General features: G+C 60.6%; 45 protein-coding genes. 26 read left to right on the top strand and 19 right to left on the bottom strand.

Features of this window, described 5'->3' with window-relative positions:
• Positions 1 to 248 precede the first annotated feature (248 nt).
• Entirely contained in the window at positions 249 to 1,157 is a 909-nt protein-coding gene (locus HU806_RS24630; protein WP_186615339.1) for a LysR family transcriptional regulator, read from the bottom strand.
• 105 nt (positions 1,158 to 1,262) lie between these two features.
• On the opposite strand from HU806_RS24630, the gene HU806_RS24625 reads away from it, so the two are divergent.
• The gene (locus HU806_RS24625) at positions 1,263 to 1,862 is read left to right on the top strand and encodes a short chain dehydrogenase (protein ID WP_186615338.1); all 600 of its coding nucleotides are present in this window, start codon (positions 1,263 to 1,265) and stop codon (positions 1,860 to 1,862) included.
• A gap of 32 nt (positions 1,863 to 1,894) precedes the next feature.
• Here the strand turns inward: HU806_RS24625 and HU806_RS24620 are convergent, their stop codons facing one another.
• Positions 1,895 to 2,260: a hypothetical protein gene (locus HU806_RS24620; protein WP_189672572.1), complete on the bottom strand. Its 366-nt coding sequence runs from the start codon at positions 2,258 to 2,260 to the stop codon at positions 1,895 to 1,897.
• Positions 2,261 to 2,439: 179 nt separating this feature from the next.
• Here HU806_RS24620 and HU806_RS24615 point away from each other — a divergent pair, with 179 nt between their 5' ends.
• Positions 2,440 to 3,114, top strand: a complete 675-nt coding sequence (locus tag HU806_RS24615; protein WP_186615343.1) for a COG3650 family protein — start codon at positions 2,440 to 2,442, stop codon at positions 3,112 to 3,114.
• Positions 3,115 to 3,187: 73 nt separating this feature from the next.
• Complete coding sequence (locus HU806_RS24610) at positions 3,188 to 4,801, top strand: NAD(P)/FAD-dependent oxidoreductase (protein ID WP_186615336.1); 1,614 nt, start codon at positions 3,188 to 3,190, stop codon at positions 4,799 to 4,801.
• Between the two features lie 58 nt (positions 4,802 to 4,859).
• Here the strand turns inward: HU806_RS24610 and HU806_RS24605 are convergent, their stop codons facing one another.
• Complete coding sequence (locus tag HU806_RS24605) at positions 4,860 to 5,954, bottom strand: PLP-dependent cysteine synthase family protein (protein WP_186615334.1); 1,095 nt, start codon at positions 5,952 to 5,954, stop codon at positions 4,860 to 4,862.
• A gap of 268 nt (positions 5,955 to 6,222) precedes the next feature.
• On the opposite strand from HU806_RS24605, the gene nhaA reads away from it, so the two are divergent.
• Positions 6,223 to 7,410: a Na+/H+ antiporter NhaA gene (gene nhaA, locus HU806_RS24600; protein ID WP_186615332.1), complete on the top strand. Its 1,188-nt coding sequence runs from the start codon at positions 6,223 to 6,225 to the stop codon at positions 7,408 to 7,410.
• A gap of 229 nt (positions 7,411 to 7,639) precedes the next feature.
• Here nhaA and HU806_RS24595 read toward each other — a convergent pair whose 3' ends face one another.
• Positions 7,640 to 8,104: an outer membrane lipoprotein gene (locus HU806_RS24595; protein ID WP_186615330.1), complete on the bottom strand. Its 465-nt coding sequence runs from the start codon at positions 8,102 to 8,104 to the stop codon at positions 7,640 to 7,642.
• A 170-nt stretch (positions 8,105 to 8,274) separates the two neighbouring features.
• On the opposite strand from HU806_RS24595, the gene HU806_RS24590 reads away from it, so the two are divergent.
• Positions 8,275 to 8,559, top strand: coding sequence for a hypothetical protein (locus HU806_RS24590; protein WP_186615328.1), 285 nt, complete (start codon positions 8,275 to 8,277; stop codon positions 8,557 to 8,559).
• Here the strand turns inward: HU806_RS24590 and pdxH are convergent.
• The 4 genes from pdxH to dinG all read right to left on the bottom strand — a co-directional run bounded on the left by pdxH (position 8,507) and on the right by dinG (position 13,810).
• Positions 8,507 to 9,154 carry a pyridoxamine 5'-phosphate oxidase gene (gene pdxH / locus HU806_RS24585; RefSeq protein WP_186615326.1) on the bottom strand — a complete coding sequence of 216 codons (648 nt, stop codon included), beginning with the start codon at positions 9,152 to 9,154 and terminating at the stop codon, positions 8,507 to 8,509. The genes HU806_RS24590 and pdxH overlap by 53 nt on opposite strands.
• Positions 9,155 to 9,178: 24 nt before the next feature.
• Complete coding sequence (locus HU806_RS24580) at positions 9,179 to 10,306, bottom strand: OmpA family protein (protein WP_186615324.1); 1,128 nt, start codon at positions 10,304 to 10,306, stop codon at positions 9,179 to 9,181.
• 118 nt (positions 10,307 to 10,424) lie between these two features.
• The gene (locus HU806_RS24575; RefSeq protein WP_186615322.1) at positions 10,425 to 11,570 is read right to left on the bottom strand and encodes a serine hydrolase; all 1,146 of its coding nucleotides are present in this window, start codon (positions 11,568 to 11,570) and stop codon (positions 10,425 to 10,427) included.
• Positions 11,571 to 11,665: 95 nt separating this feature from the next.
• Positions 11,666 to 13,810: an ATP-dependent DNA helicase DinG gene (dinG, locus tag HU806_RS24570; protein WP_186615320.1), complete on the bottom strand. Its 2,145-nt coding sequence runs from the start codon at positions 13,808 to 13,810 to the stop codon at positions 11,666 to 11,668.
• A 99-nt stretch (positions 13,811 to 13,909) separates the two neighbouring features.
• Here dinG and HU806_RS24565 point away from each other — a divergent pair, with 99 nt between their 5' ends.
• Positions 13,910 to 14,374, top strand: coding sequence for a CopD family protein (locus tag HU806_RS24565; RefSeq protein ID WP_186615319.1), 465 nt, complete (start codon positions 13,910 to 13,912; stop codon positions 14,372 to 14,374).
• 54 nt (positions 14,375 to 14,428) lie between these two features.
• Here HU806_RS24565 and HU806_RS24560 read toward each other — a convergent pair whose 3' ends face one another.
• The 4 genes from HU806_RS24560 to HU806_RS24545 all read right to left on the bottom strand — a co-directional run bounded on the left by HU806_RS24560 (position 14,429) and on the right by HU806_RS24545 (position 17,109).
• A complete protein-coding gene (locus HU806_RS24560) occupies positions 14,429 to 15,187 on the bottom strand; it encodes a collagen-like protein (protein WP_186615317.1) in 759 nt (252 codons plus the stop codon).
• A complete protein-coding gene (locus HU806_RS24555) occupies positions 15,180 to 15,452 on the bottom strand; it encodes a DUF1145 domain-containing protein (RefSeq protein ID WP_186615315.1) in 273 nt (90 codons plus the stop codon). The genes HU806_RS24560 and HU806_RS24555 overlap by 8 nt, the downstream gene beginning before the upstream one ends.
• A gap of 145 nt (positions 15,453 to 15,597) precedes the next feature.
• Positions 15,598 to 16,323 (bottom strand): PA1041 family peptidoglycan-binding anchor lipoprotein, encoded by a 726-nt coding sequence (locus HU806_RS24550; protein WP_186615313.1) that lies wholly within the window; start codon positions 16,321 to 16,323, stop codon positions 15,598 to 15,600.
• 90 nt (positions 16,324 to 16,413) lie between these two features.
• Positions 16,414 to 17,109, bottom strand: a complete 696-nt coding sequence (locus HU806_RS24545) for a PA1041 family peptidoglycan-binding anchor lipoprotein (RefSeq protein ID WP_186615311.1) — start codon at positions 17,107 to 17,109, stop codon at positions 16,414 to 16,416.
• Positions 17,110 to 17,299: 190 nt separating this feature from the next.
• Between HU806_RS24545 and HU806_RS24540 the strand changes: the two genes are divergently transcribed.
• The 4 genes from HU806_RS24540 to HU806_RS24525 all read left to right on the top strand — a co-directional run bounded on the left by HU806_RS24540 (position 17,300) and on the right by HU806_RS24525 (position 19,051).
• Positions 17,300 to 17,797, top strand: coding sequence for a DUF6231 family protein (locus HU806_RS24540; RefSeq protein WP_186615310.1), 498 nt, complete (start codon positions 17,300 to 17,302; stop codon positions 17,795 to 17,797).
• A 14-nt stretch (positions 17,798 to 17,811) separates the two neighbouring features.
• Positions 17,812 to 18,288, top strand: coding sequence for a YchJ family protein (locus HU806_RS24535; protein WP_186615308.1), 477 nt, complete (start codon positions 17,812 to 17,814; stop codon positions 18,286 to 18,288).
• A 68-nt stretch (positions 18,289 to 18,356) separates the two neighbouring features.
• Positions 18,357 to 18,842 (top strand): LEA/WHy family protein, encoded by a 486-nt coding sequence (locus tag HU806_RS24530; RefSeq protein ID WP_186615306.1) that lies wholly within the window; start codon positions 18,357 to 18,359, stop codon positions 18,840 to 18,842.
• A gap of 5 nt (positions 18,843 to 18,847) precedes the next feature.
• Positions 18,848 to 19,051 carry an SEC-C metal-binding domain-containing protein gene (locus HU806_RS24525; protein ID WP_186615305.1) on the top strand — a complete coding sequence of 68 codons (204 nt, stop codon included), beginning with the start codon at positions 18,848 to 18,850 and terminating at the stop codon, positions 19,049 to 19,051.
• Between the two features lie 86 nt (positions 19,052 to 19,137).
• Here the strand turns inward: HU806_RS24525 and HU806_RS24520 are convergent, their stop codons facing one another.
• On the bottom strand, positions 19,138 to 19,695 hold the full coding sequence (locus HU806_RS24520) for a cysteine hydrolase family protein (protein WP_186615341.1): 558 nt from the start codon (positions 19,693 to 19,695) through the stop codon (positions 19,138 to 19,140).
• A 204-nt stretch (positions 19,696 to 19,899) separates the two neighbouring features.
• Between HU806_RS24520 and HU806_RS24515 the strand changes: the two genes are divergently transcribed.
• The 9 genes from HU806_RS24515 (at position 19,900) to HU806_RS24475 (ending at position 31,374) form a co-directional block, all read left to right on the top strand.
• Positions 19,900 to 22,350: a penicillin acylase family protein gene (locus tag HU806_RS24515; RefSeq protein ID WP_186615303.1), complete on the top strand. Its 2,451-nt coding sequence runs from the start codon at positions 19,900 to 19,902 to the stop codon at positions 22,348 to 22,350.
• A gap of 250 nt (positions 22,351 to 22,600) precedes the next feature.
• Positions 22,601 to 23,632, top strand: a complete 1,032-nt coding sequence (locus tag HU806_RS24510; protein ID WP_186615301.1) for a ligase-associated DNA damage response exonuclease — start codon at positions 22,601 to 22,603, stop codon at positions 23,630 to 23,632.
• The gene (locus HU806_RS24505) at positions 23,629 to 25,317 is read left to right on the top strand and encodes an ATP-dependent DNA ligase (protein ID WP_186615299.1); all 1,689 of its coding nucleotides are present in this window, start codon (positions 23,629 to 23,631) and stop codon (positions 25,315 to 25,317) included. Before HU806_RS24510 ends, HU806_RS24505 begins: the two co-directional genes overlap by 4 nt.
• Positions 25,318 to 25,768: 451 nt before the next feature.
• On the top strand, positions 25,769 to 26,926 hold the full coding sequence (locus HU806_RS24500; protein ID WP_186615297.1) for an acyltransferase family protein: 1,158 nt from the start codon (positions 25,769 to 25,771) through the stop codon (positions 26,924 to 26,926).
• A 248-nt stretch (positions 26,927 to 27,174) separates the two neighbouring features.
• Positions 27,175 to 27,957, top strand: coding sequence for a transporter substrate-binding domain-containing protein (locus HU806_RS24495; protein ID WP_186615295.1), 783 nt, complete (start codon positions 27,175 to 27,177; stop codon positions 27,955 to 27,957).
• Between the two features lie 57 nt (positions 27,958 to 28,014).
• Complete coding sequence (locus tag HU806_RS24490) at positions 28,015 to 28,743, top strand: ABC transporter permease (protein ID WP_186615293.1); 729 nt, start codon at positions 28,015 to 28,017, stop codon at positions 28,741 to 28,743.
• Positions 28,740 to 29,450 (top strand): ABC transporter permease, encoded by a 711-nt coding sequence (locus tag HU806_RS24485; RefSeq protein WP_186615291.1) that lies wholly within the window; start codon positions 28,740 to 28,742, stop codon positions 29,448 to 29,450. Before HU806_RS24490 ends, HU806_RS24485 begins: the two co-directional genes overlap by 4 nt.
• 28 nt (positions 29,451 to 29,478) lie before the next feature.
• Positions 29,479 to 30,597, top strand: a complete 1,119-nt coding sequence (locus tag HU806_RS24480) for a succinylglutamate desuccinylase/aspartoacylase family protein (protein WP_186615289.1) — start codon at positions 29,479 to 29,481, stop codon at positions 30,595 to 30,597.
• A gap of 12 nt (positions 30,598 to 30,609) precedes the next feature.
• On the top strand, positions 30,610 to 31,374 hold the full coding sequence (locus tag HU806_RS24475) for an ABC transporter ATP-binding protein (protein ID WP_186615287.1): 765 nt from the start codon (positions 30,610 to 30,612) through the stop codon (positions 31,372 to 31,374).
• Between the two features lie 70 nt (positions 31,375 to 31,444).
• On the opposite strand, the gene HU806_RS24470 is transcribed toward HU806_RS24475, so the two are convergent.
• The gene (locus HU806_RS24470) at positions 31,445 to 31,816 is read right to left on the bottom strand and encodes a hypothetical protein (protein WP_186615285.1); all 372 of its coding nucleotides are present in this window, start codon (positions 31,814 to 31,816) and stop codon (positions 31,445 to 31,447) included.
• A 332-nt stretch (positions 31,817 to 32,148) separates the two neighbouring features.
• On the opposite strand from HU806_RS24470, the gene HU806_RS24465 reads away from it, so the two are divergent.
• Both HU806_RS24465 and pdeM read left to right on the top strand, forming a co-directional pair.
• Positions 32,149 to 34,635, top strand: a complete 2,487-nt coding sequence (locus tag HU806_RS24465) for a ligase-associated DNA damage response DEXH box helicase (protein WP_186615283.1) — start codon at positions 32,149 to 32,151, stop codon at positions 34,633 to 34,635.
• Complete coding sequence (gene pdeM / locus HU806_RS24460) at positions 34,635 to 35,291, top strand: ligase-associated DNA damage response endonuclease PdeM (RefSeq protein ID WP_186615281.1); 657 nt, start codon at positions 34,635 to 34,637, stop codon at positions 35,289 to 35,291. Before HU806_RS24465 ends, pdeM begins: the two co-directional genes overlap by 1 nt.
• 37 nt (positions 35,292 to 35,328) lie before the next feature.
• On the opposite strand, the gene HU806_RS24455 is transcribed toward pdeM, so the two are convergent.
• Both HU806_RS24455 and dcd read right to left on the bottom strand, forming a co-directional pair.
• A complete protein-coding gene (locus HU806_RS24455; RefSeq protein WP_186615279.1) occupies positions 35,329 to 35,535 on the bottom strand; it encodes a hypothetical protein in 207 nt (68 codons plus the stop codon).
• 102 nt (positions 35,536 to 35,637) lie between these two features.
• Positions 35,638 to 36,204, bottom strand: a complete 567-nt coding sequence (gene dcd, locus HU806_RS24450) for a dCTP deaminase (protein WP_186615277.1) — start codon at positions 36,202 to 36,204, stop codon at positions 35,638 to 35,640.
• Positions 36,205 to 36,555: 351 nt separating this feature from the next.
• Here dcd and HU806_RS24445 point away from each other — a divergent pair, with 351 nt between their 5' ends.
• A complete protein-coding gene (locus HU806_RS24445) occupies positions 36,556 to 36,765 on the top strand; it encodes a cold-shock protein (RefSeq protein ID WP_002554837.1) in 210 nt (69 codons plus the stop codon).
• Between the two features lie 123 nt (positions 36,766 to 36,888).
• Here HU806_RS24445 and HU806_RS24440 read toward each other — a convergent pair whose 3' ends face one another.
• Positions 36,889 to 37,896 carry a DUF481 domain-containing protein gene (locus HU806_RS24440; protein WP_186615275.1) on the bottom strand — a complete coding sequence of 336 codons (1,008 nt, stop codon included), beginning with the start codon at positions 37,894 to 37,896 and terminating at the stop codon, positions 36,889 to 36,891.
• A 156-nt stretch (positions 37,897 to 38,052) separates the two neighbouring features.
• On the opposite strand from HU806_RS24440, the gene HU806_RS24435 reads away from it, so the two are divergent.
• The 4 genes from HU806_RS24435 to HU806_RS24420 all read left to right on the top strand — a co-directional run bounded on the left by HU806_RS24435 (position 38,053) and on the right by HU806_RS24420 (position 42,826).
• Positions 38,053 to 38,406: an MGMT family protein gene (locus tag HU806_RS24435; RefSeq protein WP_186615273.1), complete on the top strand. Its 354-nt coding sequence runs from the start codon at positions 38,053 to 38,055 to the stop codon at positions 38,404 to 38,406.
• A gap of 44 nt (positions 38,407 to 38,450) precedes the next feature.
• Complete coding sequence (locus tag HU806_RS24430; RefSeq protein WP_186615271.1) at positions 38,451 to 40,010, top strand: AmpG family muropeptide MFS transporter; 1,560 nt, start codon at positions 38,451 to 38,453, stop codon at positions 40,008 to 40,010.
• Between the two features lie 129 nt (positions 40,011 to 40,139).
• The gene (locus tag HU806_RS24425; protein ID WP_186615269.1) at positions 40,140 to 41,855 is read left to right on the top strand and encodes a proline--tRNA ligase; all 1,716 of its coding nucleotides are present in this window, start codon (positions 40,140 to 40,142) and stop codon (positions 41,853 to 41,855) included.
• Between the two features lie 17 nt (positions 41,856 to 41,872).
• A complete protein-coding gene (locus HU806_RS24420) occupies positions 41,873 to 42,826 on the top strand; it encodes a YceB family lipoprotein (RefSeq protein WP_186615267.1) in 954 nt (317 codons plus the stop codon).
• Positions 42,827 to 43,022: 196 nt separating this feature from the next.
• Here the strand turns inward: HU806_RS24420 and dinB are convergent, their stop codons facing one another.
• On the bottom strand, positions 43,023 to 44,084 hold the full coding sequence (gene dinB / locus HU806_RS24415) for a DNA polymerase IV (RefSeq protein WP_186615265.1): 1,062 nt from the start codon (positions 44,082 to 44,084) through the stop codon (positions 43,023 to 43,025).
• 121 nt (positions 44,085 to 44,205) lie between these two features.
• Positions 44,206 to 44,437: hypothetical protein (locus HU806_RS26585; RefSeq protein ID WP_238350235.1), on the bottom strand; the 232-nt coding region annotated here is incomplete at its 5' end.

Genomic DNA, 44,437 nt, shown 5'->3' with positions numbered 1-44,437 from the left:
CCTTTATTTTTTACATTCCAGAAAAGCAAATGCCCCGACAAGTCGGGGCATTTGCTTTACGCCGCCGCAAACTGCGTTTTCACACAGTCTGTTCTGGCCGTTTTTTTTGCTCGGATGTTGGACGTAGATCCCTGTGGCGAGGGAGCTTGTTCCCGCTGGGCCGGTCCGACGCTTCGGGCGTAGCGGCCCTGAGATTTTGCGGTCGCTGCGCAACCGAGCGGGAGCAAGCTCCCTCGCCACAGGACCGACTACAACCGATCCAACGCCTCTCCGCTTTTCTTGAACCACTCAATCAAATAATCAGCCAGCACCTGGGTACGCTTGGGCAATCCGCCCTGATACGGATGCACCAGGTACATCGGCATGCGGCGGGTCTGAAAATCGCGCAGCAACCAGCGCAGGCGCCCATCGGCCAGTTCCACGTTGAGCAAATACGACGGCAATCGCGCGATTCCTGCCCCGGCCAGGGCGGCTTTTTTCAACAGGCTGTAATGGTTGCTGGCAAACGGCCCGGACACTCGCACCCGCAGCAGTTCGTGCTGCTGGTGATACAGCCATTCCTCTCGGCCGCTGTAATGGCTGTTGAGCAGACACTTATGCTCGGCCAAGGCCTGGGGCGCGCCGGGCTCGCCGTAACGCTCCAGGTAGGCCGGGCTGGCACAGGTCATTTCATGCCACGCCAACAGCGGACGGGCCACCAACCGCTCATCGATAGAGGCATCCGAGCGAATCGCCAGGTCGAAGCCATCGCGAGACAAATCACGATAGCCGTTGTAGAGCTCCAACTCGATCTGCACGTCGGGGTACGCATGGGCAAACTCCGTCAGCAGACCTTCAAAGAAGGTTTCTCCCAGCGAGACCGGAACCGTCATACGCACCGGCCCGGAGATTTCGCCTTTCAAGCGGGCCAATGCCTGACGCGCCCTTTCCACTTGGACCAGCAATGCCTGGGCCTGGGGCAGCAGCGCCGCCCCCGCCGCCGTGAGGCTCAAGCGACGGGTCGTGCGCTGGAGCAAGAGCACCGAGAACCGTTCCTCCAAAAGGCTGATGCGCTTGGACAATTGGCCTTTGCTGCACCCCAACTGCTGCGCCGCCAAGGTAAAACTCCCGGCCTCGACGAGTACGGCAAATGCCGCAAGATCGTCTATCTCGCTCATTGGATTGTTTCCAATTGAAAACCAAAGGTTTCCTATTAGCACGCTTATCTACGAGAAAATCCATCCTAGACTGCAACCTCGTTCAACCCATTGAGGAAACAGCCCATGAAAATCCTGTTGATCGGCGCCAGCGGCACCATCGGTTCAGCCATCGATAACGAACTGTCGCCCCGCCACGAAATCGTTCGGATCGGCCGCCACAGCGGTGACTTGCAGGTGGATATCAGCGACAGCGCCTCGATTCGCGCCCTGTTTGCTAAGACCGGGCGTTTCGATGCGCTGGTTTGCGCAGCGGGCAACGTCACCTTCGCGCCCTTGGGCGACATGACCGAAGATAGCTTCGCCCTCGGTTTGAAGGACAAGCTGATGGGCCAGGTGAATCTTTTGCTGATCGGCCGCGAATTCGCTAACGACGGAGCCTCCTTCACCTTCACCACCGGCGTGCTCAGCCACGATCCGATCAAGAGCGGTGCTTCAGCGGCCCTGGTCAACGGCGCCCTGGACAGTTTTGTGCGCGCCGCGGCAATCGAGTTGCCACGGGGCATGCGGGTCAACTCGGTAAGCCCGAACGTACTGCTGGAAGCCATGGACAAATACGCACCTTATTTCCGCGGCTTCAAACCCGTTCCCGCAGTGGATGTGGCATTGGCCTACGCCAAGAGCGTCGAAGGCCTGCAAACCGGCCAGACGTTTCACGTGGGCTGACGAACGCATACTCGGAGGCGTCCTGGATTCAATCAGGGCGCCGAAGGTTCCAACAACATGGGTATCAACGAAGGGGCCACCTCACGCGACACGGCTATCTGCATACCAAGAACATCCATCACTCCTTGTACTGTTGTCGTGCTCACCAGCACCCCATTGATAAACAATCGCAAGGGTTGATGCATCGCTTGGCGAGTCACCCTTGCCATGCGTTGCTGCGCCTCCGGGCTAAGCGTGACCTCAAGCATTACGGCGTTTGGATTAGGGTCGTCCGCTTGCTTGAGCCTTAGATTCATTGCCGTAAAGTCCGTAGCGGACGAAAAACTGATATCTGCCGCCAGGCACTGTAAAGCCGCCGTCATGCCCAATGCTACGAACCACATCTGTTTTGCTTTCATTATGAAACCCACCCGCAAGCTGAAATGGCGCGAGATTAAAGGCAACTCCTCAATGCCTTGGCATCTGAAATAACACGGAATGTTGCTGAAACCACGGGATCAGTCTGTAAGTTCACTCCATGGGTTGTGATGAAACAATAGTCTGAGTAACGTGGCGGCACTTGTCTGGAGACCCAATGATGCGTGCCGCTCGTTCCCTGTTGTGTATTGCCCTGTTCCCACTCTTCGCCGGTTGCCAATTGCTCGATGCTCCGCGCCAAAGCGCGTCCCACGCAGGCCAGATGCGTATGCAGGGCGAGCTGACGGCGACCGACGGCAAACTGGTGTTCCAGCCGTGCCAGGAGCAGCGCCGATACATCGTCAACGACACCGGCGGCACCAGCGTCCTGCAACAAGCCGCCACCCTGGCGGATGATAGCGGCAAGCTATTTGCCGATGTGCGCGGTCGCATCGTTTCCAGCGCGGCGGCCGGTACCGACAGCCAGTTGGACGTCGAGCAGCTTTATCGCCTGGAACCTTCGGGGAACACTTGCGCCGATGCGGATTTCAAGCGTCTGACCTTGCGTGCCGCAGGGCACGGCCCCGAATGGGCGCTCAAGGCCAGCGGCAAGGGCCTGGTGCTGGATCGCGAAGGCCGGCCACCATTGGCGGTGCCTTATGTCGAGGAGCGACTGGGCGACGGCCGCTTCAACCTTGGCACCGAAGCCAACGGCCAGAAAGTCGAGCTCTGGGTCACACCTGCGCGTTGTGTCGACAGCGTCAGCGGCAGTGTGCAACACATGAGCGCCGAGTTGCGGGTCAACGGCCAGGTCCAACGCGGCTGCGCCTACTTCGGTGGCGCACGCGACGACTGATTCAGCGCTTTTGGCTTATAATCGCCGGTTCACGCCCTGGTGCAGTTGTGCATCCCGCGAACCGGACCCCGTCATGTTACGAATCACCGAACTCAAGCTGCCGATCGACCATCCAGAAGAAGACCTGCGCCCTGCCATCGTGCAACGCCTGGGCATCGCCAGCGATGACCTGCTCGACTTCACGTTGTTCAAGCGCAGCTACGACGCACGCAAGAAATCCTCTGAGCTGTGCTTCATCTACACCATCGACCTGGCGGTGCGCGATGAAGCCAGCCTGCTGCGCAAGTTCGCCGATGACCGAAACGTCAACGAAGCGCCGGATGTCAGTTACAAAGTCGTCGGCAAGGCACCAAACGACCTGAGCGAACGACCGATCGTGGTCGGCTTCGGGCCGTGCGGGATCTTCGCCGCCCTGTTGCTGGCACAGATGGGCTTCAAGCCGATCATCCTCGAGCGTGGCCCGCAAGTGCGCCAGCGCACCAAGGACACCTGGGGCCTGTGGCGCAAAAGCGTGCTCAACCCCGAATCCAACGTGCAATTTGGCGAAGGCGGCGCGGGGACCTTCTCCGACGGCAAGCTCTACAGCCAGATCAAGGACCCGAAATTCCTTGGGCGCAAGGTCCTGCACGAATTCGTCAAGGCCGGGGCGCCGGAAGAAATCCTCTACGTCAGCAAGCCGCACATCGGTACGTTCCGCCTGACCGGCGTGGTGGAAAACATGCGCGAGCAGATTCGCTCCCTGGGCGGCGAAGTGCGCTTCGGCCAGCGGGTCACCGACGTGCTGATCGAGGACGGTCAACTGATTGGTGTCGAGCTGGCCAGTGGTGAGCAGATCCATTCGAAACACGTGATCCTCGCCCTGGGTCACAGCGCCCGGGACACGTTCCGCATGCTCCACAGCCGTGGCGTATATATGGAAGCCAAGCCGTTCTCGGTGGGTTTTCGTATCGAACATCCGCAATCGCTGATCGACAGCGCGCGCCTGGGCAAGTATGCCGGGCACCCGAAACTCGGCGCCGCCGACTACAAACTGGTGCACCACGCCAAGAACGGTCGCTCGGTGTACAGCTTCTGCATGTGTCCAGGTGGCACCGTGGTGGCGGCGACTTCCGAGCCGAACCGCGTCGTGACCAACGGCATGAGCCAATACTCGCGCAACGAACGCAACGCCAACTCCGGCATCGTCGTCGGCATCACCCCGGAAGTGGATTATCCCGGCGGTCCGCTGGCGGGCATCGAGTTGCAGGAACGCCTGGAATCCCATGCCTTCGTGCTCGGCGGCAGCAACTACGAAGCCCCCGCGCAACTGGTGGGTGACTTCATCGCTGGCAAGCCGTCCACCGCACTGGGCAGCGTCGAACCCTCCTACAAGCCGGGGGTATCCCTGGGTGACCTGGCTTTGGCCCTGCCGGACTTCGCCATCGAAGCCATCCGCGAAGCCCTGCCGGCATTCGAAAAACAAATCCGCGGTTATTCGTTGCACGACGCCGTGCTCACCGGCATCGAGACTCGCACCTCGTCGCCGTTGCGCATCACCCGCGACGAAACGCTGCAGAGCCTGAACGTCAAGGGTCTGTTCCCGGCAGGCGAAGGCGCAGGTTATGCGGGCGGGATCCTGTCGGCGGGGGTGGACGGTATCCGGATTGCCGAAGCAGTGGCGCGGGACGTACTTGGCCTGAAGGCCTGACCATGTTTGCCGGGGGGCGAGCTTGCTCGCTCCACCGGGAACTCGTCTTATCGAAGATTCAGATATCAGCTCGCAACACACTCTCCGGCAACGCCTCTCCCCGCTCCGCACATGCCGCCACGGCATCGATCAATCCAGCCAATTCATACCCCTGAGCCTCGAGCCAGGCCGGGTCGTAATACGTCGTGGCATAGCGCTCGCCGCCATCACACAAAATCGCCACGATCGACCCCGATTCGCCGGCGTCCGCCATTCGCTTCGCAGCAATCAACGCACCGATCAGGTTGGTGCCGCTGGATCCTCCGACCCGTCGTCCCAACCGCTGGGCCAGGTAATGCATGGCCGCGAGGGACAAGGCGTCCGGCACCTTGACCATCGCATCGATGACCTTGGGCAGGAACGACGCCTCGACCCGTGGCCGGCCGATGCCTTCGATCCGCGAACCGCAATCCAGGCGCAGGTCGGCATCGCCGCTGCGGTAGTAGTCGAAGAATACCGAACGCTCGGCGTCGGCACACAGCACACGGGTACAGTGCTGGCGATAACGGACATAACGCCCGAGGGTCGCCGTTGTACCGCCCGTGCCAGGGCTGGAAACCAGCCAGGCAGGCTCCGGATACCGCTCGAAGCGCATCTGCTGGAAGATCGACTCGGCGATATTGTTGTTGGCGCGCCAGTCCGTGGCGCGCTCGGCGTAGGTGAACTGGTCGATGAAATGTCCGTCATGCTCGCGAGCCAGGCGCTCGGATTCGGCGTAGATCTGCGTAGGATCGTCCACCAGATGGCTCTTGCCACCGTAGAAGGCGATCTGTGCGATTTTTTCCCTAGAGGTAGTCGCCGGCATCACCGCAATGAACGGCAGGCCCAGCAAGCGGGCAAAGTAAGCCTCCGAAATCGCCGTCGAGCCGCTGGAGGCCTCGATCACCGGCGCGCCCGGCTTGAGCCAGCCGTTGCACAACGCGTAGAGAAACAGCGAACGGGCCAGCCGATGCTTGAGGCTGCCGGTGGGGTGGCTGGATTCGTCCTTGAAATACAACTCGATGCCCGGCAGTCCCGGCAGTGGCAGTGGAATCAAATGCGTGTCGGCACTGCGCTGGAAATCCGCCTCGATGATGCGGATGGCTTCGCGCGCCCATTGGCGAGGGTCATTCATATTGTGTTCTCACTGGATCGGTTCGACGCGAGCGAACCTGACGGCCCCGCTTACTCGGCGTGGTTTCGGAAATACGTGACGCAAGCTTAGGAAAAAACCGACATCCCGCACAGGTACAGCTAAGGTCCAATATGCGGCATAACTGCCCGACAGCCTGGCGAGAGCTTGTAACGACATATAACAAAAAAGAATATAACTTTTGTTTTAACAACTAACGGTACGGGTTAGGGTGTGCCATCTTTTTTGATTCAAATAATGGAGAGCTACCTTGCCTATCCGTAGCGCTTTGACCCGTTTTCTTCAGTTGGAAGCCGCCGGCGGCTTGCTTTTGATCGCCGCTGCCGCACTAGCCCTGATACTGAATAACTCGCCACTGTCGTGGCTCTATACAAATTTCCTGGACACGCCCGTGGTGGCTCAGGTCGGGGCGCTGAAGATTGCGAAACCGGCGCTGCTGTGGATCAACGACGGCCTGATGGCGTTGTTCTTCTTGCTCATCGGCCTCGAGGTCAAACGTGAGGTACTGGACGGGCAATTGTCGAAGCCTTCACAAATTGTCTTGCCGGGCGCGGCAGCTATTGGCGGCATGCTGATACCGGCTTTGATGTATTGGTTTCTCAACCGTGACAATCCGGCTGCCCTCGCGGGCTGGGCGATTCCGACCGCCACCGACATCGCCTTCGCCCTCGGCGTGCTGGCCTTGCTCGGCAAGCGGGTGCCGGTGTCGCTCAAGCTGTTCCTGATGACCCTGGCGATCATCGACGACCTGGGCGCCATCGTCATCATCGCTATTTTCTACTCTGGTGACCTGTCGACCTTGTCACTGGGACTGGCCGCCGCCTGCATTGCCGGGCTGGTGGCAATGAACCGGATGGGCGTCGTCAAGCTCGGGCCCTATATGGTGGTCGGGCTGATTCTATGGATCTGTGTGCTCAAAAGCGGTGTCCACGCCACATTGGCCGGCGTGACCTTGGCGTTCTGCATTCCACTGCGCACCAGGAACGCCGAAACGTCACCCCTGCTGACGCTGGAACACGCGCTGCATCCCTGGGTGGCCTACGGTATCTTGCCGCTGTTTGCGTTTGCCAACGCCGGCTTGTCCCTGAGCGGCGTCACGGTCGAGAGTTTCACCCATCACGTCCCGATGGGCATCGCGGTCGGGCTGTTGCTGGGCAAGGCTGTCGGCGTGTTCGGCCTGACGTGGCTAGCGGTGAAAATCGGCATTGCCAGCCTGCCCGCCGGGGCCAATTGGGGTCAGATTCTGGGCGTGGCGATCCTTTGTGGCATTGGTTTCACCATGAGCCTGTTCGTCGGCTCCCTGGCATTCGTGCCGGGTGCGAGTGAGTATGCGGGGATGGATCGAATGGGGATTCTGACTGGATCGATCCTGGCGGCGGTGATTGGTTATGGGGTGACGGCGATGGCCAGTCGGAGGGCTGTTTTGCGGCCTTCTTGATGGTGTGTCTATCTGTTGCTGCGGTAACGGCCGCTTTGTTTCGGGTGGTTGGTGTGTATATATCCGTTGCTGCGGTAATGGCCACTTAGGGTTTCGCCCTGACGGCGAGTCACTTTTGCGCTGTTCAAAAGTGACCCGATGTAAGAGCGGAACCATAAGTGGCCATTACCAAAGAAACGGATATGCCCACCGCTCGAAGGACAGATACAGCCCCACGAATCAAAATTGCTTAGTGCGAAACGCGACTCGTGCCACCGACAGTGGAAATCCGAACCCGCTCACCCACACGGAACACTTCGTTCTCCTGAACCTGCTGCACATAGGCACGCATGCTGCCGTCATCTTCCCGAACAGTAATCTCAACACCCTGGGTCCGGGTCAGGCCTTCCTCAGTAGCAGAACCGAGCAAGCCGCCAGCCACGGCGCCGATCACAGCGGCAACGATGCTGCCACGGCCACCGCCGATGGCGCTGCCACCCACACCACCCACCACCGCACCGGCCGCACCGCCGATCGGGGTCTTGGTGCCTTCGATCTTGACCGGACGCAGGGATTCGATAGTACCCATGCGAATCGTCTGGACGCGACGCGCTTCGTCACGGGAATAGGAGTCACCGGTCAGGCTCGACTGACAGCCAGTGAGCAACATCGCCATCGTGGAAAAGGAAGCAACCAGCAAAACAGACTTACGCATAGCATCAACTCCGAAAGACAGGGATCCATTAAACTCCCCGGCTTGACGCCTGTCACGGCCTCGCCAGGGAAAAATTGTTTTCATTCAGGTGGGATACAGGCGCACCGGAAAAAATTCACCACAAAGTAGCGCTCATTTCAAAAGTCCGCGTCACCGACCCAGGGATTTTCATGGATTATTTCATCATAGTCGCTACCACCGTGGCGGGCCTGTACTTCCATTGGTGGCTGTACGTACGCATCAAACGCTGGATGGACCGCGACCTGGCGTTGTCATTGGCGGGACAGGATCAGCAGAAGAAAGCTCACATGCTGCAACAACTGGCCCGTGCCCGCGAACAAGGCATCAAGCGCCGGGACCTGCCGCAATGGCTTCAAGCCGCCGCGGCAGCTTATCCCGAAGTCAAGGCGCCAAACGCTCGCGAACCCAATCCCCGCCCTGCAGATGATAGTTGAGGCGATCATGAAGACGGCTCGGCCGTCCCTGCCAGAATTCGATGCGCTCAGGCAACAGGCGATAACCGCCCCAATGCTCGGGACAATGCGGTTGGCTGTCGCTGAAACGCTGTTCGGTGGCTTTCAGCAGCTCTTCCAGCTCTGCGCGTCCGGCGATCACCCGGCTCTGGGGTGAGGCCCAGGCACCGAGACGGCTGCCCAGCGGACGCACCTGATAATAGGCGTCCGACTCCTGCGCCGTGACCTTCAGGACTTTGCCCTCGATACGCACCTGGCGCTCCAGGGTTGGCCAGAAAAAAGTCATGGCCGCGTAAGGATTCGCCGCCAAGTGCTGGCCCTTCGCGCTGTCGTAGTTGGTGAAGAAGGTGAACCCCTGGGCATCCAGTCCCTTGAGGAGCAGGATCCGGCAGTGCGGCCGACCGTCCGCATCCACCGTCGCCAAGGTCATGGCGTTGGCCTCCACCGGAGCCTGTTCGGTTTTCACCGCGTCGGCGAACCACTGGTGGAACAGCGCGAACGGCTCGGCCGGAGCTTGTGCCTCGCTCAGGCCATCGCGGGTGTAGTCACGGCGCATATCAGCCAGCGTTTGGGTCATGGCGCGCTCCTTGTGATCAGCCAATCACTGTTTTTTTGACGTATCGGCGGCAGCGACTTTTTTCCCATCGGCAGCGGCCTTGGCCGGTTCCGGTTTCTTCGCTGGCGTGGTTTTCTTGGCCGGGGTCTTCTTCGCTGGGGCCTTGGCGGGGGCTTTTTTGGCCGCCGCTTTCTTGGCTGCCGGGGCTGCGGTTTTTTTCGTCGCGGGGGCCACGGTTGGCGCCGCAGGTTTCACGTCCTGGGCTGCCACCAGCGTCACTGGTGCAGGGGCCGGCATGTTGTATTTGCTCAACAGCGCAACCATCGTGTTTGCCGGCGTGACCAGCAACTCCACACGACGGTTCAAGGCACGGCCTTCAATGCTGTCATTGGCCGCACGTGGAGCCACCGAGCCCATGCCGCGAAGCATCAGGCGATCACGCTGCAAGCCACTGAGCCGGAAGATCGCCGCCACGGATTGCGCTCGCTCCTGGCTGAGCTTCTGATTGGCCGGTGCCGCGCCCGACGTATCGGCATGGCCGAGGATCAGCACGGCAGTTTTCGGATCGGCTTCTAGAATCTTGGCGACGCGGGTGAACGGGCCGAGTGTCACCGGCAGCAGCATGGCCGGACGGTCCGGGTTGAACGAGCCGTCAACGGGCGCGGTGACGACCAGCACGTTATCGCGGCGCTCCAGCTCAAGCTTGCTGTCCTTGATGGCGGTACGCAGCTTCGGCTCATAGTCGTCGAGCCAGGCTTGGGTGACTTTCGGGTCGGGCATCGGCACCGCCTTGGCGGTCTCCTGGTCCTTGCCGCCGAATGGCCACCACCATTTGCCGTTACTTTCGGCTTCGGCCTTGGCAACGGTCGCCGGCGCCTTGGCTTCGGGTTTGGCTTCAGGCTTCACCGGATCTTTTTGGGCGACGTTATCAGCGGCGTCGTCGGAGGAGAATGGCCACCACCAGTGCGTGCCACCGCCACTTTCGGCCTTGGCTTGGGGTGCTGCGGCGGCTGGCTTCAAGGGTGCCGCTGGAGTCGGTTCTTTAGTTGCAACCTTGTCGGAGGAACCGAACGGCCACCAACCGCTGCCGCCCTCGGCATCATTTTGTGGGTTTTGTGCGCAACCGGTGATAGCGAGGCACAGCGCCAGAGCGAGGGTTTTATTCGATGACATTGGATATCCACAATATGATCAAGATGAAAAAACAAAGGCCATGTTCCGGCCGCATAAACAGACGCTTTGAAACTGAAAAGGACACGAGGTTCCTGTCCCCACTACTTGCAAGGGCGCTTTATAGACAAGTGGCAAGCACCCTCGCAAGCTTCTGCGCACGCGGGTCCATCAAGACGTAGGGTCCGAGCGTGTTGGTCACGAAACCGAATGCAACGTCATGCTCCGGGTCGGCGAAACCGATGGAGCCGCCCGCACCGGGATGACCAAAGGCGCGCGGCCCCAGGCCGTAAGTCGCGTTAGGCACATCCGGTTGATCGAGCATGCACCCCAGGCCAAAACGGGTCTGGGTCAGCAGCGTCTTGTCTTCGCCGAAGCTGTGCTGGCGCGTCAGCTCGTCGAGCATCTCACATTCGAGCAGGCTGCCGTCGAGCAGGCCGGCGTAGAACCCGGCGAGGCTGCGCGCGTTGCCGTGACCGTTGGCGGCCGGCTGCTGCATGCGTCGCCATTCGGGTTTGTTGGTGCTGGTCATGATCGACGGCGGATTGGTGAACGCCCGAGTGCTCATGGCCGTCGATTCGCGCATCGTCACCTGCAACAGGCGCTGGGCCGCGGCATCGCCGACATTGCCTTTGCCGCGGGCGATATGCGCCACGCGATAAAATTCGTCGTCGGCCAAGCCGACATGGAAATCCAGGCCCAGCGGTTTTGCGACCCGGGCGACGATGGACTCACCCGGACCGCGGCCGTCGGCCCTTCGCAGCAATTCGCCGACCAACCAGCCGTAGGTGATCGCGGCATAACCGTGCCCCTCGCCGGGCGTCCACCAAGGCGCTTCAGCCGCCAAGGCGTCGACCATGGCTTGCCAGTCGTAAAGTGCTTCAGGAGCCATCAACTCCCTGAGCGCCGGTAACCCGGCCTGATGGCAGAGCAACTGGCGCAGGGTGATGGATTCCTTGCCGGCGGCAGCAAATTCAGGCCAATAGCGAGCGATCGGAGCGTCCAGCTGCAGCTTGCCTTCCGCCACCAGTTGCAGGGCCGTTACGGCCGCGAAGGTCTTGGTGCAGGAAAACAGGTTGGCGATGGTGTCGCTATGCCAGGCTTCACTGCCATCTTTATCAGCCGTGCCTGCCCAGATATCGATGACGGTGTGGCCGCCCACTTGAATGCACAACGCCGCGCCGCGCTCCCGGGCATCGTCGAACAGCGCCGCGAACGCTTCACGCACCGCCTCGAACTGAAGCTCGTAATGACCTTGAATTTGCACTCGCAACTCCCTTGAAACAAACACTTTTTTCAGCTGGCTGGCATTGTTTCAGCCATTGAGGATTTTGGGAACCGCCGTGAGACGGTTGGTTGTTGCTAGGAAATCTCCCGCCGAAACGGCGGCAGCGCATTGAGGATGGCTTTACCGTAGCGCTGGGTCACCAATCTGCGGTCGAGCAGCGTGATGGTGCCGCGGTCTTCCTCGGTACGCAGCAAGCGGCCGCAGGCCTGGACCAGTTTCAGCGACGCGTCCGGCACGGAAATCTCCATGAACGGATTGCCGCCCCGGGCTTCGATCCATTCGGCCAGTGCCGCTTCCACCGGATCGTCCGGGACCGAGAACGGGATCTTGGCGATCACTACGTGCTCGCAGTAGGCACCCGGCAAGTCGACGCCTTCGGCAAAACTGGCCAGGCCGAACAGCACGCTGGAGTCCCCGCCATCGACCCGCGCCTTGTGCTTGTTCAAGGTTTCCTGCTTCGAAAGGTTACCCTGGATGAACACTTGCTTGCGCCAGTCACGATCAAGCCCATCGAACACGTCCTGCATCTGCTTACGCGACGAAAACAGTACCAGCGTACCTCTCGACCCCTCCACCAGCTCCGGCAGGTCGCGAATGATCGCGGCGGTGTGGGCAGGAGCGTCCCGTGGGTCGGCCTTGAGGTCCGGCACTCGCAGCACGCCAGCATCGGCATGGTGGAAGGGGCTCGGGACCACGGCGGTCACGGCTTTTTTCGGCAGGCCGGCGCGCATGCGGAAACGGTCGAACGTGCCTAGGGCGGTGAGCGTGGCGGAGGTCACCAGCGCGCCATAGGCAACATTCCACAGGTTGCGTCGCAGCATGTCCGCCGCCAGGATCGGACTGGCATTGACCTCGATGTCGAACAGCGAACCGCTTTCGGCCAGGGTCAGCCACCGGGCCATCGGCGGGTTGTCTTCCGGGTCTTCGACGGTAAATGCCGTCCACAGCTCCCAGTTGCCCTGCGAGCGAGACAGCAGGCTGCCGAACAATGGGTACCATTCCTCGGCCTGGTTGCTGGCAATGCCGATATTGACCTCGCCATCCATGCCTTCCTTGAGCAGGTCGGTCAGACGCGTGAACAGGTCGGTCAAGCGCGAGAAACCTTTCTTGAGCTCGATGCCCATTTCACGCATGTGCTCGGGAATGACCCCGCCGACAAAACGATGACGCGGTCGCTCGCGCCCTTCGACGTCTTCGCCGGGCTTGAAGTCGGCCACCTGCTCGCATGCGGTGAACATGAACTGCTGGTTCGTCTTGATCTCGCGCGCAAGCTCGGGCACCTGCTCGATGAACTTGCCCAGGTCACCCGGCAGCGGATGCTGGGCCAACAGTTTCGTGAGGTTCTTGGCGGTGGTTTCCAGCCAGTCGGCGGTGGAGCGTAGCCGAGTGTAATGGGCGAAATGGCCGATGGCCTTGTCCGGCAGGTGATGGCCTTCGTCGAATACATAGATCGTGTCGCGCGGGTCTGGCAGCACCGCGCCACCGCCCAGGGCCAGGTCGGCCAGGACCATGTCGTGGTTGGTGACGATGACGTCGACCTTGCCCATGCCTTCACGGGCCTTGTAGAAGGCGCACTGGCCGAAGTTCGGGCAATGACGGTTGGTGCACTGGCTGTGATCGGTGGTCAGGCGAGACCAATCGGCGTCTTCCAGGGCGGTGGACCAGCTGTCACGGTCGCCGTCCCACTTATTGCCGGCCAGTTTCTCGATCATGCTGGTGAACAGCTTCTGGCTGGCTTCATCCACCTCGATCTTGAAACCTTCCTCTTCGAACAACTGCGCCGTGGCGGTCTGCGCGTGGCCTTCCTGGAGCAGCATGTCGAGCTTGGACAGGCACATGTAGCGCCCCCGGCCCTTGGCCAGGGCGAACGTGAAGTTCAACCCGCTGTTGCGCATCAGGTCGGGCAGGTCCTTGTAGACGATCTGCTCTTGCAGGGCGACGGTGGCGGTGGCGATCACCAGGCGCTTGCCGGCAGCCTTGGCAGTGGGAATCGCCGCCAGGCTATAAGCCACGGTCTTGCCGGTACCGGTGCCGGCTTCCACCGCCACGACAGCAGGCTCGCCACTGCGCCGGCCTTCGTCGTCGGTGTCGATGTCACCCAGGACTTTTGCCACTTCGGCAATCATCAGGCGCTGGCCATATCGCGGCTTGAGGCTCTTGGCTTCGAGAAAACGCGAGTAGGCGCCCTGGATCGTGGTTTTGAGTTCGGTGCTGATCATGAATGGTCGGGCGCAAAAAACGCTGGATAAATTTTCAGTGGTTCGGATCGGCGGCTATCATACCCCGCTAATCAATCCTGCGCAGAACGGAGTGACCCAATGACACCCTTTGCCCTCGTCTACACCCTGCATTTACTGGCCGCCCTGGTCTGGGTCGGCGGTATGTTTTTCGCCTGGATGATCCTTCGTCCCGCCGCAAGGACGGCCCTTGAAGGCCCTGCACGGCTGACGTTGTGGGTTGAAGTGTTTCAGCGTTTTTTTGTCTGGGTCTGGGTTGCCGTGGCGATTCTGCCGATCAGTGGCGTCGGCCTGATCCATCTACGCTTCGCCGGCTTCGAAACCGCGCCGCGTTATGTGCAGGTAATGATGGGGCTGTACGTGGTGATGACGGCGCTGTTCATCCGCATCCAGGCCTTGCAGCTGCCGTCGTTGCGTAGCGCGGTAGCGGCGCAGGATTGGCCGACGGGCGCGGCGGTGCTGGGCAAGATCCGTCGATTGGTGGGCATCAACCTGTTGATCGGGCTGCTGGTGGTGGCGATTGGCGCGGCAAGACCGATGTTCTGAAAGAGCGGCATCGATCAAGTGGGAGCGCCTGCGCTCCCACCCGTCCGACGCTCCTCAGAACCGCTGCACCGTCACCGCCCCTGGCGCGCCGGCTGGCCCCGGCTGGCCGTCGGTGCCGGGGCGACCACTCTTGCCGCCGTCGGCGGTATAGACCAGGCACCCCTTGGCCTTGCCGCCTGCGCCGGGCTTGCCACCCGCCCCAGGTGCGCCACCGGCGCCGCCATCCACCGCGACCTTGATGCGTTCGTCGGGGTATTCACGGGGTAGTTCCAGGCGCACCAGCGCACCGGCCGCACCGGCCTGGCCATCGCCGCCATTGCTGCCGTCGGCGCCGCGACCGGCCGAACCCCAGGTGCAACCCGGCGCCTGCCCGTTGGCACCGTCGAGCCCCACGTAACCGGGCGCACCGGTTCCGCCACGGGCGTCCACCGACAGCAGCGGAGCGTTCAACGCATTGAAGCGCACGTTGAGATTGCGCCCCGGTCGGGCCGCCTTCGTATAAGTCCCCGGCGCGCCGCGCGCAGTGATCTGGCTGCCTTCGGCCATTTCAGCCTGGGTGACTTTCATCTCCAGCGCCTGTTGCGCTGGCACGATTGCGATCCGCGCTTCGCGCCCCAAGTGCAACTGACCGATGGACAGTTCGGTAACGTTGGACGGCACCAGCAGCGTGCCGTAATCGGCAACGTCCAAGCGTTCCAGGGTCAGCGCGCTGGTCGTATTGGGCAGACGCATCAGCGAATGACTTTCGACCTGGACCACTTGAGCACACGCCCATGGGCACACAAATGCTGCGAGCAGACACAATTTACGCATGGGAAGCCTCTGGTGCCGTCGGAAGGGTTTGCACGTGAAAGATGCCGAACAGCAGCACTCGGAGGCGGTCACGGCCAGGCGCGGGACGCCCGCGAAACTGCGCCCTGAACAGCAAGAGTTCGAGCAAATGGACCGCCAGCAACAGCGCCCCGGCGAAATTGACCAACAGATGCAGCGGATGGACGAACGGCATCAACAGATTGACCAGCACCACCAGCCAGAACAGCAGGGTCAGCAAGCGCCCCAGCCCCCAAAACACCTTCATACGCCCCCCGTTCGGAAATTATTCTTTGCACGCACAGTAACGGCATGCGCGCTGGATAAGCCAGAGGGCCCGGCAAATTTAATCTGATCCGAGCCCGGGGCCAGCGGTTCGCCTTGCGACGACCCGACAAGCCCTGGCCCGCGGCTCAACGTTGGATATGCAACTCGACTCGACGGTTCTGCGCGCGCCCCTCATCGGTCTCGTTGTCGGCCACCGGCTCGCTTTCGCCCTTGCCTTCGCTGGTGAGTTTGTCCGGCGCCAGTCCCTGGGTCAGCAAGTACTCCACGACGCTGCCGGCCCGGCGCTCGGACAACCCCTCGTTATAGGTATCGGTGCCGACGCTGTCGGTGTGGCCCACCACACGAATGCTGGCGACGTTGGCATGGCTCAACTTCGCCACCAGCCCATCGAGTTGGCCTCGTGCCGCGGCGGTGAGATCGGATTGATCAAAATCGAACAACACCTTGCCGGCGTCATTAAGGGTGATGACTTCGCTGGTCGGCGTCTCGGGTTCGTCTTGCGGAACGCTGGCGGGGTGTTGCGGCAGCGGGCAGCCGTGGTGTTCGACTGGGGTATCGGCGGGCGTATCGGGACAACGGTCGCGACGATCGAACACCCCGTCGTCGTCTTCGTCACCATCCTGGGCGTAGCAGATCAAGCCGCCACCGAGCAGGCCCAAAGCGGCTCCTCCGGCGGCCCAGCCGCTGCTTTCGATGGCACCCAGCCCACCGCCGACGAGTCCGCCGAGAAGGCTGCAGATTGGCCAGGTACGTTGATTGAGTGGTGCGCTGCCGTCGCTGTGGGTGGCGCAGCCGGACAACAGGCTGCTCGCCAGCAGCACCGGTAAGGCGACTTTGATTAGAACGTTCATGGTGAAAGCTCCTGTGTCACCGGCCCATACCGGTCACACAGGAGTAAAGACCTCCATCCGCGACTGTACAAGCCGCGGACGACAAGGGTTTCAGCGATTTATCTTGATTTCGGTGCGACGGTTCATTGCGCGACCATCGGCCGTTTTGTTATCGGCCACCGGTTGGCTTTCCCCTGCGCCGGATACCGTGACGAAACTGGCGCGAGGTACGCCGCTTTCGACCAGGTATTGCACGACCGAATTGGCCCGTTTTTCCGACAGTTTCTGATTGTAGGCATCACTGCCGACGCTGTCGGTATGGCCCGTCACGCGCAGCTGCGCGGTGGAGGTTTCCTGTTTGAGGCGGGTTGCGATGGTGCTCAACACTTCTTTGTCTGTCGGCGTCAAAGTGGCTTTGTTGAACTCGAAGTGCACATCGCGCACGACGATAGTTTCTTCCGTCACCACGACCGGTTCCTCGACCATGGGGGCCGGAGCGGGCGGTGGGCAGCCGTCGGCATCGACCTGCACACCTTTCGGTGTGCCCGGGCACTTGTCGCGGCTGTCCGGCACACCATCACCGTCCTCGTCACCGTCGCCATGAGCCCAGCACCAGCCCGCCGCCACGGTACCGGCCACCAACGCACCCGGGCCGATCCACGAGCTGCTTTCAATGGCGCCCAATCCCGCGCCGACGGCACCACCAGCGGCCGCACAGATCGGCCAGTCGGTTTTCTGCAAACCTGCGCAACCAGTCAACACACTGGTTAGCAGAACCAGGGGTAACGCTGTCCGAACTATGCTCATCGTTTTCTCCTTGAAGGATCGGCTTCGAGCCGATTCATGGGAGTAAAGACCCGACTTCGAATCTGCGCCAGCCCGAGCAATCGCGGGTTTTCGCCTCGTTTTTACGCACGTTCTGCACATTCGGGGACAAACCGCTCTAGGCCAGTGTCTCCACGCACGCTATCGTGGCGGTTCTGACTGAGGAACTTCGATGACCGTTGCCATTTCTCCGCGTACGCCCCAGCAAGCCCTGGCCGCCGTACTCGACCGTTACGCCCCGCAAAGGCTCTTGCTGATCGGCGCCAGCAGTTTTCCTGCGCTCGAGGCGTTCCAGCAAGCGCACCCCGATACCGAGGTCGTCCACGCCGGTCCCGGCGTGCTGCCAGCTGATGTGGCGGCGCGACGTTTTGACCTGGCCCTGGCGCTCGATTGCCTGGAGCATTTGCCCAAGCGCGACGGTCTGAACCTGTTGGGCGGCATTCGCAATCTCAACGCCAGCCGGATCGCCGTGCTGGCGGATCTCGACGCCTGTGGATGGCAAGAGACGGACTTTTTCTCGCTGGCGCTGCAGGCCAGCGAGCGATTCCAGCGCGAAGACCAGGTGCTGACCCTGTTTACCTACGATCTGCTTGAATACAAACAAGTCCCCGACTGGCTCAACTCACGTTTCTGGGCCAACCCGGAAAACTTTGGAAAATATTGGTGGTAGCGGTGAACACTCCCATGCACACACCCATTTGCCCCTGCGGCAGCGGCAATCCGTTGGACGCCTGCTGCGGCCATTATCACGACGGCCACCCGGCGCCCTGCGCCGAAGCCTTGATGCGCTCGCGCTATAGCGCCTACGTGTTGGGCCTGGTGGATTATCTGGTCAGCACCACCCTGCCCGCCCAGCAGGACGGTGTTGACCGTCATTCCATCGCCGAATGGAGCGCCGGCAGCACCTGGCTGGGGCTCGACGTCGAAAGCAGCGAAGTATTCGGCGGCCAGCCGGAACACGCGTTCGTCACATTCACGGCGCGCTGGCACGACGGCCAAGGCGAACACAGCCACCGGGAACGTTCTTCGTTCGTGCAGAACGGCGGTCGCTGGTATTTCATCGACCCTACCGTGCCGGTCAAGACCGGCCGCAACGACAGTTGCCCGTGTGGCAGCGGACATAAATTCAAAAAGTGCTGCGCCGCTTACTTCACTCGTTAGTTTCGGAAGCGTCCGACGCTCGCCCGCCGGTCAGAAGACTAGACTGGGCATAAACCAGAGGCACGGACATGACACAGCCATCACAGTTTTTACGCATCACTTGCCTGCTGCTGTTCATCGGGCTTGGCGGTTGCGCGTCCTGGGGAGGTGACGAAACGCCCGAGCCGCAGGTGCACCTGGTCAAGGTCGAGGTGGTGCGGGCCCGGTTGCTGGAGCAGAAGTTCATGTTGCACTTTCGGGTCGACAATCCCGGCGAGGGTGATCTCACCGTACGCGGCCTGACCTACAGGATCCACTTGGGCGACCTGCTGCTGACCGAAGGCGAGCATGAACACTGGTTCACCGTCCGTCCCCGACACAGCGCTTACTTCAAGGTGCCGATCCGCACCAACCTGTGGCCGCAGGTCCGGGAAGTGGTGAAGATGCTCGAGAAACCCCGGCAGCAGATCCCCTATCGTCTGGAAGGTGAGCTGGAAACCGGTTTATTCATCGCTGACTACGTGCACCTGGAACGCAATGGCGTGATAATCGCCGCCGATTTTATTGCGGAGTAACCCCGATGACCCAACAACCCCATGTCCATGGCCCTGATTGCGACCACGATCATGACCATCATCACGATCACGATCACGGCCATGTGCACGGCCCGAATTGCGGCCACGCCCATCAGGAACCCGTGCGCAATGCCCTGAAAGACGTCGGTCGCAACGACCCTTGCCCTTGCGGCAACGGCAAGAAATTCAAGAAGTGCCACGGGGCTTGATGGCCCTGGCGATAAGCTTTTTCGTCGGCTAGACGTCATTGCGAGCTTGCTCGCGATGACGCCACCGCAGCCGACCTCCATTTTTATCAGCCCGCCTGAAGAATCCGTTTCACACTCATCACCGTCGCGTACTCCCCGTGCAGATTCCCCAGGGACATGGCGTGCACCTCGGCCGCCGAACGGGCATTGCCGAAGTAATCGGCCTTGTCGAAGGTGTAACAGGCGTCCTCGGCGACCCAGGTGTCGAACCCCAAGTTGCCCGCCGTGCGAGCAGTGGACTCCACTGAATTGTTCGTGGCTACGCCGACAATCACCAACTGTCCGATCCCGGCGCTGCGCAGTTGCTCCTCCAGGTTCGTGCCGCAAAACGCATCCGGCACCTGCTTTTGCACCAGCCCTTCACCGGCCAGCGGCTCGAAACGCTCTTGGACTTCCACGCCCGACTGTCCGGGCCAGAAGACTGACTCGGGAGAGCGGGACAGGTGGTGGACGTGGATGACCGGCCGCGCCGAATCCCGCCAGTGGACAAGCAACTCCAGCATGCGCAGCTCCGCCTCGGGGTTGTTGCGAGGGCCAAGCCTGGGATGCAGGATGCCTTTTTGTTGATCGATCAGGATCAGTGCTGCGTTTTCCAGTAGCTCCATGCCGGTCTTCCCAAGATCACTCATTGATTTTCCATACTTGAGCATCACCTTTTCCTACAAGCAAGTCCTTGCCCAGTGTTCCCCTGGATCCGGGATCTCATCGTCAAATCGACAAATAACCCTAGCCCCCGCTTGCGCGCCCTTCTCCTGCTCACTAACGTAGCGCCTTTATTGGTGCTACCCCCCTCCCGCAGGAGCTTTGCCATGGCCTCGCCAGCCTCTATTTCATTCTTTCCCAAGCTCGGCGTCGCCGCAGCAGTGGCCAGCGTGCTCGGTTTGAGCGGTTGCCAGGCCTGGAATACCCAGGACACGGTCCCGCCCGCCACCGGTGTACAACCGCTCAAGGGGCTGGCGCAGAATGTCTCGGTCCGGCGCAACGCCATGGGCATGCCACTGATTGAAAGCAACAGCTTTCATGACGCCCTGTTTGCCCTCGGCTATGTCCATGCCAGCGACCGAATCACGCAAATGACCACCCTGCGCCTGCTTGCCCAGGGCCGATTGGCGGAGATGTCCGGCGCCGAGCGGCTGGATGTCGACCGCTATATGCGCGCGGTGAACCTGAAGAAAAGCGCCGATGAGCTGTACAAGGCTTCTTCGCCACGCCTCAAGCGCTTCTTCGAAGTGTATGCACGCGGCGTCAACGCCTACCTGTTCCGCTATCGCGACAAACTGCCGTCGGACCTCGCCGCCACCGGCTACAAACCCGAATATTGGAAACCGGAAGACTCGGCACTGCTGTTCTGCCTGTTGAGTTTCAGCCAGTCGGCCAACCTGCCGGAAGAGGTCGCGGCGTTGGTGCTTGCCCAGACCGTTAGCAACGACAAATTGGCTTGGCTGAGCCCGTCCTATCCGGATGAGCCACTGCCCTTGGCGGAGGCCGAAAAGCTTCAGGGCGTGCGGCTCAATGGCCAGGTTCCCGGCCTGAATGAAGTCAGCAAGGCGGGCGCTCAACTGGCCGACCTTAACCCGCTGGGCGCAGCCTCTTCGAACAACTTGGCCATCGCCCCGCAGCGCAGCCGCAACGGCAAGAGCCTGCTGGCAAGCGACAGCCAGGGGCCGCTGGGCGTGCCGTCGCTCTGGAGCCCGGTGCAGATTCGCGCGCCCAAATACCAGGCCGCCGGGCTGTCCGTGGCAGGCGTCCCGATGGTCCTGGCGGGCTTCAACGGTAACGTGGCCTGGAGCATGACCAGCGTGCTGGGCGACAACCAGGATTTGTTCCTGGAAAAGATCCGACGCCAGGGCAATGGGCTCTCCTACGAGATCAATGGCAAATGGCAGCCAGTGACCGTGCGCAACGAAACCTACTTCATCAAGGGTCAACGGCCGATTCGCGAAGCCGTGTACGAAACCCGCCACGGTCCATTGCTCAACAGCGCCCAAGGCTTGGCCATGGCTAATGGTTTCGGCTTGGCCTTGCAACTGCCGAGCCTCACTGATGACAAGACCCTGGACGCGTTCTTCGATCTGTCACGCGCCCAGAGTGTCGAGAAGGCATCCGATGCCAGCCGGGAAATCCGCGCCATGGCGGTGAACATGGTGTTTGCCGATGCGCGCAATATCGGCTGGCAAGTCACTGGCCGCTATCCGAACCGCCGTGAAGGCGAAGGCCTGCTGCCATCGCCAGGCTGGGAAGGTCGCTACGATTGGGATGGTTACGCCGATCCGATGCTGCATCCCTACGACCAGGACCCGACCCAGGGCTGGCTCGGCACCACCAACCAGCGTGTCATCCCCCATGGCTACGGCATGCAGCTGTCCAATTCCTGGGCGGCGCCGGAGCGTGGCGAGCGCATGGCCGAGCTGGCCGGCGCGGGCAAGCACGACGCCCGCAGCCTGAGCGCCATGCAATACGACCAGACCACGACGTTCGCGGCCAAGCTCAAGAAAGTCTTCGAAGCCCCAGGCATGGCCCAGCCGCTCAAGCAAGCGATCGAGGCCCTGCCGGTGGCGGACCGGGCCAAGGCTCGTGAGGCTTATACCCGCTTGATGGCCTTCGACGGCCGGCTCAGTCCGGTCTCTAACGACGCAGCGATCTATGAGTTGTTCCTGCAAGAAAGCATGAAGCAGATTTTCCTCGACGAATTGGGCCCGGAAGGCAGCCCGGCCTGGAAAGCGCTGGTCGCCAATGGTCAGTTGTCCTACTCGGCCCAAGCCGATCATTTGCTGAGTCGCGAGGACAGCCCGTTCTGGGACGACGCGCGCACGCCGCAGAAGGAAGACAAGGCCGTCATCCTGGCCCGCAGCCTGGCAGCGGCCATCAGCGCCGGCGAGAGCCAGTTGGGCGGCGACCGCGCCACCTGGCAATGGGGCAGACTGCATCGCCATGAGTGGAAGAACGGCAGTGGCCAAGTCGTACGCGGCCCGCTGGCAGCCGGCGGCGATGCCACCACGCTCAATACCGCCGCGTTCGCCTGGGGCCAGGACTTCAATACGACCCTGGCGCCAGCCACGCGTTTTATCGTTGACTTCAGCCAGCCCGAACCGTTGACGATCCAGAGCGCTGCCGGCCAGTCGGGCAACCCGGCCAGCCCGAATTATCTGAACGGCATCGATCCATGGATCAAAGGTCAATATCAAAGCCTGCCATTGCAACCGCAGAACTTCGACCGGGCGTACGGCAAGACCCGGTTGACGTTGGTGCCGGGCAAATAGGTCGACGCCGTCTCTGTGGCGAGGGAGCTTGCTCCCGCTCGACTGCGCAGCAGTCGTAGAAAAACGGGGCCGCTGCGCACTGGAGCGCCAGCCCGGCCCAGCGGGAGCAAGCTCCCTCGCCACGGAGTCCATGCACACCATGAGCAAGCATCCGCTCAACAGGTCCTGGATCAGTCCCATCCCCAAACCCGATCGAACTTCTCCCGCGCCTCCCGTCTCTACCTGACAAGCCCATCGCCCCGGTAAACGCATGGATCTTGTCATTGCCCGCCCCGAAGGCCTGTATTGCCCGCCGGGGGATTTCTACATCGACCCCTGGCGCCCGGTGGAGCGTTCGGTTATCACCCACGCCCACGGCGACCATGCCCGTGGCGGCAACCAGCATTACCTGGCAGCGGCCCCCGGCGAAGGCATCCTGCGTTCGCGACTGGGCCAGGACATCAACCTGCAAACCCTGCCCTACGACGAACGCCTGCAGCATCATGGCGTCACCCTGAGTTTTCATCCCGCCGGCCATGTACTGGGTTCAGCCCAGGTCCGACTGGAATACCAAGGCGAGGTATGGGTGGCGTCCGGCGACTACAAAGTCGAGCCCGACGGCACTTGCGCGCCATTCGAGCCGGTGAAATGTCACACGTTCATCACCGAATCCACCTTCGGCCTGCCGATCTATCGCTGGCAGCCCCTGGCGCAAATCTTCGACGAAATCAACCAATGGTGGCGCGGAAATATTGCCGCAGGCCGGGCCAGCGTGCTGTTCTGCTATTCCTTCGGCAAGGCGCAGCGAATTCTCCATGGCATCGACGCAAGCCTGGGACCGATCCTCGCCCACGGGGCGGTGGAACCGCTGAACCGGGTCTATCGCGAGGCCGGTGTGCACTTGCCGCCGACGATTTACGCGGGGGATGTGAAGAAGAACGATCCGATCATGGGCCAGGCACTGATCATCGCCCCGCCGTCCACCAGCGGCAGCACTTGGGTACGGCGTTTCGGCGATTACAGCGACGCCTTCGCCAGCGGCTGGATGCGCTTGCGCGGCACTCGTCGGCGACGTGGCGTAGACCGGGGCTTCGTGCTCTCCGACCACGCCGACTGGCCTGGCCTGCTCTGGGCCATCGAACAGACCGGCGCCGAACGGGTCATGGTCACCCACGGATCGGTCAGCGTGCTGGTGCGCCATCTGCGCGAACAAGGCCTCGATGCCCAGGGCTTTACCACCGAATACGGCGACGACGAAGAAGACAGCGTCTCGGCGGTCGACGGTGGCGAGGAGGCCTCATGAAAGCCTTCGCCGAACTGTACGCCGAGCTGGATGCCACCACCTCCAGCAATGCCAAGCTTGCCGCCATGCAGGATTACTTCAGCAAGGCGCCGCCCGAGGACGCCGCTTGGGCCGTGTACTTCCTCTCCGGTGGCCGGCCACGGCAGTTGGTGCCGGTAAAAATCCTCAGGGAACTGGCGGTCCAGGTGTCCGGATTATCACTGTGGCTGTTCGAGGAAAGTTACCAGGCCGTAGGCGACCTGGCCGAAACCATCTCGCTGGTATTACCCGAATCGCCTCATAGCTCCGACGAAGGCCTGGCGCCCTGGATCGAGCAGAAGTTGCTGCCGTTGCGCGGCGAACCGCCCGAGGTCCTGGCCGAACGGCTACCAGCGCTGTGGGCACAGCTCGACCGGCCGAGCCTGATGCTCTGCGTCAAGCTCATCACCGGCAGTTTCCGCGTCGGTGTCTCCAAGCTGCTAGTGACTCGGGCGCTGGCCACCATGGCTGGGTTGGACAGCAAACGGGTGGCCCAACGGTTGGTGGGCTATACCGACCTGTCCCACCGCCCCACGGCGGCCAGTTACCTCAAGCTGATCGCTGGCGAGTCCGACGATGAACATGCCCAGCGCGGCGGGCAGCCTTATCCGTTCTTCCTGGCCCACGCCTTGTCGCAACCGGTGGAACAATTCGACGCCCTGCTGGGGCCGGCCAGCGACTGGCAAGTGGAATGGAAATGGGACGGGATCCGTGCCCAGGTGATCAAGCGCGACGGCCATTTGTGGGTCTGGTCCCGAGGAGAAGACTTGGTCACTGAGCGATTCCCCGAATTGCATTCACTGGCGCAAGCGTTGCCCGACGGGACGGTGATCGACGGCGAAATCGTGGTCTGGAAAGCGCCGCAGGCGGTCACCGAAGACGCCTTTGATCCGGATGCCCCGCTGCAACCGGCAGTGCAACCCTTTGCCCTGCTGCAACAACGCATCGGTCGCAAGACGCTGAGCAAAAAAGTGCTGGAGGATGCTCCCGTGGTGGTGATGGCCTATGACCTGCTGGAATGGCAAGGCGAAGACTGGCGCAGCCGCCCCCAGGCCGAGCGACGCCAGCAACTGGAGTCGCTGGTCGCCCGCTGCCACAGCCCGGTGCTGCTGCCGTCGCCCATTGTGACGGGCAAGGATTGGCTCGACCTCGCCCGCCAGCGCGAGGCATCCCGCAGCCTCGGCGTCGAAGGCATGATGCTCAAGGCTCGCAACGCGCTGTATGGCGTCGGCCGGACCAAGGACATGGGCGTATGGTGGAAGTGGAAGATCGACCCGTTCAGTGTCGACGCGGTGCTGATTTACGCCCAGCGCGGCCATGGCCGACGCGCCAGCCTGTATAGCGACTACACGTTCGCCGTCTGGGACAACCCGCCCGGCAGCCGCGAGCGCACCTTGGTTCCGTTTGCCAAAGCCTACTCGGGGCTGACCGATGCAGAGATGCGCCAGGTCGACAGCATCGTGCGCAAGACCACCGTGGAAAAATTCGGACCGGTGAGCAGCGTGACGCCGACCTTGGTGTTCGAGCTGGGCTTCGAAGGCATCGCCTTGTCCAAGCGCCACAAGAGCGGGATCGCGGTACGTTTCCCGCGGATGCTGCGCTGGCGCAAGGATAAAACCGTTGAAGAAGCGGACACGCTGGCGACGCTTCAGAATCTGTTGAAGTAAGCTCAGGGTGCATGTTTCAGTGTCTTTGGCCATTGATCTAGTGCCCTGCATCACTGGCTCTACCCAATAGACGCTATGTAACGCATATAATAAAAACACTGCGAGCCGACGATCAACCGTTTCTATTTCATGCGACGTTGAAAAAACTATCGACACCCCACCTACCGACGGTATTTCTGACGCCGTAATTACGGCGTTAGAATATATCCCAAGCATTGCAAAACCGACTTGCTCTTTCAAAGAGCAATGCTAATGTGACATTAGATTAGCCTCGCTGTTCTATATTTCCTTCGTCCAGAAAACCCCCAGTCTTTGCGCAACAGTGCAGGACGACGAATTACTCGGGGAACGGGACGGCATCGTCACCCAGGCAAGACCAAGCTGGGCCATGCCTTCCAGCGACAGGATGATCGGAATGAATTCCGGCTCATGCCATTCAGAGGAACCCGAAATGATTGCGCAGAAGCGGTTTCAATCCTTGGATAGTTTCAGGGGGCTAATGGCCATATCGGTGATGCTCTATCACGTGCGCATCAGTGGCAGTTTTACCGAATGGTTGTTATTTCGCCACGCCGAAATATTTGTCTCGTTCTTTTTCGTATTGAGTGGCTTTGTATTGACCCATGCTTATGGCCGCCCCGCACATTTTAACTTTCGAAAGTTCTTCATCACACGAACCTTCCGCTTGCTACCTCTGCACCTCTTCATGCTGGGCGTTTTTATAGCCCTGGAGTGTGGGAGATATATAGCATCCGAAAAAGGCATGAACTTCAATAACGTGCCTTTTACAGAAAAGTTTGCCCCGTCTGAAATTCTGCCCAATGCCTTGTTGTTGCAATCGTGGACGTATTTAACCAACCCCCTGTCGTTCAACTATCCATCTTGGAGCATCAGTATCGAGTATTACACCTACATGATCTTCGCCCTGATACTGAGCATCGCATTCGGAGCCAGGACGTGGGTATGGGGAGCCGTGGTATTGGTGGCACTAGCGCAGATGTACATGGGCAATGCCTTCTTCACCATCGAATCGTTACGGGGCCTGGCTTATTTTTTCACGGGCTGCCTGGCTTATGCCGTGTACCGGAGAATCCCCCAACCCAGTCAGGCCCGGACTGGAATGCTGACAACATTGGAAGTGACAGCAGTGGCAGCGGCGCTGGCCTTCGTGGTCAACGATTTTGAAGCCAAGCAGTTGCTGGCCAGCCTGTTGTTCGGTGTCATCGTTGTGATATTTGCCTTTGACGGCGGTGCGGTATCGCGATTGTTGGCGGGACGTGGCTTCGGTTTTCTCGGCAAATTGTCCTATTCCATCTACCTGACCCACGCGGCGGTTCTCTTCTGCGTAGTGTCGGCGTTCATGGTGACGAAGAAAGTCTCCGGCGTTGACATCGCCCCGGTGATAGACGGAACTCGTTACCTGGACCTCGGCAGCGTGACGCTCAATAACCTTGTCGCTTTGCTGGTGGTGGGATCGGTGGTCGTGGTGTCCATGTTCACCTACCGATATGTCGAGATGACCGGGCAATCTTTCGGTCGAGCGCTCAGCAACAAAACCGCCCTCAGCCCTCTATCAAGTCCCGATGCCAACCTGAAAAAAGCGCCATGACGACAACGCCAGGCGCCCACTCGCTACAATAACGCGAGAAATGGGCGTCGCTCCATCCTGGTGCATATTTTGGTGTACGCTCCTCCCCGCGCACCATCGCGTTCCGTCCACCGCCACCGGTGCTTTTAAAACACTTGTTCGGCACTATGGTTCGGAAATTGCTACCTTTATGCCGTCATACCGTTCAGACCTTCACCGGTAACAACTTATGCGCCACAAGCGCTCAAATTGGTTTTAGGGACTCAATAATGAAAAAAGCACTGCTGACCCTTTCTGCACTGGCGTTGTGCATGGCTGCTGGCGTCGCCACGGCCAAGGAATACAAGGAACTGCGTTTTGGTGTCGACCCGTCCTACGCCCCGTTCGAATCCAAGGCCGCCGACGGCAGCCTGGTAGGTTTCGACATCGACCTGGGCAATGCCATCTGCGAAGAGCTGAAGGTCAAATGCAAATGGGTCGAAAGCGATTTCGACGGCATGATCCCAGGCCTCAAGGCCAATAAATTCGACGGTGTGATCTCGTCCATGACGGTGACCCCGGCCCGCGAAAAAGTCATCGACTTTTCCAGCGAGCTGTTCTCCGGCCCAACGGCCTATGTATTCAAGAAGGGCTCGGGCCTGAGCGAAGACGTTGCCTCGCTCAAAGGCAAGACCGTGGGCTACGAGCAGGGCACCATCCAGGAAACCTATGCCAAGACCGTGCTGGACAAGGCTGGCGTCAAGACCCAGGCCTATCAGAACCAGGATCAGGTTTACGCTGACCTGACCTCCGGCCGCCTCGACGCCGCGATCCAGGACATGCTCCAGGCCGAGCTAGGCTTCCTGAAGTCGCCAAAGGGCGGCGACTATGAAGTCAGCAAGCCGGTCGACAGCGAACTGCTGCCTTCCAAGACCGCCATCGGTATCAAGAAAGGTAACAAAGAGCTGAAAGCGCTTTTGGATAAAGGTATCAAAGCGTTACACGACGACGGCAAATACGCCGAAATCCAGAAAAAACACTTTGGCGATCTGAATCTGTACAGCGGCAAATAATGCGCAGTGCCCACCCGGCCTCGGGTGGGCACTTTTTTTCTGCCAAAGGCACCTTCCATGTTCGAACAACTCCTACAAAGTCTGGGGCTCTCGGCCTTCAGCCTGCAGGGCTTTGGCCCGCTGCTGATGCAAGGCACCTGGATGACGATCAAACTGGCGGTACTGTCGCTGTTGCTGAGCGTCTTGCTCGGCCTGCTGGGCGCCAGTGCCAAACTGTCCAGCGTCAAACTGCTGCGTATCCCAGCCCAGCTCTACACCACGCTGATTCGTGGCGTACCGGACCTGGTGCTGATGCTGTTGATTTTCTACAGCCTGCAAACCTGGCTGACCTCGTTTACTGATTTCATGGAATGGGAATACATCGAGATCAACCCATTCGGCGCCGGGGTGATCACCCTGGGCTTTATTTATGGCGCGTACTTCACCGAGACGTTTCGCGGGGCGATCCTCGCCGTCCCTCGCGGGCAGGTTGAAGCCGCCACGGCTTACGGCCTCAAGCGTGGCCAGCGCTTTCGCTTCGTGGTGTTCCCACAGATGATGCGATTTGCCCTGCCGGGCATCGGCAACAACTGGATGGTCATGCTCAAGGCGACCGCGCTGGTGTCGATCATTGGCCTGGCCGACCTGGTCAAGGCCGCCCAGGATGCGGGCAAGAGCACCTATCAGCTGTTTTACTTCCTGGTGCTGGCGGCGCTGATCTACCTGTTGATTACCAGCGCGTCCAATTTCGTCCTGCGTTGGCTTGAACGTCGCTACGCCGCCGGGGCTCGGGAGGCGGTGCGATGATCGAACTCTTGCAAGAATACTGGCGGCCGTTCCTCTACAGCGATGGCAATAACATCACCGGCCTGGCCATGACCCTGTGGCTACTCAGCGCCGCGTTGCTGATCGGCTTCGTGGTATCGATCCCGCTGTCCATCGCGCGGGTTTCACCCAAGGTCTACGTGCGTTGGCCGGTGCAGTTCTACACCTATCTGTTTCGTGGGACACCGCTCTACATCCAGCTGCTGATCTGCTACACCGGCATCTACAGCATCGCGGCCGTACGCGAGCAGCCGCTGCTCGACAGCTTCTTTCGGGACGCGATGAACTGCACGATCCTGGCGTTCGCCTTGAACACCTGCGCCTACACCACGGAGATTTTCGCCGGGGCGATTCGCAGCATGAACCATGGTGAAGTCGAAGCGGCCAAGGCGTACGGGTTGACCGGCTGGAAGCTCTACACCTACGTGATCATGCCTTCGGCGCTGCGTCGCTCGCTGCCGTATTACAGCAACGAAGTGATTCTGATGCTGCACTCGACGACGGTGGCGTTCACCGCTACCGTTCCAGACGTGCTGAAAGTCGCCCGGGATGCCAACTCGGCGACTTTCCTGACGTTCCAGTCGTTCGGGATCGCCGCGTTGATCTACCTGACCGTCACATTTGCACTGGTCGGCCTCTTCCGCCTCGCCGAGCGTCGCTGGCTGGCTTTTCTAGGGCCGACTCACTAAAGCATCCGCTCCCAGGACACACACGTAAATGCGCCATCAGATTCATGACCTGTTGGCCCCGCTGCCGGGGACCGCACGCAAGATCCACAGTTTTCACTTCGGCGAGGAAAAAGCCGTCGGCAAAATCTACATCCAGGCCTCCCTGCACGCCGACGAATTGCCGGGCATGCTGGTGGCTTGGCACCTCAAGCAGCGCCTGGCCGAACTCGAGACTTCGGGTCACTTGCGGCACGAAATCGTACTGGTGCCGGTCGCCAATCCTATCGGCCTTGAACAAGTGCTGATGGACGTGCCCCTGGGCCGCTATGAGTTGGAAAGCGGACAGAACTTCAACCGCCGGTTCGTCGACTTGAGTGAAGAAATCGGCAACGAAATCGAAGGCCTGCTCACCAACGACCCGCAGCACAACCTATCGCTGATCCGCACCAGCCTGCGCGACGCCCTGAACCGGCAGACCGCCAGCACGCAACTGCAATCCCAGCGCCTGGTCCTGCAGCGACTGGCCTGCGACGCCGACATGGTGCTGGACCTGCATTGCGATTTCGAAGCCGTCGCGCACCTTTACACCACGCCGCAAGCCTGGCCCCAGGTCGAGCCGCTGGCCCGCTACATCGGCGCCGAGGCCAGCCTGTTGGCCACCGACTCGGGCGGACAGTCTTTCGACGAATGCTTCACGCTGCTCTGGTGGCAACTCAAGGAACGTTTCGGCGAGCAGTTCGAGATTCCCCTGGGCAGTTTTTCGGTTACCGTCGAATTACGCGGCCAGGGGGACGTCAACCATGGCTTGGCGAGTCTCGACTGCCAGGCCCTGATCGAATACCTGATTCACTTCGGTGCCATCGACGGCGAACCACTGTCGCTGCCCGAGCTGCCCTACCCGGCCACGCCGTTGGCCGGTGTAGAACCGGTGACGACGCCGGTCGGCGGCTTGCTGGTCTACAGCGCCCTGCCCGGTGAATATCTGGAGGCCGGACAGCTGATCGCGGAAATCATCGACCCGATCAACGACACCGTGACACCCGTTCATTGCCGTAATGGCGGGCTGCTATACGCCCGCTCGTTGCGCCGCATGGCCACTGCCGGCATGGTAATCGCCCATGTCGCCGGGACCGAAGCCTACCGCAGCGGCTACCTACTTTCGCCTTGAGGATGCTGTTCCATGTACAAACTGACCATCGAAGGCCTGCATAAAAGCTACGGCGAACACGAGGTGCTCAAAGGGGTTTCGCTCAAGGCCAGGACCGGCGACGTCATCAGCCTGATCGGCGCCAGCGGCTCGGGCAAAAGCACCTTCCTGCGCTGCATCAACTTTCTGGAACAGCCCAACGACGGCGCCATGAGCCTGGACGGCCAATCGATCCAGATGATCAAGGATCACCACGGCATGCGCGTGGCCGACGCCGACGAACTGCAACGCATTCGTACGCGCCTGGCCATGGTGTTCCAGCATTTCAACCTGTGGAGCCACATGACCGTGCTGGAAAACATCACCATGGCGCCGCGCCGGGTGTTGGGTGTCAGCAAGGAGGAGGCCGACGATCGCGCCCGTCGTTATCTCGACAAGGTCGGCTTGCCGGCACGTGTCGCCGAGCAATATCCGGCGTTTCTTTCCGGCGGCCAGCAGCAGCGCGTGGCCATCGCTCGCGCGTTGGCCATGGAGCCGGAGGTCATGCTGTTCGACGAGCCGACCTCGGCGCTGGACCCGGAATTGGTCGGTGAAGTCTTGAAGGTTATCCAGGGCCTGGCGGAAGAAGGCCGGACCATGATCATGGTGACCCACGAGATGAGCTTTGCCCGCAAGGTTTCCAATCAGGTGCTGTTCCTGCATCAAGGCCTGGTGGAAGAAGAAGGCGCGCCGGAAGATGTATTGGGAAATCCGAAGAGCGAACGCTTGAAACAATTCCTAAGCGGCAACTTGAAGTAAGCCGCCACGCATCACTGCGCCGGCTCCGTCATGTTAAATATGACGGAGCCGGCATCGATCATCCGCCCTGTTAATGTTTTTCCAGACGGAAACTTCCACCACTGAAGTTCCGCCCACGTTCATCCACACCATCAAAAGTGCCCGCGCATTGAACGTCTCCCCCCACCGTCACCCTCAATACGCCAGAACGGAGCGGTGAAAGATTCCGGCGCAGCATAAAGTGAACCTCGGGATATCCAGGCTCGCCCAAGTCATATTCCTGTTGTCCCTCCGTCATGCTTCGAGGCAGCCAAATGGAGAGACCTCGACCATTTTCGTCATGACCTGACAGGAGGTAGCAACTGCCTACGTCACGATATTCCAACTCACCATTAACTCGGAATTCATAGGTGGAACCGTCAAGCTCCATGTTCGCGTGAAGGTGCCCGTTAAAAATAGTCATTAGAATTCCTTTTCATTATTTATGCTGATTTCTGCTTTGAGGTCCCTGACCAAGAGGCCGCATTAAACACAGTTTCGCGGCAACTGTTAATCCTGCATCGACGCTATAGTTTCACCTAATGTAACTTGCAACGTTCGCGTATTAAGTTTGCAATTGAATAGACCACCAACCCAGCAAGGCGATTCCACACCGGGCGGCCATCAGAAAAAAGGGCGTCATTGAGTTGGCCGCTCACAATTTGTCCGCTGAACGTTTAATCGCAATGCGCAATAAAACCTTTTCCTTGCGCCCGAGGTCATTAAAAGAGAACTCTCAAGGCGCATGCAGCGGGTATGGCGACATCCAACAACTTCGCGAAACAGTGGTTCGATGCCCGCGGCTGGAAGCCATTCGCTTTTCAAAAGCAGGTGTGGGCTGCGGTCAAGCGTGGCGAGTCGGGATTGCTGCATGCCAGCACCGGTGCTGGCAAGACTTACGCCGTATGGTTCGCCGCCCTCAACCGTTTCGCCCGCTCAATGCCGCCGCCAGACAAACCGCGTAAACGCAAACCGCCGGCCGAACCGTTGACGGTCTTGTGGATCACCCCGATGCGCGCGCTGGCCGCCGACACCGGCAAGGCCCTCGAAGCGCCTCTCGCACCCTTGCACATCCCCTGGAGCGTTGGCCTGCGCACCGGTGACACCAGCGCCGGCGAACGCGCCCGCCAAGGCCGCCGCTTGCCCACGGCACTGATCACCACGCCAGAAAGCCTGACCCTGATGCTCGCCCGCGCCGACGCGCAAACAGCGGCTTCGACGCTGCGCATGGTCGTGGTGGATGAATGGCATGAATTGCTCGGCAACAAGCGCGGCGTCCAGTTGCAACTGGCCTTGGCACGATTGCGGCGCTGGAACCCCGACCTGATCGTCTGGGGTGTATCGGCAACCTTGGGCAACCAGGCCCACGCCGAGCAGGTATTGATCCCGCAAGGCAATGGAATCAGCGTGCAAGGCGCCAACGCCAAAGCGCTACAGGTCGATACGCTGCTGCCGCCGACCCTTGAACGTTTTCCCTGGGCCGGACACATCGGCTTGAAAATGCTGCCCCAGGTGGTCGCTGAAATCGACGCCAGTAACAGCTGCCTAGTGTTTACCAACACCCGTGCGCAATCGGAAATCTGGTACCAGGCGATTCTCGAGGTACGTCCGGATTGGGCCGGGCTTATCGCCCTGCACCACAGCTCGTTGTCCCGTGACACCCGCGATTGGGTGGAGCGGGCGTTGAAGGACGGCCAGCTCAAGGCCGTCGTGTGTACATCCAGTCTGGACCTCGGTGTGGATTTCCTCCCGGTGGAACGGGTGCTGCAGATTGGTTCCGCCAAGGGTGTCGCGCGGTTGATGCAGCGTGCCGGACGCTCCGGACATGCGCCTGGGCGGACTTCGCGGATAACCCTGGTGCCGACCCACAGCCTGGAACTGATCGAGGCAGCCGCCGCCCAAGACGCCGTGGCGCAGCGGCGAATCGAGCCCCGAGAGTCGCCCCACAAGCCTTTGGACGTGTTGGTCCAGCATTTGGTCAGCATGGCCTTGGGCGGCGGTTTCGTTCCCGATGATCTGCTTGAGGAGGTGCGCGGCGCCTGGGCCTACCGGGATCTGAATCTGGCTGAATGGACGTGGGCCCTGGCATTCGTGCGCCACGGCGGCCTGTCGTTGACCGCCTACCCTGACTACCGACGGGTCGAGCCGGACGAACACGGCATCTGGCGCGTGCCCGATGCACGTCTGGCCCGGCGTCACCGCATGAGCATCGGCACCATCGTCAGCGATGCCAGCCTGCAACTTAAATTCTGGAGCAAGGGCGGTGGCGGCAAGACGCTGGGCAGCGTCGAAGAAAGTTTCATCGCCCGCCTTCGGCCTGGCGATGGCTTCCTGTTTGCCGGACGCTTACTGGAACTGGTCAGGGTCGAAGACATGACCGCTTACGTGCGCCGTAGCCAGGCAAAAAAAGCCGCCGTGCCACGCTGGAACGGTGGGCGGATGCCGCTCTCAAGCGAGTTGGCGGCCGCCGTCGTGGCGCGCCTGAGCGAAGCCGCCGCTGGCCACTTCGACGGTCCGGAAATGCACGCCGTGCAGCCTTTGTTATCGACCCAGCTACGCTGGTCCGGCTTACCCACGCAAAATACCTTGTTGGCTGAAGCGCTTAAATCGCGGGAAGGCTGGCATCTGTTTATCTATCCGTTTGCCGGGCGCCAAGTCCATCTGGGACTGGCGAGCCTGTTGGCCTGGCGCGTCAGCCAGCAACAGCCGGTGACCTTTTCCATCGCCGTCAACGACTACGGCCTGGAACTGCTTAGCGCCACGGTGGTGGACTGGTCGAAACATCTGAACCCGACACTTCTAAGCGCTGAAAACCTCTTGGACGATGTACTCGCCAGCCTGAATGCCGGAGAGCTGGCCTTGCGCCGCTTTCGCGAAATCGCTCGCATCGCCGGTCTGGTCTTCGCCGGCTACCCCGGCGCGCCAAAGAGTACCCGGCAAGTCCAAGCCTCGAGCGGGTTGTTTTTTCAAGTATTCAAACAATACGACGCCGATAACCTGCTGCTGGCCCAGGCCGGGGAAGAAGTCTTGCGCGAAGAACTGGATATACGTCGACTGGAGCAGACCTTGCAACGCCTCGCTACATTGACGCTGGACCTGCACCTCATCAAGCGCCCCACACCCCTGGGCTTCCCCCTGCTGGTGGAGCGTTTCCGCGAAAGCATGAGCTCGGAGAAGCTTGCCGATCGCATTCGGCGGATGGTCAGCGAACTGGAAAAAACCGCCGATCGAGGGGGCGCCTGATGCCCGCCCCGTATCCGGTCAACCTCGCTGGGGAAGAACTCTGGCTGCTGCCACAAAAGGCCGTGTATTGGCCGGCCCAGGAAACCCTGATGGTGGCCGATGTACATTTCGGCAAGGCCGCGGCTTACCGCAGCCTCGGTCAACCGGTGCCCCACGGCACCACCGCGAGCAACATCGCGGCACTCGATGCCCTGCTGGCCGACCTGCCGTGTCGACAGTTGATCTTTCTCGGGGATTTTCTCCATGGGCCCGGCTCTCACGCACTCGGCACCTTGAAGGCACTTTCCGATTGGCGTGGGCGACATCCGCACTTGGCCATGACGCTGATTCGCGGCAACCACGACAAACGCGCCGGCGACCCGCCATCGACGCTGAACATTCGCGTGGTACCGGAACCTTTGCTGCTGGGGCCCTTCGCCGTGCAGCACGAGCCCAATCCACACCCCAGCCGTCATGTGCTGGCCGGGCACGTGCACCCGGTCTATCAGCTGAGCGGCAAGGGCCGGCAGCGCCTGCGCCTGGCCTGCTTTCGATTGGGCAGCGACATCAGCCTACTGCCGGCCTTCGGTGCATTCACCGGAGGCTATCGGGTCGAACAGGACAAGGACTGCAAGATCTTCGTGGTCGGCGACAATGAAATATGGCCCGTCAGTTGAAGCATGTCTGCTGCGACTGACGGGCCATATTCTAAAATCAGGCTACGGGCGCGGGAGGCGGCTCGTCCGGAAGTGTCGGCTCGCCGGGTTCAGTGGGTTCCGTAGGATTGGGATCAGGATCGGGATCACCAGGAATACCGCCTGCCGCCTCAGCGGGATGGGCCAGCAGTGACCAGGCCAGGACGCCGATCTGATTGGGCTCAAGCCTTGCCAGTTCGGCACTGATTCGCGGATCGATCTTCATAGAGCAACTCCTGAGCGAAGGCCCGCTGCGTTAACGCAAAAAAACGGGCAGTACACTTCATAGAGTGCCTGCCCGCCCAGGAATTCCAACAGCTCGTCAGAATCAGGTACGCGGCAATGTCACGCCGCGCTGGCCCTGGTATTTGCCGCCCCGATCCTTGTAGGAAACTTCACATTCCTCGTCGGACTCAAGGAACAGCATTTGCGCCACGCCCTCGTTGGCGTAGATCTTCGCCGGCAGGGTCGTGGTGTTGGAAAACTCCAGGGTCACGTGGCCTTCCCACTCCGGTTCCAGCGGCGTGACGTTGACGATAATGCCGCAACGGGCGTAGGTGCTCTTGCCCAGGCAAATGGTCAGCACGTTGCGCGGGATGCGGAAGTATTCCACGGTGCGGGCCAGGGCGAAGGAGTTCGGCGGAATGATGCAGACGTCGCTCTTGACGTCGACGAAGCTCTTCTCGTCGAAATTCTTCGGGTCGACGGTGGCCGAGTTGATGTTGGTGAACACCTTGAACTCATCGGCGCAGCGTACGTCGTAGCCGTAGCTCGAGACACCGAAGGAAATCAGCCGGTTGGCGCCTTCGCCACGCATCTGGCGTTCTACGAAGGGCTCGATCATGCCGTGCTCTTGCGCCATGCGGCGAATCCACTTGTCCGATTTGATGCTCATGGCGGTGTCCTGAATAGCGAGGTGGAAAAAACTGTCCGGCATCTTACCGGGGCGCGGGGCGGGTTCAAAGTGCGGCAAGCAAATCTCGGCGATCCACCCTGATTTCCGGGCCCTGACGGCCATCGTGCACGCCGTCAGTCATTAAAACCGAGAAACCTTCGCAAAGACCATTGGCACGTTCCGGAAAAAGGGGTAAGGTGGCGTCACTGTGCTGCTTGTGTCACTGAGAATCTCTACACGATATGTTGAATTTCGATCCAACCATCTACAAGAATTTTTCCTGCTCTTTGCACTCAGTCTCGGCCAGGGTTCTTCCTGTGTCGCAGTTATCTTTGTTCAAGGAGTTACACCATGTCTAATCGCCAAACCGGTACCGTTAAGTGGTTCAACGATGAAAAAGGCTTCGGCTTCATCACCCCACAATCCGGTGACGATCTGTTCGTTCACTTCAAAGCTATCCAATCCGACGGCTTCAAAAGCCTGAAAGAAGGCCAACAGGTTTCTTTCATCGCTACCCGCGGTCAGAAAGGCATGCAAGCTGAAGAAGTTCAAGTTATCTAACTTGTCCTTGCTTTAGCAAAAGGCCCCGCCCTCAAAAGCGGGGCTTTTTTGTGCCTGCCAGTTTTATCCAGCGCAAAAAAATGTGGGAGCAAGCCCCCACATTGTTCCGCCTTGACCGGTTACTTACCAGGTCACGCCAAACCCGGCTGTATAACGCGTCTTGCTCAGGTCGCTGTCCTCGGTGCCTTCGATGACATCCTTCTCGGCCTTGAGGTTGAGCGACGCCCAGTCGGTCACCTTGTAGCGCAGCCCCATCTCCGCGTCGTAGGCATATTCGGCCACGCCTGACAGCGGCTTGCCCACTTCACCGTTGGTGAAGAACTCGACGCGCTTGCCAATCAGGTAGCGGTTGTAGTCCCACTTCATCGCCACGGAATAGAAGTTGTCCTTGCCGCCATCACGGTATTCATAGTCCGTGCGGTTGAACAATGAACCCAGCGAGAACGCGCCCAGCTCGTCATCCCAGAACTGATAGCCCGGACCGGTACCCACCACGCGCTGGCGAGCCAGGTCTTCGACCTTGTCGCGCTTGTAGTTGAGGCGACCTTGCCAAAACCACTTGTCCGTGAGGAAGCGGTCGAGGGAATACTCCATTCGCCAGTTGTCAGTCGACACCACGTCGTCCTGGAATTCACGGTTGTACTCGCCCTCGGCGATATGACGCCATCTGCCGTGGCGTGCCGAGGTCTTGAAGTCGACGTCGTAATCGTCGGTATCGTTTTCCGCCCGCTGGTAGTCCAGCGCCGCATCGATATTGCCCTTCCATACCAGATCCTCGACCACCGGCTTGGGCTTGAGGATCTGTTGGATACTCGCCAGATCGACGGTCTTGGGCCCATCACCGTTGGCCAGGGTTACCTTGCCATCCTCGGCCGCCTGCAACGCCTTGGCCTTCTCGCCGGTATAGGCGTCCTGCTTGACCAGCAATTGCTGGTCGCTTTCAAGCGTCTTGACCTGTTTCCAGTCGATCGGGATGGCACCGGCGTAATCGGTCTGGATCAGCAGTTTGCCGCCATCGAAAACGGTAATCTTGCCGCTGAGCTTGTCGCCGTTCTTCAACCAGACGGTATCGGCAAGCAAGGGCATGGAGGCGCTCGTAACAGCTAGGCACAGCAGGGTTCTGGACAACATAAGCGATAATGGGCTCAAGTTTGCATTGAAAAGGCGGCATTATCCCCCAGGATGACACCTCAGCAACGACTGACCCGCGTATGGGGGATGAGTTCATTTATCAACGCGCCCTGTAGGAATTAATCTACAGACGGACACCTTCAGGAAACCTTACTCGTGACTGACGCCCCAGCGGCCACCGAGAATGCCGCCCAAATTCGCCGTACCACGCTTTACCTGACCTTGGCCCAAGTGCCGGCCGGCAAGGTCGTCACCTATGGCCAGCTCGCCGAGATGGCCGGCCTGGGTCGCGCCGCGCGCTGGGTCGGACGAACGCTCAGCCAGTTGCCGAACGACACGAAGCTGCCCTGGCACCGGGTCTTGGCGGCCGGGGGCCGGATCAGCCTGCCGGCGGGCAGCGCCTCGGGGGATGAACAACGTGCGCGCTTGCGCATGGAAGGGATCAGTGTCCTGAACAATCGTGTTGATATTCAGCGCCATGGCTGGCGTCCGGTAGAGCACAGCGGTTAGAGTGCGCGCTTTGTTTTCGCAATTTTTGAGGCAGACTCCAGCCCATGCCCCGTAAAACCTGGCGCGCCGCCCTCGCCGCCTATGCCAGTCCTTCGACGCTCGTGCTGTTGCTGCTTGGCTTCGCCGCCGGCTTGCCCTACATGCTGGTCTTCTCCACGCTGTCGGTCTGGTTGCGTGAAGCTGGCGTGGCCCGCGAAACCATCGGTTACGCGAGCCTGATCGGCCTGGCCTACGCCTTCAAATGGGTCTGGTCGCCACTGCTCGACCAATGGCGCCTGCCATTGCTGGGCAAGCTGGGGCGTCGCCGCTCCTGGCTGGTGCTCTCTCAAGGGTTGGTGATCCTGGGCCTGATCGGCATGGGTTTCTGCGATCCGCAAAAACATCTGTCCTGGCTGATCGCGATTGCCGTGATAGTGGCCTTCGCCTCGGCCACCCAGGACATCGCCGTCGACGCCTATCGATTGGAAATCGTCGACGACACGCGCCAGGCCGCCCTCGCCGCCAGCTACATGTCCGGCTATCGCATCGCCGCCCTGCTGGCCACCGCCGGCGCCCTGTTTTTCGCCGAAGGTTTTGGTTCCACCGGGTTTAGCTACAAGCACTCAGCCTGGGCCGGTACGTACCTGCTGTTTGGCGTGTTGATGGTACCGGCGTTGCTGACCTCGTTGATCATGCGCGAACCGCCCGTGCCACTGCGCACCCAGTTGCAAGCCGGTCGCTATACATTCGTCCATCAACTGGCGTCGGTTTTCGTACTGATCGTGCTGCTGGTGTCCGTGCCAGCGATGTTCACCCAGCTCTATAACACCGACTTCGCCAGCGTACTGTTCGAAGGGGTCAGCCTGCTCGACCTGCTGCTCGAAGACCGCGCCTTCCTGCGTGCCATCCTCTATATCATCCTGACCGCCATCTGCCTGTCATCCCTGGGTCGCCGAGGCCTGGCGCCAGTGCTGACGCCCATCAACGACTTCATCCTCCGTTACCGCTGGCAGGCGCTCTTGCTGCTGGGGCTGATCGCAACCTACCGGATGTCCGATACGGTCATGGGCGTCATGGCCAATGTCTTCTACATTGACCAAGGATTTACCAAGGACCAGATTGCCAGCGTCAGCAAGATCTTCGGGTTGATCATGACGCTAGTGGGCGCCGGCATGGGCGGCCTGTTGATCGTGCGTTTCGGCATCCTGCCGATCCTGTTCATTGGGGGCGTGTCCTCGGCCGCGACCAACATCCTGTTCCTGATGCTCGCCGACATGGGCCCCGACTTGCAGATGCTGATTGTCACGATTTCCCTGGACAATTTCAGCTCCGGCCTGGCCACCTCGGCCTTCGTCGCGTATCTGTCGAGCCTGACCAACCTGAAGTTCTCCGCCACTCAATATGCCCTGCTCAGCTCGATCATGCTGTTGCTGCCACGCTTGATCGGCGGCTATTCGGGGGTCATGGTGGAAAAATTCGGTTATCACGATTTTTTCCTGATCACCGCCCTGCTCGGCGTTCCGACCCTGCTGCTGATCGCCTTGCACTGGTACCAGGAAAACCGCCGCGAAGGCGTGAACTCCGATCCGGAATCGCCGCCGACCCGGCCCGCCGAAGAGTCGTAGGAAATTTCAGCAGGCGCCGAAGAAAGCGGCGCCTGGATCCGGCGGCAGGCCACGCGCCTGTACGCCAGGGCATCTCGCCCGTACAATGCTGCGTCACTTCTCGTCATCAGCAACCGACAACGGCCAACCATGCGCACCAGTCAATTTTTGCTCGCCACACAGAAAGAAACGCCTTCCGACGCCGTCGTGATCAGCCATCAGCTGATGCTGCGTGCCGGCATGATCCGCAAGCTCGCCTCCGGCCTGTACACCTGGCTGCCGATGGGCTTGCGAGTGATGCGCAAGGTCGAAGCCATCGTCCGCGAAGAAATGGACGCCGCCGGCTCCCTGGAAGTGTTGATGCCGAGCACCCAGCCGGCCGAGCTGTGGCAGGAATCTGGCCGCTGGGAAGAATACGGCCCTGAGCTGCTGCGCATCAAAGACCGTCACGGTCGTGACTTCTGTGCGGGCCCGACCCACGAAGAAGTGATCACCGATCTGATGCGCAACGAGTTGAGCAGCTACAAGCAGCTGCCTATCAACCTGTACCAGATCCAGACCAAATTCCGCGATGAGATCCGTCCACGCTTTGGCCTGATGCGCGGCCGTGAATTCATCATGAAGGATTCGTACTCGTTCCACGCCGACCTGGCCTCGCTGCAAGTCACTTATGACCGCATGCACCAGGCGTACTGCAACGTGTTCACCCGCCTGGGCCTGAAATTCCGTCCGGTTGAAGCCGACAACGGCTCCATCGGCGGTGCCGGCTCCCATGAGTTCCACGTATTGGCCGAGTCCGGCGAAGACGACATCGTCTTCAGCAACGGCTCCGACTACGCCGCGAACATCGAGAAGGCCGAAGCCGTGCCACGGGAAACCTCCCGCGCCGCGCCGACCGAAGAATTGCGCCTGGTGGATACGCCGAACACCAAGACCATTGCCCAATTGGTGGAAGGCTACAACCTGCCGATCGAACGCACTATCAAGACCCTGATCGTGCGCGCGGAAGAAGAAGGCAAGCTGATTGCCCTGATCGTCCGCGGCGACCATGAGCTGAACGAAATCAAGGCCGCCAACCAGCCAGGCGTCGCCAGCCCATTGGTCATGGCCACCGACGCCGAACTGCGCGATGCCATCGGCGCCGGTGCAGGTTCCCTCGGCCCATTGAACCTGCCGTTGCCGATCATCATCGACCGCTCGGTGGCGTTGATGAGCGACTTCGCCATCGGCGCCAACATCGATGACAAGCATTATTTCGGCGTGAACTGGGAGCGCGACCTGCCGGTTCCAGCCATCGCGGACCTGCGCAACGTTGTTGCCGGCGACCCGAGCCCGGACGGCAAGGGCACCCTGGAAATCAAGCGCGGCATCGAAGTCGGGCACATCTTCCAGCTGGGCGACAAATACAGCAAAGCCATGAAGTGCGAAGTACTGGGCGAGAACGGTAAGCCGGTCACCCTGCAAATGGGTTGCTACGGCATTGGCGTCTCCCGCGTAGTGGCGGCAGCGATCGAACAGAACAACGACGAAAACGGGATCATCTGGAGCGACACACTGGCGCCATTCCAGATTGCCCTGGTGCCGTTGCGCTATGAAACCGAACAGGTTCGCGAAGCGACCGACAAGCTCTACGCCGAATTGACGGCCGCCGGCTTCGAGGTGCTGCTGGACGACCGCGACAAGAAAACCAGCCCAGGCATCAAGTTCGCGGACATGGAACTGATCGGCATCCCGCACCGGATCGTGGTCAGTGACCGCGGACTGGCCGATGGCAACCTGGAATACAAGAGCCGCACCGAGGCCGAGCCACAAGCGCTGCCGGTCGCCGACGTGCTGTCCTTCCTCCAGGCCCGTATCCGCCGCTGAGACCAGATAGAGACGTCATGTTCAAGCGAAACACCTTAGCGTTGGGGGGCGCCGCACTGTGCGGCGCCCTGCTGGTCAGCGGATGCGCCAACCAGATGTCGCAACGCAACGAGCACGAAGAACGGATCGAGCGCAAACTGCTCGACCATAGCCTGCAGATCGATGTCGGCGAACCCAAGGTGCTCGACTTGCCGCAGCGTCGCGTGCGCATCAACGAACAAAAGACTTTTGAAGTCACCGAGTTCGAGGTCACCCGCCATTACGACCGCTATACGCCCTACCAGCCTTGGCGGGAGGTCTATGAGATCCCATTGGGTGCGGTGGCGGTAGTGGCCGGTGTCGGCGCGAACGTCGTCAATGTGTTCGCCTTGGGCACCCTGCCCGACACGGCGACCCGCGACTGGATCAGCTACGGTTTCGCCGGGCTCAACCCGTTCATGAACGTTCCGTCCAACGGCCGGGCGCAACAGAACCTGGCGGGTATCGACGAAATCCAACAGGACAAGCGCACCGAATATTCGAGCCTGCCCTGGAGCGAGCGCCCGGTCCAGGTGAAAGCCGCTCGCCAGACGTTCGAGCTGAGCACCGACCGCAACGGCGTGTTGCGCTTGAACCTGCTGGAAAGCCCGTTCGCCGAACATGACCTGAGCCAGTTCGGCAAATTGCAGATCAGCGTCACCGATGCCCAGGACGAGGTGCATACCGACTCGTCCCTGAGCATCAGCAGCACCTTGCGCAGTAAATTGGTGGAAGCCCATGCGTTGATCTATGACGATCTGGAAGATGACGAGGTGAGCCAGTGGGTTCACCGAGTCAAGCGGCTGTCGGAGCTGGGCCTTGAAGAAGAAGCCAGCGAGCTGGAGCAGAGCCTGATCGAACTGACCCGCAATGATCCGGAACTGCAGGCCGAATTCCTGAAAGCCCTGACCAAGGACGGCGGGCGGCTGGTGGCGGACCCGGGCGCTAGCTGAGTCCAGTTTGGATTGATCAACCGCTCTTGTGGCGAGGGAGCTTGCTCCCGCTGGGCTGCGCAGCAGCCCTGGATCTGCCACCTCGGTATGTCAGATAAGTTAAGTAGCGGTTTTGGGTCCGCTACGCGGCCCAGCGGGAGCAAGCTCCCTCGCCACAAAAGCAAAGGGCAAGGCCTTCATCAGCCAAGCGTCAGTCTCACCGCTCAAACAACTCCAACTGCTCAAACCCACCCCGCAAATCCTCCAGCCGCACCCCTATTCCCAGCAACCGTACCGGCTTGCCGCCGCGATTGAAGGCCTGGGTCAACAGCAACTGGTAACTGCCCAGGTCCCGCCCTGCCCCGGCCTGTTCCAGGGTAGTCTGCGTGAAGTCATGAAATTTGACTTTGACGAACGGCTTGCCCGGACGGTAGCTGCTGTCGATCCGCGCCATGCGGCCGCTCAAGGTATCCATCAGCTCGGGTAGCTTGTCGAGACAGCTCTGCAGGTCGGGCAAATCGACGTCGTAGGTGTTTTCAACGCTGATGGACTGACGCCGACTGTCGTTATGCACCAGGCGGTCGTCAATCCCACGGGCTAGGCTCCAGAGTCGCTCGCCAAAACTTCCGAATTCGCGCACCAGCGCGAGCTTGTCCCACTCGCGCAGATGCAGGCAATCGACGATACCGAGCCGGTTCAACTTGTCGGCAGTGACCTTGCCGACCCCGTGAAGCTTGTTCACTGGCAAGGCCGATACGAAATCCTCTACTTGGTCGGGGGTGATGACGAACAAGCCGTTGGGCTTTTTCCAGTCACTGGCAATCTTGGCGAGGAATTTGTTCGGCGCAACGCCGGCAGACACAGTGATGTGCAACTGATTGGAAACCCGTCGGCGAATGTCCTGGGCGATACGCGTGGCGCTGCCTGCGAAATGCGCGCTGGCGGAGACATCCAGATAGGCCTCGTCCAGCGACAACGGTTCGATAAGGTCGGTGTAGTCACTGAAAATCGTATGGATTTCCTTCGACGCTTCCCGGTAGGCATCCATCCGAGGCTTGACGATTGTCAGGTCCGGACAGAGTTTCAAGGCGTGACCGGAGGACATGGCCGAGCGCACGCCATAAGCCCGCGCCTCGTAATTGCAGGTCGCGATCACGCCACGCCGGTCCGCCGAGCCGCCGACCGCCAGGGGTTTGCCGGCCAGTTGCGGATCATCGCGCATTTCGATCGCGGCATAGAAGCAGTCGCAGTCGACGTGGATGATTTTGCGTTGCGTCATATAAAGAAGCGGTACGTGGGATGGATCGGGGCGCCAGTATCTCACTCGAACCTGTATATAGCACCAGTAGTTTGAAAGATCCTTCAGCGGCCGCGGAAAAAGCCTACATGAATGTATTTCTTCAATCGCAGCGGACCGCTCGATAGAGCGCCAGCCCTTGCCAGGCTTGCGTCACAGCACTGCAACATTGGCTTTTCCCGAGGCTAACCACTTGAAGCGGAACAGGTTTTTCCAGGGAAGGGGTTGACATGGCGTCGATCCTCTGTAGAATGCCGCCACACAGACGCGGGATGGAGCAGTCTGGTAGCTCGTCGGGCTCATAACCCGAAGGTCGTCGGTTCAAATCCGGCTCC

Origin of the sequence: Pseudomonas sp. SWRI154 (assembly GCF_014268645.1) — a bacterium.
Taxonomy (GTDB): Bacteria; Pseudomonadota; Gammaproteobacteria; order Pseudomonadales; family Pseudomonadaceae; genus Aquipseudomonas; species Aquipseudomonas marvdashtae.
The sequence above is the reverse complement of the archived record's forward strand: the minus strand, read 5'-3'. Positions and strand labels throughout refer to the sequence as shown.

What these genes read in the sequence shown, in the direction of transcription:
- HU806_RS24630 (WP_186615339.1), bottom strand. Translation starts at nt 1,157, where the DNA reads ATGAGCGAGATAGACGATCTTGCGGCATTTGCCGTACTCGTCGAGGCC.
- HU806_RS24625 (WP_186615338.1), top strand. Translation starts at nt 1,263, where the DNA reads ATGAAAATCCTGTTGATCGGCGCCAGCGGCACCATCGGTTCAGCCATC.
- HU806_RS24620 (WP_189672572.1), bottom strand. Translation starts at nt 2,260, where the DNA reads ATGAAAGCAAAACAGATGTGGTTCGTAGCATTGGGCATGACGGCGGCT.
- HU806_RS24615 (WP_186615343.1), top strand. Translation starts at nt 2,440, where the DNA reads ATGCGTGCCGCTCGTTCCCTGTTGTGTATTGCCCTGTTCCCACTCTTC.
- HU806_RS24610 (WP_186615336.1), top strand. Translation starts at nt 3,188, where the DNA reads ATGTTACGAATCACCGAACTCAAGCTGCCGATCGACCATCCAGAAGAA.
- HU806_RS24605 (WP_186615334.1), bottom strand. Translation starts at nt 5,954, where the DNA reads ATGAATGACCCTCGCCAATGGGCGCGCGAAGCCATCCGCATCATCGAG.
- HU806_RS24595 (WP_186615330.1), bottom strand. Translation starts at nt 8,104, where the DNA reads ATGCGTAAGTCTGTTTTGCTGGTTGCTTCCTTTTCCACGATGGCGATG.
- HU806_RS24590 (WP_186615328.1), top strand. Translation starts at nt 8,275, where the DNA reads ATGGATTATTTCATCATAGTCGCTACCACCGTGGCGGGCCTGTACTTC.
- pdxH (WP_186615326.1), bottom strand. Translation starts at nt 9,154, where the DNA reads ATGACCCAAACGCTGGCTGATATGCGCCGTGACTACACCCGCGATGGC.
- HU806_RS24580 (WP_186615324.1), bottom strand. Translation starts at nt 10,306, where the DNA reads ATGTCATCGAATAAAACCCTCGCTCTGGCGCTGTGCCTCGCTATCACC.
- dinG (WP_186615320.1), bottom strand. Translation starts at nt 13,810, where the DNA reads ATGATCAGCACCGAACTCAAAACCACGATCCAGGGCGCCTACTCGCGT.
- HU806_RS24565 (WP_186615319.1), top strand. Translation starts at nt 13,910, where the DNA reads ATGACACCCTTTGCCCTCGTCTACACCCTGCATTTACTGGCCGCCCTG.
- HU806_RS24560 (WP_186615317.1), bottom strand. Translation starts at nt 15,187, where the DNA reads ATGCGTAAATTGTGTCTGCTCGCAGCATTTGTGTGCCCATGGGCGTGT.
- HU806_RS24555 (WP_186615315.1), bottom strand. Translation starts at nt 15,452, where the DNA reads ATGAAGGTGTTTTGGGGGCTGGGGCGCTTGCTGACCCTGCTGTTCTGG.
- HU806_RS24550 (WP_186615313.1), bottom strand. Translation starts at nt 16,323, where the DNA reads ATGAACGTTCTAATCAAAGTCGCCTTACCGGTGCTGCTGGCGAGCAGC.
- HU806_RS24545 (WP_186615311.1), bottom strand. Translation starts at nt 17,109, where the DNA reads ATGAGCATAGTTCGGACAGCGTTACCCCTGGTTCTGCTAACCAGTGTG.
- HU806_RS24540 (WP_186615310.1), top strand. Translation starts at nt 17,300, where the DNA reads ATGACCGTTGCCATTTCTCCGCGTACGCCCCAGCAAGCCCTGGCCGCC.
- HU806_RS24535 (WP_186615308.1), top strand. Translation starts at nt 17,812, where the DNA reads ATGCACACACCCATTTGCCCCTGCGGCAGCGGCAATCCGTTGGACGCC.
- HU806_RS24530 (WP_186615306.1), top strand. Translation starts at nt 18,357, where the DNA reads ATGACACAGCCATCACAGTTTTTACGCATCACTTGCCTGCTGCTGTTC.
- HU806_RS24525 (WP_186615305.1), top strand. Translation starts at nt 18,848, where the DNA reads ATGACCCAACAACCCCATGTCCATGGCCCTGATTGCGACCACGATCAT.
- HU806_RS24520 (WP_186615341.1), bottom strand. Translation starts at nt 19,695, where the DNA reads ATGGAGCTACTGGAAAACGCAGCACTGATCCTGATCGATCAACAAAAA.
- HU806_RS24515 (WP_186615303.1), top strand. Translation starts at nt 19,900, where the DNA reads ATGGCCTCGCCAGCCTCTATTTCATTCTTTCCCAAGCTCGGCGTCGCC.
- HU806_RS24510 (WP_186615301.1), top strand. Translation starts at nt 22,601, where the DNA reads ATGGATCTTGTCATTGCCCGCCCCGAAGGCCTGTATTGCCCGCCGGGG.
- HU806_RS24505 (WP_186615299.1), top strand. Translation starts at nt 23,629, where the DNA reads ATGAAAGCCTTCGCCGAACTGTACGCCGAGCTGGATGCCACCACCTCC.
- HU806_RS24500 (WP_186615297.1), top strand. Translation starts at nt 25,769, where the DNA reads ATGATTGCGCAGAAGCGGTTTCAATCCTTGGATAGTTTCAGGGGGCTA.
- HU806_RS24495 (WP_186615295.1), top strand. Translation starts at nt 27,175, where the DNA reads ATGAAAAAAGCACTGCTGACCCTTTCTGCACTGGCGTTGTGCATGGCT.
- HU806_RS24490 (WP_186615293.1), top strand. Translation starts at nt 28,015, where the DNA reads ATGTTCGAACAACTCCTACAAAGTCTGGGGCTCTCGGCCTTCAGCCTG.
- HU806_RS24485 (WP_186615291.1), top strand. Translation starts at nt 28,740, where the DNA reads ATGATCGAACTCTTGCAAGAATACTGGCGGCCGTTCCTCTACAGCGAT.
- HU806_RS24480 (WP_186615289.1), top strand. Translation starts at nt 29,479, where the DNA reads ATGCGCCATCAGATTCATGACCTGTTGGCCCCGCTGCCGGGGACCGCA.
- HU806_RS24475 (WP_186615287.1), top strand. Translation starts at nt 30,610, where the DNA reads ATGTACAAACTGACCATCGAAGGCCTGCATAAAAGCTACGGCGAACAC.
- HU806_RS24470 (WP_186615285.1), bottom strand. Translation starts at nt 31,816, where the DNA reads ATGACTATTTTTAACGGGCACCTTCACGCGAACATGGAGCTTGACGGT.
- HU806_RS24465 (WP_186615283.1), top strand. Translation starts at nt 32,149, where the DNA reads ATGGCGACATCCAACAACTTCGCGAAACAGTGGTTCGATGCCCGCGGC.
- pdeM (WP_186615281.1), top strand. Translation starts at nt 34,635, where the DNA reads ATGCCCGCCCCGTATCCGGTCAACCTCGCTGGGGAAGAACTCTGGCTG.
- HU806_RS24455 (WP_186615279.1), bottom strand. Translation starts at nt 35,535, where the DNA reads ATGAAGATCGATCCGCGAATCAGTGCCGAACTGGCAAGGCTTGAGCCC.
- dcd (WP_186615277.1), bottom strand. Translation starts at nt 36,204, where the DNA reads ATGAGCATCAAATCGGACAAGTGGATTCGCCGCATGGCGCAAGAGCAC.
- HU806_RS24445 (WP_002554837.1), top strand. Translation starts at nt 36,556, where the DNA reads ATGTCTAATCGCCAAACCGGTACCGTTAAGTGGTTCAACGATGAAAAA.
- HU806_RS24440 (WP_186615275.1), bottom strand. Translation starts at nt 37,896, where the DNA reads ATGTTGTCCAGAACCCTGCTGTGCCTAGCTGTTACGAGCGCCTCCATG.
- HU806_RS24430 (WP_186615271.1), top strand. Translation starts at nt 38,451, where the DNA reads ATGCCCCGTAAAACCTGGCGCGCCGCCCTCGCCGCCTATGCCAGTCCT.
- HU806_RS24425 (WP_186615269.1), top strand. Translation starts at nt 40,140, where the DNA reads ATGCGCACCAGTCAATTTTTGCTCGCCACACAGAAAGAAACGCCTTCC.
- HU806_RS24420 (WP_186615267.1), top strand. Translation starts at nt 41,873, where the DNA reads ATGTTCAAGCGAAACACCTTAGCGTTGGGGGGCGCCGCACTGTGCGGC.
- dinB (WP_186615265.1), bottom strand. Translation starts at nt 44,084, where the DNA reads ATGACGCAACGCAAAATCATCCACGTCGACTGCGACTGCTTCTATGCC.